Here is a 47,174-nt window from a genome sequence, read left to right as displayed (position 1 = left end):
TCGGCTCGATCAGCGTCCACTCCTCATCGGTCAGATCACTTGCGTAGCGCGGGCAGCGCCGTTCATACTGCGGGCGAGTGGTTTCGGTCCAAGGCTTCGTGATCTCCGTCGAATCTCAGCAATCCGACAGAATCACAACCTGCTGAAATCACTCACTCCTTTTTGGATCGGACACTTAGAGACGGGGTCGCTGTTACCCCGGGCACAGCGGAGCGATTTATTTCTGATACGCTTATGTACTGGTACTTCTACGTTTTGCGCGGAACCGGACTCGTTCAAAGAAGTCAAGGCAACGCTCTAATGAACCGGGCGCTTTACCCGTCAGGGATGGGAGACATGGGGTGGGGACCAGCAGCTTGCGGATCTTTCGCGTGCCCCAAAGTGACTTCTTGTCCTCTTAAATGTGTTGCGCGGCGAAGGTCCAACGGATCGCCAGTTTAAACGATCGTAGCGCTGTGACTACACGATCAGCTTTGGCGAGAAAGGACAAAAAATGGAAGTCATCTCATATCTTAGAGCAGCCCAAGAGCGGACCCAATCGTGCGGTGAGGCGGCCATTGCAGCCCTGCAATTGGTTCGGCTGTACGACGCAGCGGCTGCGCGACCGAATGGCACATTTCTAGAACTTGGGACGGATCGGGGGCAGGCCACTAAAATGATTCTTGCTGCCTGCGAGAAGAACGGCGGGAACCTGGTCTCGGTCGATATCCGGGATTGCTCAAGTGCGGCAGTTAGCTGTCGCTGGACCTTTGTTCAGGCAGACTCCACAGATCGCAAGACCATCCTAAACAAAGCGCCCATTCTGCAGGATGGAATCGATTTAGTCTATGTAGATAGTCTACACACGCCAGAACACGTGTTGAATGAAGTGTATACGTGGTTTAGCCTGGTTCGAAAAGGAGGCACAATCTGCTTCGATGACATTGATCCGAACCCATATATGCGAGGGCGAAGGAAGGACAATCCCCAAATTGAGATTGCTAACCGAAGGATTTTTTATGTAGTTCAGAGCATTTTCTACGACAACTTAGACCAACTTCAGATGACGGTAGACTTCGGTAGTACCGGCCTTGCGATGCTCAAGAAAACATCTGAGATTGGATCGGAACTCAAGCCGTTCAACCATTTACCTGCAGAACGCAATAGTACGTTTCTGGCGAAGCTCAGCGTGCGGTTTGGAGAAAGATACTACGCGCACAAAGGCGATGGATCGGACTTTTTGACAGCGTGAAATGTACCCGGATGCCGTGAGGTATTTGATCCTGAGCGCGCCATTTCTCCTTGGCGTTCATGACGCAGCTCATCATTATTGTCGGTATACGAAGGATGGCCTGAAAATGGCTGCTTAGCGATCGACGAATTTGCCGAGCTTGCTGGCTTTGCGAATGAGGTCATGATCGCGATACAGCTCGGAGCTTCCTGTCCAGAGGTCAAGCAGATCCAACAGAGCCCGCGCACGGGTGGCGGACGCCCCCTCTGATGCCCCGACGGCTAAAAACGCACGCCGCGTTCCCTGTGGGCTGTGAGTCCTTGGCTCAAAGGAGAGATTCCAGCGTTTCTCGGGACAGGCAGTTCAAGATCGACAGGGCTCGCTTGGTCTCGATTGGCTCGCATCGGCGAAACGTGCTCGAGCGTTCCCGGATTAAGATGGTCAAGGCAGATAGAGCGTCGGCTGCCATCGGCGTTCGGCTCGCGGCGCGACTTGTGGGTCAGATCGGTCCCATTCGGAATCGGCTTCCAATCTGGAGACGGGTCGCTGTTACCTCGGGCACAGCGGAGCGATTTGTTTCTGATACACTTGGGTACTTCTGCGTTTGCGCGGAACCAGACTCGTTCAAAGAAGTCAAGGCAACGCTCCAAGGACCGGGCGCTTTGCCCGTCAGGGATGGGAGCCATGGGAAGGGGACCAGCAGCTTGCGGATCTTTCGCGTGCCCCAAAGCGACTTCTTGTCGATGTCCGCCGGCAGCTGGTTGAGGCGCGCGAGCGTGCATTTGATCAAGACATTGTCTCTTCCCTGGTCGGCGGATCCTACGGGGACTGAGTCGAGAAGCATCCTGGCTTGGTCCGCCATAGCCGGCGAGCTGGCCCTTTTCATCGCGCTGGTCTATCTCCTCAGGCTTGAGTCTACTGCGCTAGTCCGCGTCCTGCTCGTTGCCCTCGCCGGCTGGTGCGTGCACTACTTCCTGCCACAGCGTTACCGGCTGCCGTTTTTCGTGCTGCTCTCGTTCGCGGCTATCGCCGCAGTTTTCGCGAACCTTGGGCCCAACTGGCACCACTGGAGATTTGAGGGCCTCATCGATGCCGCCTGGATCGTCGCCATTGGGCTCGTACTGATCGGAATTGTCCACCTGCCGATCGCTTTTGGATGGAGAGTGCTGGCGCTGGTTGGTGCCGGCTGCGGGCTCGCCGCCGCACGAATGGACTGGATTGCGATCCCGTGGACGCGCGCCGTCTGGCCCGTGCTCGCGTCAATGTTCATGTTCCGTCTCATTGTCTATGCGTACGAAATGCGGCGTGACCAGAGGATGGCAACGGTTTCGGAACGTCTCGCGTATTTTTTCATGTTGCCGAACGTGTGCTTCCCGCTCTTTCCGGTCGTAGATTTTAGAACTTTCTGTAGCAGCTACTACAATGCTGACCGGCATTATATTTATCAAACAGGTGTTCAATGGATGTTTCGCGGCGCTATCCATTTAATATGCTACCGTATCGTGTACCAGCGGTTTGTGATCGATGCTGCGGACGTACACAATCAGCTTGAGCTTTTGCAATTTATCATATGGCCGTTTTTACTTTATCTGAAGGTTTCAGGAACTTTTCACATAATCACTGGGATTTTGCATTTATTTGGATTTAACCTTCCAGAAACCCACAATCTGTACTTTCTTTCTTCAAGTTTCACAGATTTCTGGCGTCGAATAAATATATACTGGAAGGATTTCATAATGAAAATTGTATACTATCCGTTGTATTTTCGTTTTCGACGCTGGGGGGAGAGCGTAGCGCTGGTCAGCGCGACCCTCCTCGCGTTCCTCGCGACTTGGCTTCTGCACAACTATCAGTGGTTCTGGTTGCGTGGCACTTGGGTGTTCACCTGGAACGACTTTCTCTTCTGGATGATCCTGGCCGTGCTTGTGACGATCAACGCCCACTATGAAATGCGGCACGGTCGCACGCGGCGCCTGCGTGGCGGGGCACTAAGCTGGAACGGTGCGCTGCAAACTGCGAGCCGGACCATTGGGGTATTCGTCGTCATCTGCCTCCTTTGGTCGTTTTGGAGCGCGAGCTCGGTCCCGCAATGGTTGTCGGTCTTCGATACTGTGGGCGTGGAAGCCCCTGGCAAAATGACGCCCGCCCTCGTACTGGTCGCGGTGGCAGCTATCATTGGCATTCCTGCGCTTGCGCTCGCGCGCGGCGGCGCCGACCGCCAGTACAGTTTCCGACGGTCGGTTGCGTCGGTCGGTGTATGCGGGTTGATCGCGGTTTGCATCTCGCTCCCCGTGGTTCACGATCGCCTCGGGGAGACGGTCAGTACCGCAATGGCCGACATTAGAGCGCCGAACCTCAATAGCCGCGACAACGCGAACCTGGAGCGCGGCTACTACGAGAACCTCGTCAATGTCGGCGCATTTAACCCAGAACTCTGGATTGTCTATGGTCAACGACGACACGACGGCTGGGACAATTTGGACAAGACGCCGCTGAGCGAGTTCACGGGTGCGCTTCCCACGACCTATCTGCGACCACTCTCCCAAGCAGACTACAAGGGAAAGCGGGTCCACATCAACCGCTGGGGCATGCGAGATCAGGACTACGAAAAGATTCCTGCTCCCGGCACCTCACGCATCGCAATGGTCGGCTCCTCGCATGTCTTCGGCGAGGGCGTCGCGGATGACGAGACTTTCGAGGGCCTGTTGGAGCGACGGCTGAATGCGCAGGCAGCCGACAGCGGGTATCGACACTACGAGGTGCTGAACTTTGCTGTTGGGGGTTATCTTCCTCTGGACATTCTGGCCATCATCGAGGATCGAGTGTTCGCATTCAAACCACAGTACATCTTTTACTTCGAGCACAGCGCGCTTGTTACACGAACGCTAAAGCGTCTCGGAAAAGCAATCCAGAATGGCTCCGCATATCGCTACGACTTCGTGCGCGACATTGTACGCGAGAGCGGGATCGATCCCGGTGCCGACCACGAGGTAATTCAAAGAAAGCTCACGCCCTACGGAGACAGACTTCTGCGTGCGATCTATTCTCGAATCGTGGAAGCTGCGAAGCGAGAAGGGGTCGGGGTTTTTTGGATCTATCTACCCAGACCAGACGAGAGGGCCAGTATCGAGCTGGAGAAGCGTCTCGCTGCCGAGGCTGGCTTTAACGTTCTCGATCTTTCCGGTGTGTATGACGGACATGACTGGCGGACGCTTCTTGTAGCACCTTGGGACGATCACCCAAACGCCGCCGGCCATCGGCTCGTCGCCGACAAGTTTTACGAAGTGCTGCAGCAACACCAGGATCTATTCCCCTGAACCTTGCGGTTGCTCCACAAGAGGAGGAACAATGAACGCGATCGAGATCAGGACGATGGCCAGGGATTTCATATTGAAGGAATTTCTGCCCGGTGAAAGGCCGGAGAATCTGACGGATTCAACGGAGCTGATAACTGACGGCATTCTCGACTCGTTGGCGACGCTTAAGCTCGTTGCCTACTTGGAAAAATCCTGCGGTATCGAAATCGCCCCTGACGAACTCGTGCCGGAGAACCTGAACTCCATCACCCAAATTGCCAATTTCGTCCAGTCGAAGCAGGCGTCCACATAGAGCTCGCCATGACGGTCGCTGCCTTACACGAGTATCTTGAACAGAGCGCGAGGCGGTATCCCCAGAGGTGCGCCGCTGTCGAGGCGAGCTCTGGGCGGCAGATCACCTATGGCGAGCTCGATACGCTGTCGGACCAAGTCCGCGACCATCTGCGTCGGATCGGCGTCCAGCCGGCGGACCGCGTCGGCATTTGCCTTCCAAAATCGATCGCCTCGCTCGCTGTTCTGTTCGGCATCTTAAAGGTGGGCGCGGCCTACGTGCCCGTCGACTCTCTGGCACCGCCTGCGCGTAACGCGTTCATATTTAACGACTGCGGCGTGCGCGCGATTTTCGTGGAGGCGTCCCGAGCCGAAACTTTGCGCTGTGAGTTGGCGCGCTTGGCTGCGGAACCTTGTCTCTTACCGCTCGACTGGTCCGACGGTCCCTCGCCGCTCGCGACGTACCTGGCTGGCGTAGAGGCCGGCGGCCTGGCGGTGGAGGACGAACGGGCGCGGCCGGGGCCGGACAACCTCGCTTACGTGCTTTACACTTCGGGCTCGACCGGCCAGCCGAAGGGCGTGATGCTGACGCATCGTAACGGCTCGAGCTACGTGGACTGGTGCTCCGATACCCTCGCCCCTGACGAGAACGACCGCTTCTCCTCCCATGCGCCTTTCCACTTCGACCTGTCTATTCTCGACATCTTCGTACCGCTGAAGCACGGCGCGACCGTATTCCTCATCGGTGAGGAGCTCGGCAAGAATCCGACCCGGATGGCGTCGGTTATCGCGGAGCGGCGGTTGACCGTCTGGTATTCCACGCCCTCCGTACTCACGCTTCTGGTCGAGCACGGCAGCCTTGATGCTCGGGACGACCACGCTCTTCGGTTCATTCTATTTGCTGGCGAGGTTTTTCCGGTCAAGCATCTGCGCAGGCTAAAGGCCGTGGTCCCACGCGCACGCTACCTGAATCTCTATGGCCCAACCGAAACCAACGTCTGTACCTACTACGAAATCCCGCAGACGATCGCCGAAGACCGCTCGGCGCCGTTTCCGATCGGGCGCGCCTGCTCGCATGTTAGGGCACGCGTGATCGATGTGAATGGTCGCGACGTGCCGCGAGGCCAGGAAGGCGAGCTTGCAATCAGCGGTGCTCCCGTGATGCTGGGCTATTGGAACATGCCTGAGCGAACGAGCGCCGCTTTTCATGTCGATTCAAACGGTCGCTGGTACCGTACCGGCGATGTAGTGATCGAAGGCGATGGCGGAGTCTACACCTTCCGCGGTCGACGCGACCGGATGGTGAAGAGACGGGGATATCGGATCGAACTCGGCGAGATCGAGACGGCGCTCTATCGCCATCCAGCGATTTCCGAGGTGGCGGCGATCGCTCGATCGGAGGAGTCTGGCGTCTCCATAAAGGTGTTCTATGCCTCGCGCGACGGCCATGCGCTGTCGCTCATCGAACTGAAGCGGTTCTGCGCCCACAACTTGCCGGCCTACATGGCCCCGGACTGGTTCTCGCATCAGCAGTTACTTCCCAAGACATCGACAGATAAAATCGACTACCAGCATCTGATGAGGATGGAGTAGTGGATTTCGCGCTGAACGAGGAGCAGCGTATCCTGCGTGGCCAGATCCTTCGCTTCGCGCAAGACAAGCTCAATAAAGATGTCAGGCAGCGCGACCGCGACCAAGCATTCCAGCGCGAGTTGTGGGGAGCTTGCGCGCAGATGGGCCTGACCGGCCTGCCAGTCCCCCAGGCCTACGGGGGACCCGGTCTCGATTCCCTGTCCACGGCCATTGCAATCGATGCGCTTGGCTACGGCTGCGAGGATTCCGGCTTGGTTTTCTCGATCTGCGCCCACCTTCTGGCCTGCGTGGTGCCGATCTGGAAGTTCGGCACTGAAGAGCAGAAGAATCGATATCTTCCGGGGCTCTGTGATGGCACTTTGATCGCAGCCAATGCGATGAGCGAACCGGAGTCGGGCTCTGATGCATTTGCGATGCAAACCCGGGCGGAGCCTCATGGCGACGGCTTTCTAATCAACGGCACGAAGACATTCGTGAGCAACGGACCGGTGGCAGATGTTGCCGTCGTCTTTGCTGTCACTGACCGCGCCAAGGGGTATTTCGGCGGCATCACGAGCTTCCTCGTGGACCGCGCGCTGCCCGGCTATTTGGTCGCGCAAAAGTTCGAAAAAATGGGACTGCGGACGTCTCCGATCGGGGAGCTTGTCTTCGAGGACGTATTTGTTTCGAAGGACGCTGTTCTCGGTGGAGTGGGCGGCGGCTCCAGGCTGTTCGCTCAAAGCATGGACTGGGAGCGGGCGTGCCTGTTCGCCAGTCATGTAGGCACCATGGAGCGGCTTCTGGAAAAGGCAGTCGCCTATACGCGCACCCGACGTCAGTCCGGCCAGGCCATCTCCAAGCACCAGGCGGTCGCCCATAAGATTGCCGACATGAAGATGCAGGTGGAGGCGGCCCGACTGCTCGTCTACAAGGCGGCGTGGGGCCTTGAGCGCTCCCAGTCCGTTTCCCTCGACGCCGCCGTTTCGAAGCTCTTTGTGAGCGAATCGCTAGTTCGCACCACGCTCGATGTCGTCCAGGTCTTCGGCGGCTATGGTTTCTTGAGCGAATTCGACGTCGAACGTGCCGTTCGTGATGCCATTGGCAGCAAACTCTATTCCGGAACTTCTGAGATACAGCGCAACATTATTGCTGGCTGGCTGGGGCTTTGATGAGGGCTGTGGTCAGAACCTGTCCGTGAAGGGCGGCGTGTGCTGTCGCTGGGCCTGCCCTCAGGTCGCGAAAAAGGGCGACGCTCGATTTTGGTGAGGCAACCGGAGAGTGGTACTATCGCAACCCATGGAGCCACCGGGGCGGAGGGCGCTTTTGTCGTTCGACTTGGGTGCGTCTGCCCAGCCCGTGGTCTCCGAACTTGCGGCTCTGAGGCGAAGAACCAGACCGGCCGCGACGCGTGAAAAATAGGCTTTGTGGATGCGGCTTCTCTATATACATTCTGCGCACGTCCCGGCGCCGGCCGCCAATGCGGTACAAGTCGCAAAGATGTGCCATGCATTTTGGGTTGCCGGAGCGGAGGTCCTGCTAGCGCTTCCACGCGCCTCCATGAATGCACGGGATCATTATGAGAAGATCGCGGTCGAATACGGATTCGGTACCGAGTTCCCATTCCGAGTTCTCCCTGTACCCTTTTGGCCTATGCCTGGCCGGGAGCTTTTTTTTGCTGTGTTGGCGCTTCTTGCTGCGGTCTGGCTGCGGCCGCATGTCGTCTTTACACGCTCGGCTACTGTAGCGCTTGTTTCTGCCGGACTTTTCGGGTTCACGACCGTTTTTGAACTTCACGACCCGATTGGCAGTTTGAGCAGACGTCAGCGTCAGCGCCTTGCCAAACTGATAGGCCTAGAGGCATTCCGTATGCTGGTCGTCACGTCGCAACGTCTGCGGGACGACAGCCTCCGCCTCTTTCCTCAACATGCGGGAAAATTTCTCATCGCGCCCAATGGCGCGGATCCTGTTCCGCCGAATGTCGAGCCATGCAGCCTCAGCGGCACGTTCAAGGTTGGTTATGTCGGACATCTTTATAAGGGAAAAGGCATGGAGATAATAAGCGCCATTGCGCCTCGATGCGGCTGGGCGACATTTCACATCGTCGGGGGAACATCAGGCGATATAGAGTATTGGACATCGAAGCTGGCCAAATGCCCGAACATAGTGTTTCACGGCTACGTTCCTCACGCCGCGACATCTGCCTACTTGGCCGAAATGGACGTTGTACTCGCGCCCTATCTTAGAGATGTAGAGGGGCAGGGCGGCGGTCGAAATATCGCTGAGGGAATGTCGCCGCTCAAGCTCTTCGAATATATGGCGCATGGCAGACCCATAGTGTCCTCCGACCTGTCAGTTATACGAGAAGTTTTGTGGGATAGCGTCAACAGCATTCTGGTGTCGCCAGACAACCCGTCCGACTGGGTCAAAGCTCTTCAGCGCCTGCGCGCAAACAAGGCGCTTCGGGATCAGATTGGTCAGCAGGCGAAGGCAGACTTTCTGGCCAGGTACAGCCGCATCGCACGCGCAACCAACATTCTAGAGGAAATCAAGAGCCGGATGCCGTCGAGCGGAAGCTCGTAGGACTGCACAATTTCTCTTGTTGAGGGCGGCTGCGCCGCCAGCAGGCCTGCTTTCCGTTCGCCACAATGAGCCCGTGGTCCGTCCTGAACCGTTAAATGGCAAGATCCGACTCCCCCGGCTTTTTCTGAGGTTCCGTCATGTGTTGCTCCGACCATCTCCCCGCGTTGCGTTGATTTTCGCGTTTGAGCTAAATTTAGCCTGCGAGAGGCGCCACTGTCCGGCGACTGAACGGGTGCGAACCCGATTGTGAGGCTCGATGTAATGTGCTCTCTGGCGGCGGGATCGCCCGAAGCATCAGAATCAAAATTATCCGATAAATCGGTCGGAGGATCGACTACTTATCTCCATTTAGCTTCCTGAGAAGCTGCTATATACATCAATAGACATTACGATCCGAAAAGATCAGTAGAGCAGTTTTCCACATTATCTTAATGTCGAGAATCATGTTCCAGGATTTTATATACCAGAGGTCGTGCTCAACGCGTTTTTCCATCCTCCAGAGTTCCTTCGTTTCCCCTCGAAAGCCATTGATCTGAGCCCAGCCTGTCAAACCGGGTTTTACATGATGACGATAAGCATAGCTCGCAATGATCACACTATAGGTATCGTCATGAGCGATGGCGTGAGGTCGGGGCCCAACCAGGGACATCTCCCCCCGAAGCACGTTGAATAATTGCGGCAGCTCGTCGATGTTTGACCGGCGTAATATTCGGCCAAGTCGGGTAACCCGCGCATCATTACGCTGAGCCTGGCGAATTTGTGTACCGTTCTCCTGCACCGTCATCGATCGGAATTTGTAAATATTGAACGGCTTACCACCAAAACCTCGTCGCACCTGCCGAAACAGCACAGGGCGACCGTTCTCGAGCGCTATGGCACATGCGACCAAGGCCATCAACGGACTCAGGAACAGCAGTAGCAGGGATGCAACAACAATGTCGAACAACCGCTTGAGCAGGCGTTCGGCAGGCCTCAACGGCATACGCTGGACTTCGAAGGCTCGCTGCCAGCCGGTGTGCAGCGGGCATCCAGCGAGAATTCTATCTATGTAGGCGTCGGCGAAAAGATAGATCGGCAGCGGGAGGCGGGACATTTCCTCCAAGATGCGTTCGATCAACTTCCGCTGATCCCAAGAGCAAAAGAGATAAACTGCCCCATACGAGCCATTACGGAACGCAGCCTGTGCAGCTGCGACGGCGGCATGCACCGATCGTGCTGCGATCGTGCCATCATAGTTATCGATGTTTGAAACACCACAAACCGCGATGCCCTGTTGCCCAAGCTTGTTGATTATCCCCTGTTCGTTTCCAGGAACGCCAGAGTAAAACAGATAAACTGTGCGCAACACGAGTTTCTCAGCCGCCAGGAGCCGTTTCAGCCCACGCGCTAGAACCGCGTGGCCTGGCAGCAGGATTGGGAATCCGACCGCAAACGCCAGCGTCAGGGAGCCGCGCGAGAACGTCGACGTCGTCTTCGTGAGAAAGGCGAGCCAGAGAATTGAAAAGAAAACAAACAGCCAGCCGCTGAAAAGTGTTTTGATCCTGCAGTGATCGTCCAGGATGCCACTAACCGTGTAGGCGCCCCTGGCGGTCATGAATGCGACCAGCAATAGGCCGGCGGTAACACTTAGGCAGATCGAATCCCAGATATCTGGCGGCCTCACGCCGAAGGCCCTATGGTAGAGCTCAATCGACGCAAGAAGTATTGTCTGTCCAAGGAGGAAATCAGCAGTTGCGAGAAACACGCAAACTGCTCCCACGGGGAGCCGTAGCGGCTCTACGCTCCGCTTCCAGAGCGCACGCGACGCGTCGGTTGGTGCATGCCGCATGAGGCGACCCCCCGAATCCTGTTGCATCCCTTCTCCTCTATGAGTCATGGCACACGCCATCACATAAGGAGGGGGGTTATCCCAACGGCTTCCAGTCGGTTAGATTTGATTTAAATGTCTCAGAGACATGCCGCTGTTACCCCGGGCACAGACGAGTCGCTATTTTATCGCATCCTAATGTGTTAATATTTTCTGCCTTAACGCGTCTGCGCGAGAACGGACCGGAAATCGGACTCGTTCAAAGAGGTAGTCAAGGCAACGCTTTAGGGGACCGGGGCGCTTACCCTATCAGGGAGGGAGAGGAGCCATGGCAGAAAATGGCGCTGAGGTTCGGGTCAAACAGCTGAACAAAATACGCTTATTTCGGCAATTTGGGCAAGATACTCTTAGCGAGATGGCGAAAGCAGCCATCCTAAGGAGGGTTCCAAAGAATAAAGTCTTAACTCACCTTGGGGACGTACCGCGTTATATCTACTACGTAATTCACGGAAAGGTTCGTCTTAGTGTTCCCCTCTCAGACGGCCGAGAATTCATCTTTTCCGATCTTGGTCCCGGTGACACTTTCGACCTGACTAGATTGTTCATCGCGCGACACAGTAACATGAACGCTGCGTCAGTCGTGGACAGCGACTTGCTCCAAATCGAAGCAGCTTTCATGGCTAGTGTCTTCGACAAGCACCCAGATCTCGCACTGAAGGTGATCCCGTACTTATGCCAAGCAACGCACGATGCGCAAGAGCGAGTGATCCACGGTGCGTCCAGTGCCCTATCCATTCGATTGGCGAGCACGCTCTTGCGATTGACTGAGCTCCCGCACAGCACGGTTACCGTGAATGGAGCTCAAAGCATCCACATTTCGCAGACCGACCTCGCGGCAATGATCCCGGCGTCTCGAGCGAAAGTGAACCGTTGCCTGAGAGAGTGGGAACGGCGGTATCTGACCCAATACGACCGCGGCTCGCTGACAATTCTCAATCGCACCGCATTAGAGTCTGTTGCTCTTGGCTACTCGCGTTTGGTCGTTCAATGATGCCTTGGTGGGATGCAAAGGGCGATTGGGATAAGGCGCACGAGCGCGCGCAGATGCGCGACGATACGGCGGGTATGCGCGTGCACGCCTACCTGCATCGCAAGGAAGGCGATCAATCGAATGCGGAATATTGATATCGTCGCTGCGACGCCGCGCCGTCGATCTTGACGCTTGATGAGGAATGGCAAGAGTTAGAGCGTGCACTTTTGGGGCAAAGCTAACGCCTTCCGCAAGCCAGATTTGGTTCTGGGTGGCCTTCACTCGAACCGCAGTACGCGGTCACGCTCGAACAGGCCTGCGCATTCCGCCGCTCGCCGGAAACAGGGCGGGCGGCATCCCTCTGCCACAGTCGGACATCTTGCTCCTGGCGCTGGTCCAGGATCGCAACGGAAGTTCAATTTCATTTCCTGTTCAGCCCGTCATAATTAGGCCGGCGGCGGCATTACCAGCATGTCTCGAGGAGGAGATGAAAGTGCAGCTCAATAGGTGTTTTAGCTTTGCAGGTAAGGTTTCATCGGCGCTTTCTCCCGCAGCAGGGAGGAAATGGCGTCTGCGCCAAACTATCCTGATATGTGCAGCTGTTGCGGCCGGCTCCGCGACCGCTGGTTTCGGCGCACAATGCGCCGAAAAGGGAGCCTGGATCACCACCTGGGCTGCCACACCTGCTCCGCGCTGGTCGGATGATCTTCCTGCGCCTTTCGGAGTGCCGGAGGTATTGGAGAATCAGACCGTCCGCCAGGTTGCCCGCATCAGCGTTGGCGGCAATACCGTCCGGGTCGTCCTATCGAATGCTTTCGGCGCTAGGCCGCTGACTGTTGGTGCCGGCAGCGTAGGAATAGCAGGCAAGGACGGCGTCGATCAGGCGACCCTGAAGCCCATCACCTGGGGCGGCAAGAGTTCTGTGGTCATTCCGCCGGGAGCCCCGATCCTCAGCGATCCCGTCGCCCTCCCGGCAGAAGCGCTTTCCGAAATCTCGGTCAGCATCTTCCTGCCGAAGAAGACGGCGCTCTCGTCGGTGCATTGGGATGGTGTGCAAACCGCCTACATCTCCGGCCCGGGCAATTTCACGAACGACGCGGCGTTCAAGGCTGACAGCACACTCAAATCGCGCCTTTTTCTGAGCGATATATGGGTCGACGCCGCACCGGAATCCCAGGCGATAGTGTTTTTCGGCGATTCCATCACGGATGGAAATTGCTCGACCCCCGATGCCAATAATCGCTGGCCAGACCATATCGCCAAGCGATTGCAGGAGGCTAACCGCAAGGTCGCGGTGGTTAACGAAGCTTTTTCGGGCAATCGCGTGTTGACCGACGGTATGGGTGTCAATGCTCTCGCACGTTTCGATTCTGACGTCATGAGCCATCCCAATGTCTCGACGGTCGTCGTAATGATGGGCATCAACGATATCGGCTGGCCCGGAGAAAAAGCAATCACGCCGGAAGACAAGGAACCGACCGCCGAAGACATTATCACCGGATATAAACAGCTCATCGACCGCGCGCATGCCCATGGCGTGCGCATTGTCGGCGCGACGTTGACCCCTTTCGCCGACACCTTCAAAGGGCTTCCCACGGAAGGTTACTACACACCCGAGAAGGAAAAGATACGCGTCGCTGTGAACGAATGGATCCGCACCGGCGGCGGCTTTGACGGCGTGATCGACTTCGACAAGGTGATGGAAGACCCGGCCAAGCCGGGATATCTGCGCGACGACTACGACTGCGGCGATAACCTCCATCCCAATGACGCGGGATACAAGGCGATGGCGGATGCGGTCGATCTCGACCTCCTATTGGGTCCAGCTAAATAGGTCGCTGGCGCTGCTGACCTTGCCGCGTTGCTCAGAGCAGCGCGGCATGGTCGGTTCGAGCATGCTTCAAGTGAGCCCGTGCCGGACAACCTGGCGTACGATCGGTGGGAACATCTCCTGACCGATAAGCTCCGGTGTTCGTATTTTTCCAAGAGCGGGCTGAGGACGGCCGCATCCTCTCCGTGATGAGAATCGCTTCAGCGTCATGGTCCATCTATGACCGACCTCAAGGCATTGCTGGTATTCTGGTTCCGAATTTTGCTCCTGGTGCCGAAACGGAGAATTGCAACCTGGTGCTTTGGGACTGGGGTCCGGATTTCCCCCACAGGTCCCACGACGTGTTAGGCTTTTGGTAACTCTCCTAGGTCGAAAGCCAATACGTACTGGCTCCTTTTGCCTCGATATATGGTAGGGCTGCTATCGAGGCTACAAGGAGAAAAGACCGGGATGGCCACGGTACTGAACGCCAAGGGCGTTCCACTTCCCTACAGCGGGTCCTCCGTAAAGTGGTATTCGGCGACGAATTCCGGCCCAGCACTGTATGGCAGCACGTACAACGACTCTATGTATGGCGACGCTAACGTAACCGTCACAATGCGTGGCGGCAAGGGCGATGACATCTACTATCTGTATGCCTCGAAAAACAAAGCGGTCGAGCTGTCCGGCGGGGGGGTGGACACCATCTCGACCTGGATGAGCTATAAGCTCCCAACGAATTTCGAGAACCTGACGGTCACCGGCGACAAACGCTATGCTTTCGGAAACGAACTGAACAACATCATCACCGGGGGCTCCGGCCAACAGACGCTCGACGGCTTAAGCGGCGATGACGTTTTGAAGGGCGGATCGGGGGCGGATATTTTCGTCGTGAACCCCGGCAACGGCAGCGATCTGATCCTGGACTTTGGCGCGACGGATACCGTTCGCGTCGGGAGCTACGGCTTCACCTCCTTCGAGGAGGTGCGCGCCAACATGGTGCAGTCGGGAGCGAACGTCCGACTCAATCTGTCCGACAGCGAGTTTCTCATCTTCGCCAACAAGACCGTCGGCGACTTCACCGCAAGCCAGTTCAAGCTGGCCGTGGACAGGTCGGCTCTGGAACTCACCTTTTCGGACGAGTTCGACACGCTGGACCTGTGGAATGGTTCGAGCGGCACCTGGGACTCGAATTTCTGGTGGGGGGCCGCAAACGGCAGCTCGCTCACGGGCAACAACGAGCTTCAATGGTATATTGATACCAACTACGCCCCGACAAGTTCCGTCAATCCGTTCAGCGTTGAGGACGGTGTTCTCACGATTACCGCCGCCCGGGCGCCTGAGGCGATCCGGCCCTACATAAACAATTACCAATACACATCAGGTTTGCTGACGACTTACGAATCCTTCGCGCAGACCTACGGCTATTTCGAAATTCGGGCCGACATGCCCGAAAAACAAGGTGTATGGCCGGCCTTCTGGCTTCTCCCGGCGGACGGCTCCTGGCCACCGGAACTGGACGTCGTCGAGATGGTCGGTCAGGATCCAAACAAGCTTATTTTGACAGGCCACTCGAACGCGACGGGGACTCATACAACGTTATCCTCTACCGCCTATGTCGCGGATACCGCAGGGTTCCACACATACGGGGTGCTGTGGACAGAAGACGAGCTCGTCTGGTATTTCGACGACGTCGAAGTTGCCCGTGCCGCAACGCCTGCCGACATGCACGAGCCAATGTATATGCTGGTCGATCTGGCGGTTGGCGGTATCGCGGGAACGCCTGCCGACGGGCTTGCGACACCTGCAGAAATGCAGATCGACTACATCCATGCCTATGCGTTGAACGATTGGATTATCTAGACATAACACCTGACGGTGGGCTCGGCACAGACACGTTCGTCATCATGCCTGATTTCGGGCGCGGTCATTGCAGCCTGAGACTGAACCAGGATTGATGTGAAGGCGATGTCGCATCCCCATCCATCCGAGCCGCGAACGACCCTCGCAGCGGTTCTGGCTTCCTTCCGGCGAGCGTTGGCCGGAATTGCGTTGATGAGCGGCGTCGTCAATGTTCTGGCGCTGACCGGCTCGTTCTTCATGCTGCAGGTCTATGATCGCGTCATACCTGGCCGCAGCGTGCCGACGCTCGTCGGGCTCGCCGTGTTTGCCGGCACGCTCTTTGTTTTTCAGGGCGCTCTTGAGCTCATCCGGTCGCGTTTGCTAGTGCGCATCGGGATGGCGTTGGACGCGCGCTTGAGCGGACAGGTCTATGCCGCCCTCATGCGTTTGCCGTTGCGCACCAAGCTCGCAGGCGACGGCCTTCAATCGTTGCGCGATCTTGATCAGGTGCGTTCGTTTATGTCGAGCGCCGGTCCGACCGCGCTTTTCGACCTGCCCTGGATGCCGCTCTACCTCGCAATCTGCTTCCTGTTCCATTTCTGGATCGGCATGACGGCGCTGGCCGGCGTGGTCATTCTCTTCAGCCTGACATTGCTTGCCGAAATTCGCACGAGAGAGCCCGCCAGAAAGGCAAACAGTCAAGCGGCGGCGCGCAATACACTTGCCGAAGCGACACGTCGCAATGTCGAGGTTCTGCAGGCCATGGGCTTTGGATCGCGCATCGCCGAGCGCTGGTCCGGGATCAATGCTGACTATCTCGACACCAATGCAACAGCGAGCGACCTTGCTGGGACCCTCGGAACGATCTCGAAGATCCTGCGCATGATGCTGCAATCGGGTATCCTGGCGATCGGCGCGTATCTCGTCATCCATCAGGAAGCGACCGGCGGCATCATGATCGCCAGTTCGATCATGATGAGCCGGGCGCTCGCACCGATTGAACTGGCTATCGCGCACTGGAGGGGTTTCGTCACCGCGCGCCAGGCCTGGGCGCGGCTGACACAGCTTTTGGCCCTGCTGCCCGAAACTGCGACAAGTGTCTCGCTGCCTGCGCCGAGATCTGCTCTTTCGGTCGAAAGTATCAGTGTCACGCCGCCGGGGGAGCGTCGTATGGTCGTGCAGGACGCCACCTTTGCATTGGAAAAGGGCGTCGGCCTCGGCATTGTCGGGCCGAGCGCTTCCGGCAAGTCATCGCTCGTGCGCGCGATTGCCGGCATATGGCTCCCAGTTCGCGGAACCGTCAGGCTTGATGGCGCAACGCTCGACCAGTGGTCGCCGGAAGAGCTGGGCAACCATGTCGGCTATTTGCCTCAGGATGTGCAACTGTTCGATGGCACCATTGCCGAGAATATCGCGCGCTTCGAACCGCAAGCGCCCTCGGACAAGATACTGGCGGCTGCGCGCGCGGCCGGCGTTCATGATCTCGTCATCCACCTGCCGGAAGGCTACGAGACGCGGATCGGCGAGGCCGGATCGTCGCTTTCGGCGGGCCAGAGGCAGCGGGTTGCGCTTGCCCGGGCTCTCTACGGCGACCCGTTTCTTGTTGTTCTCGACGAGCCTAATTCCAACCTCGATGCGGAAGGCGAGGCCGCGTTGACGGAAGCAATTCAAGGTGTTCGCGCGCGAGGCGGTATTGCCATTGTGGTCGCGCACCGGCCGAGCGCGCTGGCCAGTCTGGATCGGGTTCTTGTTATGGCGAACGGCCGTATCCAGGCCTTTGGCCCGAAGAATGAGATCTTGAACAAGATAACTCGCCCAGCAGGCGTTCCCTTGAAGGTCGTTTCCGGACTTGAAGAGACGGCATCCTGATGGCGCAACGCACGACATTCGCGGCGGATCGCACCATTCGACGCTATCTGCTTGGCGGTGTCGCAACCTGCATCCTGCTGGTTGGCGGGGCGGGGAGTTTGGCTGCCGTCACCGAGCTTTCCGGAGCCGTTATCGCTTCGGGAAAATTGGTCGTCGATTCCAGTGTCAAGAAAGTACAGCATCCAACCGGTGGCGTGGTCGGCCAAATCTTCGTCCGGGAAGGCGATGCCGTGCAATCGGGCAAGGTGTTGATCCGCCTCGATGAGACGATCACCCGGGCCAATTTGGCGATCGTCACGAAGAGCCTGGACGAATTCGAGGCGCGCCTGGCTCGCCTTGAGGCTGAGCGCGACGGCAAAGGAAGCATCATCTTTCCAGCTTCGCTTGTGTCACGGCAGAGTGTCCCTGAGGTTGGTCGGGCGATGGCCGGCGAGCAATCTCTGTTCGAGTTTCGCCGACAGGCACGCGCCGGTCAGAAGGCTCAGTTGGAGGAGCGCATTGCGCAGCTTGCCGAAGAAGTTTCCGGCTTGACCGAGCAAAGAGATGCCAAAAGCCAGGAAATCAAGTTGATCGGATTTGAGCTTGAAGGCATGCGCAGACTTTGGCAGCGCAAGCTGGTTTCAATCGATCGCATTACTGCGCTTGAACGCGATGCCGTGCGGCTTAAAGGTGAGCACGGGCAACTGACTGCATCGATTGCGCAGGCGAAGGGTCGTGTCGCGGAAACCCGGTTGCAGATCATTCAGATCGACCAGGATTTGCGCAGCGAGGTGGCGAGCGAGCTGCGAGACGTCCAGGCAAAGATCTCTGAATTCGTCGAACGCAAGGTTTCGGCCGAAGATCAGCTCAAGCGGATCGATATACGCAGTCCGCAGACCGGCGTCGTTCATCAGCTCGGCGTGCACACGGTCGGCGGAGTTATTTCTCCGGGAGAGCTCATCATGCTGATTGTCCCGGTGACAGACGATCTGACTGTCGAGGCGCGCGTGGCTCCGCAAGACATCGATCAATTGACGCCAGGGCAAAGCGCGACCTTGCGGCTGTCGGCATTCAATCAGCAAACAACGCCGGAACTGAACGGTGCCGTCAGCAAGATTTCCGCCGACCTCAATCTCGATGAGAAAACAGGCGCCGGCTTTTATACCGTGCATGTTGTTTTGCCGCGCGCAGAGCTTACCAGGCTCAAAGGCCTGACCTTGGCGCCTGGAATGCCTGTCGAGGTGTTCTTTTCGACCGGCAGCCGCACCATGCTGTCCTATCTCGTGAAACCTTTGGCGGACCAAGTCCAACGGGCATTCAGGGAAGAATAGGCCGCGTCTTCGGGCGAGCCGACGAGCTGAACTCCGGAACAACGACGCGATTTTGCCGTTTCGCCTGAAACTGGAAGCGATCCACATGTCCGGGTTGACGAATGAAGAGATCGAGGGGCGGCTGAATGCCCAGCGAGAGACCCTGGCGCTGGTCGTCGCGCTGCTAGCCGTGTCTGATCGTTTTCGCCACCTCAAATGTTAATTGCTGCCGGACTTGCCACTAATGCATGTCGCGCAAAATTGTGCAGCGGTTTTGCGATAACGACATGCATAAAAACGACAACGCTAAAGCGCGTCGCATGAGGCCGGTCAAACTCGACGCGCTTTAGCCTGTCCATGCTAGACTAGATTTTTGCGATCTCACCCACTTCGCGCAGTTTGGGATGATGCGAGGTGATGCCACGAAGGTCCTTGATGGAAGTTCCAAGCCTCTGCCAAACACAAGCAGAGGTGGCCAGAGCGTGATGGCGCGCTATCTCATCCCGCTCCAGGCTCGATGCTGCATGCGGAGGATCGGGCTCGTTGGTCTATATCGCCCGCAAAGGCTGTGAACGACCATGATCTATTTCACGGCCGACACACATTTCAGCGATCCCCGCACCCTGCGGATCGATCGTCGCCCGTTCGGCTCGCTGGCAGAACACGATCGAACGCTGATTTCGCTGTGGAACGAAACCGTCAACCCAGACGACGAGATCTGGCATCTCGGCGATTTTGCGAGGGGATCGGCCGAATTCGTTGCATTGCTCCTGTCGTCTCTTCATGGCCAGAAGCATTTGATTATCGGCAACAACGATGGCGCAGCGACCGTCGGCGCCGCAGGTTGGGCCAGCACTCAACATTATAAGGAGCTGACGATAGACGGCAGGTTGCTGGTCCTTTGCCATTATCCTTTTCGCACCTGGAATCAGATCGGCAAAAAATCGATCGATCTGCATGGCCATTCCCATGGCAGGCTGACCCCGGTTCCGCGCCAGTACGACACGGGCGTCGACAGCTGGGATTTTCGCCCGGTCACCCTTTCCGCCATCCTTGCGAGCCGACGGCGACGAACGGTCCGCCGGGATCTTCAACGTGCGTGATCGAAAACGCCGCCGTCCCGGCTCTTGCTTAAACGCTGGTGTTCATCGTCCCGGGTTGAGAAGGGCTTCCGACGCCTAGATTTGCCGCGAACTCTGCATGTAGTTTGTCCTCGTGTCCGAGATAACGGGCCGAAAAGTGCATCGGCACGGCATGTTCAACACCTGCAAGCCTGGCGATAGTGCCGGCTTCGGCTGCCGTGAGATGCCGCTTCGCTGCGGCCAGCTCGCGATCTTCCTGCAGGAAGCCCGCCTCGATAAACAACTGGCTCGCGTCGTGCGCAAGCGCAACCACACGCGCAAGATTTGCCTCATTGAAGGCGAGATCGGTCGCATAGACAATCCTCTGTCCGGGACCGGTTCTCAGGGCTCCGGCACCAATCAGTTCGCCGACCGAGATATGCCGATTCGCGGTTGGGGCCAGCGTCGTTTCCGGATCGGCTCCGCGCCGGACCGCACGCTTGGCTTCGCTTAGCCAAGGTCCGACGCGCAAACCCAGTGCTTCCAGTTGCGGTTTTTGCACATTGACCCGGATCTTTTCCTGAAACGCGTATGCAAGGCATGGAATGCCGTGGTCAAGCATTGCTGCTTCGACACGGAAATCGGGATCGTCGAGCAGTACATTTCCCTCGGCTGCGGTCGAGGCCGTGTCTTGCCGAGCGAAGCCCGACCGCGCCCGAAACAGGCGGGAATGATGAAATCCGGCCGGCGTCCAGTCGCAGGCAACTATCATGAAGTCGTGGGACTCTTCGTCGAGGAGATTCCACGTGTATGCGTTGAGCTTGGCTTGCACCGCCTCGGTCAGCCCAGGCGGGCCGAAAAAATGCACTGTTTTGTTCCTGTATAGAAATAACCGCAGGAGCCGGTCGAAGCCGGCGAAGTGGTCCATGTGCATGTGTGATACGAATACGTGGCTGACGCGCAGGATCTCACGCGGCGAAAGTGGTGACAGATCACCAATGTCGAAGAGCATCGCCCGGTTGCCAAATTGGAAATCCAGAAGAAGCCCCGCATCCGAGAAGGGGTCGTTAACCAGGCGCGGCTGAACCAGCAACGTCACCGAATTCATCCGATACTGTTTTCGAATTTCGCCACTAGGCGCTCACCTTCAGACACGATCTGAACCTGACGTCTATCCCCTAATCGCGCGCTCCGGGTAGCGGTTCCCGACGGATATCGTTCGAAAAGGGCGCAAAAGACGGCGAGCCGGCCAAGCCAGGCTGAACGTTTCTGCCTTCTTGCGCGTTCTCTTGGGGTCCGAGCGAGTAGCGGGCCACAACATCGGTAACCCGCAGCCATAACGAAGTATCACCAAGGACGAGCGAGATGACCGAGCACAGAGGCACTCAGCCGAGCGAGGCAAAAGGGACCGTGATCGCATTCTCCGCGCCGGGCTGCGAGCCCCTCTACGCTCACGAACGGGAAGCCATGGCTGCCGTTGCCCGCACGATTGCGGGCCTCAAGGGATTTGCCTTCCGGCAGGGCCTAGGCAACAGCGGCGGCAATGGCGGGTGCTTGTATTTCGTGCCTGACGACAGCTTGCTTGCCACTGATGCGGCACGGCTGGGTATCAACGGGCCGCAAGACCTCTTCGGCGGCGTGGTGCCTTGGCGCTTCGCAATGACCAAGGCGATAACCCATGAACTGGTGGACGGCTTGGCCGAGCGACCGAAAGAATGGTCAACCGGCTTCGGCAGAACTGTCAGCGCAGCAGTATTGCCTGGCTACACCGTGTTTTCGCGGCACGATGCGCTGCGAGCAGCGCAACGTCTGCTGAGCCTCGGGCCGGCCCGAATTAAACCACCGCTTTCTTCGCGAGGCCAAGACCAGCACATCGTTCGCACGGTCGCTGACGTCGAGAGACTGCTCGAGCGATACAACTCCCCTGACTTGGACGAGTGCGGTCTGGTGCTCGAGGCGGACCTTCGCGACATCGTCACGCTAAGTGTTGGCAGAACGGAGATCGACGAAATAATGGTCGCCTACTACGGCACTCAAAGGACGGCGACCGATAATGCGGGACAATCCGTTTATGGCGGATCCGATCTCATTGTAGTGCGCGGCGGATGGGAAGCTCTCGAAGATCTTCAGCTTCCTCGCGCACTAGCTTTGGCAACGGCGCAGGCGAGGGCCTATGACGCGGCGATGGCTGAATACCCTGGGTTTTTCGCCTCGCGGCGCAATTACGATATCGGCCAGGGCGTCGATTCGTCGGGTACCTGGCGATCCGGTGTGCTCGAAGCCAGCTGGCGCATTGGCGGCAGCAGTACTGCCGAGCTTGCGGCAATAAAAATTATGAAGCAGGACCCGGCCATCCAACTCGTCCGTGCGTCCGCAGTCAAGGAATTCGGCAAGACCAGCCGGCTACCAGTGAACGCGGACGTTCACTTTCAAGGAGAAGACCCCGATGAGGGGCCGGTTACGCGCTATACGGTCGTCACACATGCGACCCGGGAGCCGCCAAGGAAAGCGGCCGATTAACGTCTTATGCTCGGTGCGATCGTCTTGCACTGTTGGATTTGCCCTGCGCCGTCGATGGTCGCTGCACAACTCTGTGCCATTTGCGCCCGGCTTATGAGCGTCAAATTAGGATCGCAAAACGCTTAGGACCAGGGAACATCCGTGGGCGGCTTGAGTTGTTCGGCATAACCCTGAAACCCCATTTGAAGGAGGAAAAAGTGATCGAGGTAATTTCTGCTCCTGAGAATGTCGCCGCATTTCGCGTTGCCGGTACCGTCACGGCGGAGGACTACGATAAAGTCATCCCGGCCATCGAAGAGAAACTGAGCGAACATCAAGAGATCGGCATCCTGGCCGACCTTACGGAGTTGGAGGACATGACGGGCGCCGCGTTGCGCCGCGATCTGCAGTACGGCTTGAGCAAACTTGGCGAATTCCACCGCTTCCAGCGTGCCGCAGTAGTGTCCGAAAAACAGTGGATCAAGGCAGCTACGGAGATGACGGGCGCGCTTTTCCCGCAGATCGAAACACGGGTGTTCCCGGCGGACGAAAGGACCGAGGCTCTGGAGTGGGTAGCACGTATTCAATAGCGGTATCTAGGGAGCGGCCATGCCAACCATCTACAACAAACGACAGGATTCGGAGGGCTTGTGGGAAGTCTATGACGAGGAGAGCGAGGAAGCCGTCATCGTTGACGGTTTGCCGCTTTCCGGCCTGGATGAAATCGAAGCCGACGAAGCCATCAGAAAACTCAAGCGGGGTGAGGTGACTTCCGACAACATTCCGCCGACGGCTCAGTCTGGGTGGCCTCCTAGACGGGATATGAAGGGTTCAAGCGGTCTTGAACCTCCGTCGTCTCGACCAGAGAGCGGACCGATTCAGCGGTGCAAAACCGCGAACCACGTAAGCTGTTGTCCAGAACCGCACTGGCAGCAATTGCAATTATCTGCGCGCAAACCTTGCTGCGTTCTTCATCGGCTTTGAATATTCGGCCCCTGACGAAGGCGCGCTCGTGATTCCCGGATCGCAACAATCGCCGTGATGCCCTATCGTTGTACATTTCTGACCGAACTCGTCAGACCAGCGCTAGCGAGGTTGCAGGGGCCACATTTCCGGTGCATTCTCGCCATCGTCCATGACCAAACAATATCTCAACCACCAGTTGGAGTGCCCTTATTGCCTGACGATAAGGCTGAGGATTCCGGCCGACGCCGGTCCTGACGACCGGATCTTTTGCGACGACTGCGGCGAATTCCTGGGTACATGGGACGATCTGCTTACCGATTTTGAGAGGCAGGGCGGGCAGGATGGAGTGTTCCGTCTCGACAAGGGCCGTATCAGGCGGATCGATTGAACCGATTGCTCGGCGCGGGCCTACCGGGGGCGGGTCCGAAAGGCGAGCGGCGCTGCGCCTCCGCTCGCCAGCGTACCCCTTTGCAGCACCTGACTATGCGAACCCAGGGCGTCGGAAAATTTCCAGCGGCTCGAATCTCAGGGAACTTGTTGCCGGCCGGCGGGGTTATCGGACGCCTTCCTAGTTAGGGAAGCTAGCTCCAACCCCAGCGGGAGACGATCATGCCAACTGCGAAGAAAGCCGCGAAAGCGACAACCAAGGGTCTTGAGGACCTGTTCCTCGACGGGCTCAAAGATCTTTACTACGCCGAAAAGAAAATACTGAGGGCCCTGCCGAAAATGGCGAAGGGTGCGGAGTCGGAAAAAGTGACTGCTGCCTTCGAAAAGCATCGTATGGAAACGGAAGCTCACGTCGACCGTCTCGAGGAAGTGTTCGAGAAGTTTGGCAAGGCAGCACGCGGCAAGACCTGTCCGGCGATCGACGGCATCATTGAAGAAGGCTCGGAGATCCTCGAAGAATATGAAGGTGCTCCTGCGCTCGATGCCGGACTGGTCGCAGCGGCGCAAGCCGTCGAGCATTACGAGATCGCCCGGTACGGAACTCTTATCGCCTGGGCAGAACAGATGGGAAAGGCCGATGTTGCCGCCCTTCTCAAAGCGACGCTCAAGGAAGAGGTCGCGACCGACGAAGCCCTGACGGGGCTAGGCGAGGGTGGTGTCAACCAACGCGCCCTTCAAGCGGCCGCATAATTCCTTATGCCGCCGGCTTGCGGAGCCCCGGCAAGGGATCGCCAGGGGCTCCGCTCCGAGAATGCAGATGTCGGGCCATTCGAGTCTTTCAACCGGCCTTACTGACTTGGCAATTGCAGGAAATTCGCCTGTAATACCAAGTCAGTCGACAAATCAAGCGCAGTGGACCGCTGGGACTTAATTGCCTGGAATTGGAATCTTCAAAGACACCAAGCGGTTCAAAGACACTGCGCAAATATTAGGCTAAAGAGCAGGATCATGGATCCCGTGTTGTGGGTAGCTTTCCTGGGGACAGTTATCTTCATGCAGGCACCGCCCGGTCCCGATAGCCTGCTTGTGACGGCACGCGCTATCTCTCACGGGCGCAGCACGGCGTTTTTCACGGTGCTGGGCATGACTGTGGGGGCGGGTCTTGTTCAATTGCCTCTCCTCGCATTAGGCGTGTCTTCATTGGTCGCGGCCTCGCCGCTGGCATTCAATCTGCTCCGATGGTCTGGCGCCGCTTATCTGTGTTGGCTCGGATTAAGCCTGTTACGCTCTCCAGCCACGGAAGTTGCCGTCGAAGAGCATGGACATCTTCGTCCGCTGGTTGCTGCACGAGAAGGAATGATCGCCAATCTCTTAAATCCCTGGCCCATCACGTTCATGGTTGCGTTCCTTCCGCAATTCATTGACCCGGATCGAGGATCGGTGACGCTGCAATTGCTGTTGCTGGGTGGCACGCAAAAGGTAACAGGCGTGTTGGTGCTAGGCGCGTACGCGCTCGCGTCCGGTACGCTTGGCGAATGGATGAAGCAACCAAAGATACTACTCTGGCAGCAGCGCATCGCCGGCTGTTTCATCATTGGCCTTGGCATTCGCATGGCCGTGAGTGGCGGAGCGGCCCGTTGAGATAGCCGACCCCACGCGGCTATCGCGTCCCTTCCCCACAGTCGCTAACCAAAAGGCGGGCCGCCGCCCGCCTTCCCATGGTTCAGTTCTGTGTCGACTCGCCGCCGAGCTTTTTGACATTGCTGCAGAATTCAGGGTGGGTGTTGGCAGCGTTCGCGTTTGCCATCTCCTCATTGCAGACTTTTGTCATTGCCATGCGGTCCTCGTCCGTCAGCGCTTTCCAAGCTGCCGTGAACTCGTCGTCGGACCGCAGGGTCTTCATGCTGGAGTCCGTGTAGAACGGCTCCATCTTTGCGGGGTCATCCAAGGCAGACGTGCCTGTGTCGGCGCCTGCCGCAAGAGAAACGCCGCTTACCATAGAAAGCGCTATCGCGCCTAGACAGATCATCTTGTAGTTCATAGCAAGACCCTTTTCCATCGTTTTAAAGATCGCTGATGAAAACGACCTACTGGCAAACGGCGTGTTTCATAAAAGGTTCCTTTCTCACCTTCTGGCAGGGCGCTTGATCGGCGCTTTCTACAATCGGGATGTCCATCGTGTTCATCTAACTCTGGCCGCCGCCATTATCGCGACCTGGTCGGCGACGGCCTTTGAGGCGGTCAAGCATGAGCTGAATTCCGGACATGACGCAATTTGCCGTCACGCCTTGGAAGCGGCGGCCCGCTGAACAAGAGCTATGCATCGGTGCCGGATGAATGGAACATCTGCCGATAATGGCCGTTGATATGCTCATCAGGCGAAAGGGCTGCATATGTCAAAACTTCACGCGGTACCTCCAGAGCATTTGCAGCGGCTCAAGCTCGAAGCGTCTGCGTATTTTGGTCCGAAGGTGCTCCACGAAGCATTATTGCGTCTTTGCCATGCCTGCGGAAGCGATAGCCTTGACCGGTTCGAGAAGGCCATGGTCGATCAGATCGAAGCAATGCATCATGAGAGGGCCGATTTCGAGACAATGAAGGAATTTGCCATCGAACAGCTTTACGCCTGCGTTCGAGAGGTCAGTTGTTCGCCGAAAATGAAACAGCCGCTGGAGGAAGCGGAAACCCGAAGGACATCTGGTCGGTCGGAAGAGCCGAAAACCTTGGAAGACCAGTTGCAGGCCGGACTTGAGGATTCCTTTCCCGCGAGCGACCCGCCGGCCGTGGTGTCCACAGCGATCTCCGGCGGGGCGAAAAAGCTGGTCGGGACTGACGAAGTCCTGAAAAAGCAGCGAGAGGAAGCGGCTAAGAACAACGACCGGTCATAGGTGCCTCCGCAGCGAAAGGGATGCTTCCGCCCACTTGGTTGCCGCGGCTCCGGTAACCGTGCGAACAGATGGCCTGCATGCACCGGCGTCGGAGCTTGCCGCCTCTCGCGCCCACAGCCGGCAGGACAATTGCTCAGCCGTCTCTTTTTATTCCAGCCTTATCAGCCTTCGTCCGCATCGGCACCTGCCTTGGCCAGAAGCGGCTCGGCTTGCGACGTGAAACCGATGAAAGGGCGGGACATTTCCCTTGGCTGCTCCGATCAAGCGGGCGGGAATTCGCCGCAACAGGAGCCCAGCCGCAAAACGCACGGCTTGCGCGTATTTCGCCCATCCGAGATTTTCTAGCGACTTATTTCGATGTCCGGAACGATCCAAACCTTCATGCATTTAGCTAGGTCTGCGTTCATCAACTCTTTCTTGCTGGGAGCTGGACCATTGTCCTCCAGGGGCTACCCCTTGGCCAACCAGGAAACGGATGAAGTTTCCATCGTTGACCTGATACCTGCCTTGCGAGCCTTCGCCCGCACCTTCTGCCGTGTTCCTGACGACGCCGATGACCTGGTTCAGGAGACGTTGACTAAAGGACTCGCCAACATCGATAAGTTCGAACCCGGAACGCGTATGAAGTCGTGGCTCTTCACCATCATGCGCAATACGTACTATACGCGCATCAAGGCCGCCGACAGGGAAAAACCAGGCCTGCTTGACTGCGCCTCCGCAATCCCGATTACGGAGGCGACGCAGGAGTGGTCCGTTCAGAGCAAAGAAGTCTCTAACGCAGTCCAGAGGCTGCCCGAACATCAGCGCGAGGTGCTGATGCTGATCGGGGTTCTTGGCGTCAGCTATGAAGAAACTGCCGAAATATGCGGTTGCGCGGTGGGAACGGTAAAGAGCCGGCTGAACCGAGCGCGCGCCAGCGTGCTGGAATACCTCGGCGAAAGTTCGTTGCAGACATTGGTGGAGAGACGCAATCACCTCTCCGAAGCACAGGGGAACCTCGCAGTCGACAGGCGTCGATAGCTAGTCTTCTTTCTTTGCGTTGCACCGACGCTTCTCGACAAGCGCGCTCTGCAATTGAACCGCAAGATCAGTCAGCCGGTCGGGGACCTTTTCCTGCTCGATAGCAGTCAGCAGAGATGCAATCTTCCGGTCTATTGCCAGCCGGAGTTGCGGGCTGATGGTATCGTCGCTCGAGCGAGACATAGTGTTCTCTTAATGAATTGATCCCTTCACCAGTGTGGTGACACCAATAAGAGTTTGCAAGGATTGCCGCGCCGTCCTCACAACCAGCGCCGTCCCTTGCACAGCATTGTTTCGAAGCCGCTGGTCTCGTCGGGAAAGCCTATGCTTTCCCCTCGGTTCCTTCGGGCAATATTCCCGGGTGCGCTCGACAACTCGACTTCCGCGACCTCAGCTGGCCACTGGTCATGATTGGCGTCTGCGGTTGCAGCAGTCAGTCTTAAGAGAGCCGATCTGCAGCGTGATACTGATCGGAATTGATCCGATTGCCATCGAGCCGGCGTCGCTCGGTATCCTTGACCTTGTGCTTTGGCCAACCGGTCATCACGCCGGCGCCAGAGCCTTTACCCTGGCGGCAGAGATGATGTCTATCTTGCCGCCGGATGCCATCTAGTCCTCCTTCGGATTGTGGGCACTCACAGGTGCCTTTTCTCTTTGAGGCCCGAACAATTATTGGGCCGTAATGTTCCGTCGGATGCCATAAGAAGAAAGGCATTGCCATCCCACAGGCGGAACGGCTTCTCGCCGTCAACCACGACTTGCATGCCGTGGGCTTCGGCGAGGCGGTGAACATCAGCACGATCCAACGCCGGCGATCCGCGATAGGAGTAGTTCAGAAGTGCTGCCATGCCTGACGTTTTCAGAACACGCGCAATTTCCTTGAAATGCCGCTCCGCCAGGCCAGCCAGCACCAGATAGGGGAAACTGTCGACAGCCAGCACGCAATCGAAGCTTGCGTTGCTGAAATCGGCAAGATCGAGACCAGAGGTCAGTCGCAGCTCCACATTGCGCAGCCCGGCACATCGCCGGCGAGCGACCGAAATCATCTCTAGGGATATGTCGATGCCGACGATCCGGTGCGCTGCATCGGAGAGCGCGCTTTCGAAACGCCCGATGCCGCAACCAATGTCCAGTATGTCCTGGCCGGCGCCGGTGAAGCCTTGCCTTCCCAACCATACGACGATATCGTCGGTGGCGGCGGTGAGTCTCTCCTCGTCTCCTAACGAAGACAGCTGAACGCTCGCCGCCAAGGAAATCATCGCCGCGGCATCGAAGCCGGAGGCCAGCCGCCGGACGACCGCGGCATCCGTTTCCTCCTCATTACGCTCATGGCGAACGGCCGCACCTGTTTCGCGCAGCATGGCAAAGATATCAGGCCTGTGATGAAGCAGCTCGGCAATCCGCTCCAGCCTGTCTCGGTTGCGAAGATCGGCTGAACACATATCCAGCGCCACTTCGGCCAGTTCTGCGGCATCGATCCCCGTCTCGAAGCGAAGCGCCAGCCGGGCAATGATAGCTTCGACGCAGGCATTGTCGGCCATGCACTCCTCGACCACCATTCTTGCTGTCGACGCCTGTGACGATGGTTTTCGTCCAGTCGTGCTCATTGAGCCATGCTCCGCGTCCAGACCTTTCGCATTGTCCATTGGTCGACCGCGCCCCAGCCATATTTGTAGGTCTCCTGGCCGCGCAGGAAGTCGAACTCCCGCGCCCCTTCACGAGCCGCCTCGGCAATCGCGTGACCGATCAGGATTGCGCCGGGGCTTTCCTCGGCATAGGCCGGATCAAAACCGCCAAGATAGGCGTAGGCGCGGTGGCGATGGTGAAATCCGTAATAGGCGCCGACGACCGCATCATCGATAGCAACAAGCCAGCAGCGGACAAGGCCCTGTGCGGCAAGCAGGGGAAGCGCCTGCCGATGGAATTCTTCTGCAGCCGGATCGGCCAGAACGCCATCGCCACGCCCGGCCCAACGCGCCCCGTGAAGGCGGACCAGGTGGCCGAAAAATGCTTTCAGATCGGCTTGCGCCGGCATAATAGAGACGCAGCCGCGCCCGCTTGCGGCTCTATGTGCGCGGCGCAATTGGCGTCTTCGCCGCGCCGGAACGCAGACCGCAAGCGCATCGTCACCGGCGATCGGGAGCACGGGACAAGCGGCGTGATTGGCAAGTTGACCCGCCTCCAGCGCAGGGTGCGTAATAGTGAGACCCGCGGCACCCGCCGGTAAGTCCAGCAAAATCCACTGCGACCAATTGATCGCAATGACCCGGTCGGCGATGGCGGCCCCAACAGCCGCTTCGATGCCGGGGAAACACAGGACATCCAGATAGTCGCTCAACGAAATCCCGACCGGAAGCAGTTTCGAACCGGAAGTTGTGTATTCCAGGTAAAGCGGCGCCAATCCCACCAGATCGTCGCCACGCCAGACAGCGATCGTCGCCAGTTCTCCGGGCGCGAATGTGCGCCACCACGGCACGAGCCAGGCGGGGCATTGAAACGGCGTCGCCGTCCGGCTGTGCGCCCAGAGCTCCCGCCAGCGCGGCGCCAGGGCCTCAAGGGCGGCCGGATCGTCGATGATTTCGGAGCGGAGCATGAAAACCGCTCACTGCACCGCCGCGAGGCGCCTGCGGCCGGCACCAAGCCCTGCCAGCGCATGGTAGGCGTCCATGTAAGACGAAATCATTTGGTCGAGCGAAAAGCGCCGCCGCGCCTCGGCCCGGCATATGCCGGCATCCAGGCGGGATGCCGCGACAATGGCTTCCGCCATCTCGTCGACGTCGTTCACCAGAAAGCCCGTCCTGCCGTGTTCGACCACGTCCGGCAGCGCGCCGTTTGGAAAGGCGACAACCGGCGTGCCGCAGGCGAGGGCCTCCATCGCGACAAGCGAGCTGGTTTCTGCGGCAAGGCTGGGAATGACCAGGCAACGGGCGGCGTTGAGAAAGCGCCGTTTGGCGGTGAAGCCGAGCGGACCGAGGAAGCGGCACCGCTTGTCGAGGCGCGGCTGGACTTCGTCACGAAAGTACAGCGTGTGCGTTTCGTATGGGTAGACCTTGCCGCCGATGACCAGCGGCACATCAGCATGTTTGGCCGCGTCCAGTGCAAGATGGATGCCCTTTTCCGGGCAAATACGGCTGAGCACCAGCGCGAAGTTGCGCTTGGACTGCCGACCGCTCAGCGCGTCGATATCGACGCCGTTTGGAATGGGCGCAACCAGTCTGGCACCGGGCGGCGCGGTCCTCTGTTGGGCCACCGAGACGGCGTGAAGCCATAGATCGTCACGGACCGTGCGCAAGGCTTCGGCAGGATACCAGTCGAGCGGCAGGTGCAGGCTTACAAGTGTCGGGCCATCGTCAGGCAGATAGGCATCAAAATCGATGCCGTGCAGATGAACCACGTCGATCGGCCAACGGGCGCGTGCGGATTCTATCGCCACGCGGTGGGAGCGCTGCGCCCGTTTTTTCGCCGCATCGTCGAGCACGCCTGGTTCAGCAGGTGTCTCGATGAGGACGCCCGCTGCTTTGGAGCCCTGGCAACCGATCACGATGGAGCCGTGTCCCGCGCGCACGAGTGCCTGGTCGAGCATCGACAGCACCTGCTCGGCACCGCCAACCGCATCCGGGCCGACTGGCGCGAGAGGGTAGGCGACGTTCAGGACGGTGAGGGTCATGGCCGGTCGAGCCCAAGCTCCTCATGTGCAGCGGCTGCGGCGTGGAGCCAAACCGCCGGCTCGAAGCCGAGCGGCAGCGCCTCGTAATAAAGCCTGCCGTTGTTCGGCAGCGCCAGGAAATCATAGGCGGGCGCCACCCGGAAACGTTCGACGCGCGCCGCAAACGGCGCCAGCGTCCGTTGCTGTGTCCGGTGGCAAGCCAGCATGCACTGCTTCCGTTCGAAAGCCGCTTCCGTAAGGTGCAGTTCGATGCAGTCACTGCCGGAATCACTGTTGAAGTCCTGGAGGACCGCGCCCTCAGGCCCGGCGCAATAGAACGCCATTTCGACGATAGCCGGCGCATGGCGTCCGTGGCGGCGCAGCAAATGGCAGGCGGCATGGACGGCAAAGGCGGTCGCGTCATGATCAGGGTGACCACCTTCATAAGGATGCGTACAGACGAAGCTGACATCGCGCTCGGCCAACAGGCCGGTCAGTTCCCGTGCGAGCGAGCTAAGATTTCCGGCGGCTTGCTTATCCGGATAACCGAGGCTGATCAGGGCCGTCGACGGCAAACCCGCTGTCGCCAGCGCCGTCTCCAACTCCTTATGGCGGGCCTCGGCGTAGCCCTGCCACGTCTCGAAGCCGTATGCTCGCGCGTCGTCAAGGTCTCGCGGCGCACCATCAGTGACGTGAACGATGCGAGATCCGCGCAATCCGGCAAGATGCCCGCCAATGCCGATGGTCTCGTCGTCTGGATGCGCGACAACGATCATGATTTCAGCACCGTCAGAGCCATGCGGTGCCGAGCCTAGCAACAGGGCCGCGAAGTCGGCGAGCGTTCCGGGCCTATCGGGTGCGAGTTGCATGACAGACTCATGCTGCCGAAGCCCGCACCGCTCTGACCGGCGAGGCAGCCATGGCGGGAGCGTAGCGGCGCGTCATTGTCGCGCAAAACTCCGCGAATTCCTCCGGCACTAGCGGCGGACTGGTGTGGTGCGGCATCACTCCGCGGTGCTCAGGAGTGAAGCAGAAGGTGATGGTCACGTCGAAGTCGGCAAGCGCTTCCATCTGCCGGTCGTACCAGTCCAGTGCATTCGGCCTGAAACTATCGGCCCAGGAAAGCCCGGTGCGCAGATTGGTGACGCCCAGCCGTTTCATCCAGGCGACGGCGTCGTCCAGCCGGGGATCTTCAAAGTGGAACCATTGCACCAGTCCCATTTCGGGCGCGTAACGCAGGAATTCCTCAAGCGCGGGTTTTGGCGTGCCGTCTTCGCGTAGGAGGCCCATGTAGAAGTGGCGATAGTAGGAGGAGCCTTCCGCCTCGCGATGGCGCGTCGTTGCCCCCCATTCGCGCGGAAGATCATAGAGGCTGTACCATTGTACACGCGAGGCATTGCCGAGCAGCAGTTCGGCGCTCCTGCGCAAACCCCACAGCTGTACCTCCTCGGCCCCGAAACTCGACACACCAACTTCGCTGACCCATACGGGAAGCTCGGTGACGCTCGAAATCTCGCCGATCTTCTGGGGCCATTCCTGAAGCTGCCAGAGATTCCAGTCGAGCGGGAAGCCATGCACCCCGACGGCATCGACATGATCGAGCACCCCGTACCCCTTCATGAGCGCCATGAAATCAGCATCGATCGGCGAAATGCCGCCCAGGATCTTGGTCATGGCGGGGTTTTCCGATGCGATCGCATCAGCGGCCAGTATTGCCATATTGGCGAAGCGGCTCCAGTCGGGGTCGAGTTCGGGATCCCAATGGGACTTGTTGTTCGGCTCGTTCCAGATCATCGCGGCTTCAATCATGAAGTTGTCCTTTCGACGGGTAGACGGCGCCGCCACCACCCGGCTCATCGGCGGCGCGGCAGAAATAGACCTCTTGTTCCGGGTGCAGCACGATCTCGAAGCCGGCGCTGCGCAGCATCGCTTCGGTGCAGGCGCGATTGGGAATCCACCAGTTGGTCGGGTCGTCGGCATAGCGATGTTCGACGAAATGGAGCTTGGGAAACTCCGGCCGGTCGAACAGATCCTGTGTCCAGAAAGGATAATTCTCATCGAGCGCAGGCAGTTCGGTGCTGCCGCGCTGCATGGACTGGAAGATCATCAGGTCGCCGGCGACGTGCTCCCGGATCAGATCGAGAGCGAGCAGGGGGTGGCGCAGGTGATACAGCACGCCCATGAACAGGACGATGTCGAATTTCTCCCGCAGCGCGCCGACGTCGTAGACGGACAGCTGCTGGAATTCGATGTCGCAGTCCGCGATTTCGGCGGCGAAGCGCGCCTGCGCCAGATAGGCTTCATCGAAATCGATGCCGAGGACGCGGCCGGCGCCGCGTCGCTTCATCTCGATCGAGTAGAAGCCGGCGTTGCAGCCTATGTCGAGCACGGCCTTGCCGGACAGATCGGCAGGAATGGCGTCGGCGAACTTGCGCCATTTGATCAGCGGGTAGTTGCCGAGGAAATGGTCGGGGGCGGTTTCGACGCCTGCCAGCTCCATATTGTGGAACCACGGGCCAAGGGCATCGATGCGGCGACGGATTTCGGCGTTCGAATGCAGCATGGCTAGCCTCCGCCTGGATGGCTTGGTATCTGCGACTGCCCTCGCAGCGCGAACATGAGGTTTTTCGGTTCCTCCAACGTAGTGTCGTTGTTCTCAAGCAGCCGAAGTGCCGTGCGGTAGCCGTTGAAAGTGCCGACGTCGACATAGGCGGTGCCTGCCTTGACGCCGTAGGCCTCACCGCCGGCCGCCAGATAGGCGTTGATGAGCGTACCGACGTATTCGTCGCTTTGTTCCCGCTCGCGCCAAAGCGCGGCAAGCTGGTGAAGTATGCGGCCCGGCATCTTGAACGCGCCCCAAATCCAGTTCGATGCGGCGTCTTGTCGCTTGACCTGGATTTCCGTCACGCGGTCGCCCTGGTCGAGAACGACGGCATCGAAGAGTTCGGGGTGATCCACCGGGAAGAGTAGAAACGACAGCCGGTCGTCCGGCAGGCGGCAGAAGCCATCTTCCGGAAACCAGATCGTGTCGGGCAGACCGATCAGAACCGTCTCGTCCGGTGCGACGAGCGGTGCGGCGCGGAAGATCGCATCGCAAAGACCGACGGGGGTCGGCTGTACGACGAACAGTGCGGTGGCGTCGCCGTAGCCGGCGGCGTAGTATTCGAGGATGTCAGATTTGCCCGATCCGATGACGAAGCAGATTTTGTCGACACCGTTGCGCACCATGCGACGCACCAGATATTCGCTCACCGCGCACGGGCGCTCGGTCTGGCCGTCGATGCGGCTACCGACCGGCAGGAGCTCCTTCGAGAAGCCGAGCGGTTGAATGCGGCTGCCGCGGCCAGCGGCGGGCACGATGCCCAGCATCAGATTGCTTCCTTCAACGGCTCGCTCGCCGTCGAGCCTTGCAATGCCTCGGACAGGAGGCGGTCCAGTTCCCTGGCGCGCTGCGCAGAGGTGTGTTCGTCCAACACCCGCTCGCGCGCACGGCGCCGGATTGCGTCAACTTCGCTGTCGGACAGGCAGACTGCCGCAACGACGTCGTCGGTGGTATCCGCAAGGATGATCTCGCTGCCGGGTTGGAAAAAACTGCTCAACCCGGGCCAGGTGTCGCTCACGATAGCCGCACCGCAGGCTGCCGCCTCGAACAGCCTGCCCGAAGGACACCAGCCCCTCTTGGCCATCGCCTCGCGGGTCACGTTCAGCGTCAGACGCGATGAGCAGAAGAAGGCCGGATGATCTGCAGGCGGAAGGTGCCTGACAAAAAAGATGTTTTCGCCCCACGGAAATTCGTGCGGATATTGGGCGCCGCCGATGACGAAGCGGTGGTCCGGCAGGCGCGCTGCCGTGCGGACCAGCAGCTTTTCGACTCCGGCCTGGCGATCCGCGGCATAGGTTCCGAGATAGGATAGATCCCCGGCAAATTCGGGCCGGGGCTCTGCCGGCCGGTGTCGCTCGGGATCGACATGGCCGTAGAGAGGCAAGACAAGACGGGCACCCAGCAGTGTTTTAAGCGCGTCGATTGCGGTTCCCCCCGTATAACTTAGGACGAGGTCGAAATCGCGAAGGCCTTCGGGCCCGTAATACGCCGGTCGAAGACCTTGTTCGATCCGGGCGAGTGTCACCGGGGTGTCCAGATCGTAGAAAGCTTTCAGCCCGCGACAGGCCTGCTGCGCCAGGCGCGATGCCTCCACGGCGTCGGGGCAATAGGACGTGACGATGACGACGTCCGATTCCCCGATAGCCTGTTCCGCGACATGGCGAATGTCCTCCCAGTCCGGATAGAGAACGACATTGCCGCCATCGAGATGATCAAGGTCGCGCGCGCCGGCATAGTATGGGGTGTTGCGTTCAAAGAAGGTGACGGACCAGCCCAGCCCGCCCAGCGCCCGGATCAGGCCGCGCCACAGCGTCGCGTGTCCGTTTCCCCACGAGGAGGTGACGGTGAGACCGAAAATGACCATTCGCATCCGGCAGTCCTCGTCAGGCGGCTTCGTTCAATCGGATCAGCTTGGAGCCCCAGTCACCCGAGACGACCGTGGTGATCGAAGCGGGATCGATATCGAAGCGAAAACAGTCTCCCAGCGGCAAGCCGAGCACCTTGCAGACGGCGGCCTTGATCACGTCGGCATGGCTGACCAGTGCCACTGACTGGTTCTGGTAGCGTTTGCGAAGCTGCTGCATCAGCGAGGTGACACGTTGCTGCACGTCCAGCATGGTCTCGCCGCCCGGCGTCCTCGCCTGCTGACGCCTGCTGTTCCACACCCGCCAGTCGGCGTCCTGGTTCAACTCTTCGAAGGTCTTTCCCGACCACGCGCCGAAGTCGATCTCATCGAGCTCTTGGCAGATCGTGATCTTATCGGGACTGCAGGCGACTGCGATCGGTTTCGCGGTTTCCAGTGTTCGTTCGCGCGGGCTGCAACAGATGGCTGCTAGCGGCTTCGGTGCCATGTGGCCGGCCAGGCGCAAGGCTTGTGCCTTGCCGGTGTCGCCAAGGCAAACTCCGGCCATGCGTCCGGCAAGATAGTCGCCGACATTGTCGTGCGCCGCATGGCGGATCAAAAAGAATGTCGTCGTCATTCCGCCGCATCGAGCATCGGCTCGTCCTTCCCGGCGATGAAAGACAGCGTGCGCAGGCGCGCCTCGGCATCGGTGAATTGCTCGGGCGGCGACTTCATGAAATAGCTGCAAGGGCCGGTCAGCGCCCCCGCGATGCCGCGGTCGAGCGCCAGCTTGGCGCAGCGGACAGCATCGATAACGACCCCGGCCGAGTTGGGCGAATCCCACACTTCCAGTTTGAGCTCTGCATTCAGCGGTACGCCGCCGAACGTCGTGCCTTCGACGCGGATGTAGGCCCATTTTCGATCGGTAAGCCAAGGCACATGGTCGCTGGGGCCGACGTGGATGTTACCGGCCTCCAGGGGAACGTCGAGCTGGCTGGTTACGGATTGTGTTTTAGAAATTTTCTTTGATTCCAGCCGCTCGCGTTCCAGCATGTTGAGGAAATCGGTGTTGCCGCCGAAATTCAGCTGATAGGTGCGGTCGATGCGGACGCCACGCTCGCGGAACAGATTGGCGAGCAGCCGGTGCACGATCGTCGCGCCGACCTGGCTTTTGATATCGTCGCCGACCAGCGGCAGACCGCGCTGTTCGAAGCGCCGACGCCATTCCGGCCGCGACGCGATAAAAACCGGTATGCAGTTGACGAAGGCGCAGCCGGCCTCGAGCGCGCACTCGGCGTAAAAACGCGTAGCCTCTTCCGAGCCGACCGGCAGATATGAGACCAATACGTCAGCGCCGCTTTCCCGAAGCAGCGCGCTGACATTTGCGACCGGCTCTTCTGCCTCTTCGATTTCATCGCGCAGATATTTGCCGATACCGTCGAGCGTTGGTCCGCGCTCGACGCGAACGCCGGTTGTTGCGACATCGGCAAAGCGGAAGGTGTTGTTGGGTGCATTGTATATGGCTTCCGCCACATCACGCCCAACTTTGCCCTTGGCGACGTCGAAAGCACAGACGACCTGGATGTCATCGACATGATAACCGCCGAGATCGGTATGCATCAGGCCCGGTATCGGCTCATTACCTCTGGCGTCCCGATAATATGAGAGGCCCTGGACAAGGGAAGACGCGCAATTGCCGACGCCGGCTATTCCAATCCGTACCTTTTTTGATCCCACGAAACTGCCGCCATCGCTGTTGAAGGTAAGTTCCTCGCGCCGAACTGCCAGCTGCCGGGAATGTTCCTTGCGACCTGGAAAAATCACGAATTCCATGGCGGATCAAAGCTGCGCGCTGTTTCAGGCTGCCTGGGCCTGAGCGCCGCAAGCCTCAGTCGAGGCTTCGCAGCATATCCGCTTCTTTTTCTAGAATGGTGGCCACTTCCTCGCGCTCAAGATGCGTCATCATCAGGCTCACACAGCATTCGAGGTAGGTGATCGAGGCACGTCTCAGAAAGGCAGCCGTTTCCCTTTCGGCCATTTGCTCGATGTCCTTGGCGGATCGTTTTCGATGCACGGGTCCGTTCTCCATGCGGTATCTTCGCCCAACGGCGAGCTCGGCTCGATGTTCCCATAATGAGAAAAAGTGAAAGCGCCTGTTAGGACGGTCACGGCCTCACTTGCCTATGCCCGAGGGCGCAGCTCTCCCTGACCTTCAGGCCGGCAGGTTTTGCAGTCGGCCTGAAGCGGACCTCACGCTTGTCGCAATTGGGGAAATTCGATCCTCGTTACGGCTGGCTTCGAGTTCCATAAAATAGCTGATCGTCTGCATTAGGCCTTGCCTGAGCGGCACCTTTGGCGACCAGTCGAGAAGGGTTTTTGCTCGGGAAATGTCCGGTTGCCGCCGGCGAGGGTCGTCTTGCGGCAGTGGCAGGAATTTGAAGACCGAGTTGCTATGGGTCATATCTCTCACCAATCCAGCCAGTTGAAGAACGGTGAATTCCCCGGGATTGCCCAAATTGACCGGTTGGCGCGGATTGGGATCGACATCCATAAGGCGGACCAGACCGTCAACCAGATCGGAGACGTAGCAGAACGATCTAGTCTGCAGTCCGTCGCCGAATATCGTCAGTGGTCTCTTCTCGAGGGCCTGCATCACCAGGTTCGAGACAATCCGGCCGTCGGCAGGATCCATCCTCGGACCATAGGTGTTGAAGATGCGCGCGACCCGGATGTCGGCCATTTCGGTTCTCAAATAATCGAAGCACAAGGTTTCGGCGGTTCGCTTACCTTCATCATAGCAAGCACGAGGACCGGTGCAGTTCACGTGACCGACATAGTCTTCCCTTTGCGGATGCTGTTCCGGATCGCCATACACTTCGCTTGTCGATGCCTGAAGGAAGCGCGCATTATTTCGGGCGGCGAGCTCAAGCAGATTGAGCGTTCCGATCACGCAGGTTCGCGTGGTGTGAACTGGATCGGCTTGGTAGCGCGGCGGCGATGCGGCGCACGCCAGATTGAAAATGCGGTCCACCGGCTCAGCAAGCTCCAATAGTCGGCAAATATCCTGCTCGATCAACCGGAAACGGGGACGGTCCATGATCGAGATGATGTTTTCCATCCGACCGGTAAGAAAATTATCGACACAGATCACACGGCACCCGGCCTGAAGCAGTGTTTCGCAAAGATGCGAACCGAGGAAACCCGCGCCCCCGGCGACAAGCGCCGTTTTGGTCCGTTGCGTCCTTCTTGATTGCCGCATCTCTATTTTCTCCTGTCTGCCAGTCATGCTGCACTTTCGATGTCCAGATCGAGAGCTGGACGTGCCGATCTTGGCTGCGCCAGCAGCGAAACCAATTCGCGGGCTCTCGCGGCGCCAGTATGTGCTGCCAGGATCGTTCCACGCGCCCGCTTGGCCATAGCCAGCCTGACGCGGTCGGATTGCCTGGACAGGATATCGATCACGTCTTCGGCTTGGCCGGCCGTATTGATCGTGGCTGTCGGAAAGAAGCTATCCAGACCGGTCCAGCGATCGCTGATGATCGCCGTGCCACAGGCGGCCGCCTCGAAGAGGCGTACGCTGGGAGACCATCCAGCCGCTATCATGGAACTGCGTGTGACGTTCAATGTGTAGCGCTGGCGGCTGTAAAAAGCGGCGTGATCCGCCGGCGGCAAGTGCTCGATGCGATCGACGTTGCTCGGCCAAATGGTCTCGGACGGGAATTGCGAGCCGGCCACGACGAAGCGACGGTCCGGCATGCGTCTTGCCGGTTCGAGCAGGAGAGCATCCAGCGTCGCCTGCCGGTCCGAGCTGTAGGTACCGAGATAGCCAAGGTCCCAGCAGATCGGATCGGCCGTTCCGCGATGCCGCTCCGGGTCGACGGAGCAGTAGAGCGGCTCGGCGCGCCGTGCACCTAAGTCCGCCGCCAAACGGGCGAGCGTCGGCCCGCCGGTGAATGAGAAATAGACATCGAAATACGGAATCTGCCGTTGGCATATGTAGTCGCAATCATTCGCGGCGAGCTTTGCCAGCGTGACCGGCGTGTCGATGTCGTAGAAGCAGAACTGGCCCGTGCACAGGGACGCGACAATGTCGATGACGGCTCGCCCCTCCGGGACGAAGGACCCAACCACCACGACATCGGCCCGCTGCAGGCAGCGGGCATACGTCCGACGAAGATCGTTCGTCGTTTCGTAGTAGCGCAACGTGCAGAAATCTGGGTCGCGCAGATCGCGATGGTTTGCATACCATGGCACGTCGCGCTCGAGGAAGGTGACGCGATGGCCGAGTTCGTGAAGGCCCTTCAGCAACCCGCGAAAGGTCGTGGCGTGGCCGTTTCCCCATGAAGAGGACAAAGACAGGCCAAGAAAGACGATATCGAGCCGCTTGGTCATTCTGCTGCCTCCACGGTGGGGCGCTCGAAATGACGCCTGAAGACAGCGTCGGCCACAGCTGCTCTTAACGCATAGGTATGCTCCGCGAGAACACGCCGAAGTGCAGATGCGCCGATCGCCTTTGCCCGCTGGGGTGTGAGGGTCCGCATGATTTCGGCGACATCATCGCCGTCGCGCGCCACCAGGATCTCTTCCCCAGGGACTAGGAACAATTCGACGCCGAGCCAGGCGTCGGTGATGAGGCATGCGCCGGCACCCGCAGCCTCGAAGACGCGCGTGGCAGGTGAAAAGCCGTTGGCGGCCATGCTGTCGCGGCTTATGTTGAGCACCGCCTTGGGTGTGACATTGAACGCATTATGATCGCGCGTCCCGACGTGGCCGAGCCATGCGACATTCGCCGGAAGCTGCTTGTCACCCCAACCCGATCCGCCAAGCAGGAAGCGCTGATCGCCCGAACGGCTGGCCGGATCCAGGAAGAAGGCTTCGACGCGTGCTTCACGGTCCGGCAGGCGGTTGCCGAGAAAGGCGAGATCGCAAGCGAAACGCTTATCCTTCGCGACCGGATGATGCGTTTCGGGATCGAGCGCATTGTAGATCGGCACGCACTCGGCCGCCCCCAGCGCACGATAGGACCAGACGACCGGATCGCCGCCGCCATAGGTGAGGACAAGGTCGATCTCCCGCAACGCGCGGTGCAGGGGGTGGTCCGGCTCGTCGCGCAACTGGCCCAGAGTTGCCGGTGCGTCGACATCCCAGAACACTGTCAGCGCATCGGTGCGCGCGTGATCGAGCACCGCACGCAGCAACGCCTCGTCCTCGAAGCCTACTCCGCTCGCCTTGACGACGATGTCGGCTTCGCCTGCGCTTGCTGCCACCTGCATCAGCGCATGCGGGGTCGCCTCATAGATGACGACGTTGCACCAGTCGGGTGCCTCGATATCGCGGTTCTTCTGCCTGTCGTAGACGTCCGGTTCATAGAAAGTGATCTCGTAGCCGAGCTGAGAAAGAGCTTTGAGCAATCCGCGGTAATAGGTCGCCGCGCCGTTCCAATAGGACGACAGCAGGCTCGACCCATAAAATGCAATCTTCATGCGATTGTCTCCTCTATGGCGATAGGACCGATGGCTTGGCGATTGCCGCATTCGGCGAGCACGCCGAACAACTCGTCCGCCCGGTGCCGGCAAGTGTGTCGCCTACCGATGGTTTCGAGGCCGGATTTCACCAGAGAGGCAGCTAGGTCAGCATCGTCCAGCACGGCGCGAAGATGACGGCACATCTCGGATCCGTCGCGCGCGAAAAGAAAGTCGATGCCTGGCCTGAAGAGTTGCTCGACATCGGTCCAAGGCGCCGAAACGAGCGGGATGCCGCAGGCGAGCGCCTCGAACATGCGGATCGTCGGGATTCCGGGCAGGCTCTCCCGATAAGGACGCCGCGGGATGTGGACGGTAACGCGGTGGACCGCGAATGCCTTGGGCACGTCGGCATTGGCAATCCAGCCTTCGTAATCGAGGCCGGCGGCGGCAAGATCGGCAAGCGCTTCGCGTGGATAGCGCACGCCATGAACAGTGCCGCTCAGCCCAAGTTCTTCCACTGGATCGATCAGGAATTCCTTGATTTCGGCACTGCGCTCGTCGTCGCCCCAGTTGCCGATCCAGATCACGCCGGATGTAGGATCGATCTCCGGGTGCGGCTTGAACAGTCGCTCATCCGCCGCCTCGTGCCAGGTGAAAGCACGTTTGCCCCAGCCGGCGCGCAGATAGCTTTCCCGCAACGCTTCGCCGAAGGCGAGCACGCCGTCATAATGCTCCAGCCGCAGAGCCGAGATTGCCTGCGTCGCCGAGACGGCGCGATGGTGGGTGTCATGGAACAGAAGCGTGAAACCGCCTCCGTTCGCCTTTGCCCTGCCGATGCGCGCGACAAGGTTCGGGTCAGTCCATTCGTGGACGATCACCACATCGGCGTCGGCAACCCAGCCTTCGTGATCGAAGGAGGCGTCGTAGATCACCGGCATCAGCTCCGGAAAGTCCTTTCTGAAACGCTCGACCGCGAAGGGTCCTTTCTCTGCCAGCAGGTTCGAACGGCTCCAGCCATCTGCCGGCTCCAGCGCGATCGCCTGGTGCCCACGTGCAACGAGCTCCCGCATGATGCCGCGCAGGAAATGTGCGTTGCCGTGGTTCCAGTCGGAAACGACCGAATGGGTATAGAACAGGAACCGCATCGTCAGCGTTCCGCAACGGCCAGGGCGGCCCGATCATAGATGTCGTGCATGGCCGCCGCTTGCCTTGCCGGTGAAAACTTGCGCGCTCGGCGTGCGGCGGCTTCGCCGAGACGGCGCCTATACTGGGCGTCGCCAGAGAGACAATCGACACATCTGGCGAGATCGCGTGGATCATGGACGTCGTAGAACATAGCCGCGCCGTTCCACAATTCGCGATAGGTCGTGATGTCGGCAAGCACCAAAGGTGTTGCGGATGTGGCTGCCTCCAGCACGGCAAGGCCGAAGGGCTCGTAGACGGACGGCGATACGAAGATGCCGGCCCGCGCCATCAACAGACGCACCTCATCGTAGCAGACAGAACCCAGAGGGACGACGTTGCTGAAATCGGCGCGTTGCCCATCGACACCCTGCAGCGGCCCGGCAGCGAAGACCGGCCATTTCGTCAACGATGCTGCCTGGTCCAGCGTAACTGCATTCTTTCCTTCATCCCACCAGCGCGCGGCGGCGAGAACCACTGCTTCCCGCCTCTCGGCCTTTGGACCCGGCTGCGTGCCGTTGCTGACAACGCTCAGGCGAGCGATCGGCCCGTAGCAGGCCTCGAGCATGTCGGCATGGCTGCGGCTGGGCGCGATTACCGCATTTGCCCAATTGAAACCGCGTCTGTTGCGGTCCTTCTGCCAGCCCCATTCGCCGTCCACAGCCTGTCCCCTGACGGCGTGGAGCCACGTCACAACGCATGAATGCGAGACCGCCACGACCGGGCACGGCACATCAAGTCCCACGGCCTGAGTCGGCGCATTGAGATGGACGAGGTCGATCGCGTAATCACGAACAAGTGCGCGCAGTTCCTGCGGCAATCTTTCCAGATCGCCCTCATTGCGGGTCATCCAGTCCGGCGGTGTCTTGAGCCACGCCAAGGCCGCGAAAGCCTCTGCCTCCTTCGCCTGTTCCTCGGACGGTTCCGGGCCTAACCCGGCGAGCACGATGCTGGCGCCGCCGTGAGCCAGTTCCCGCGCCAGATCCAGCGCGTAGCGCCAGACGCCGCCGACGGCATCGACGGTCATCAGGATTCGCCGCGAGCGCCGGATCAGTGACTGCAACATGTCGCCTCCAACTCGGCCAGCGCACGCGGACGCTTCTCCTGGATGTCGCTGAACGTCCGGAACGAGGCCAAATAATGCTCGTGGGCGCGCTCCCAGGCGAGATCGTCGGGCTCGCCCCAAAGCTCGCGATAGCTGGGCGAACTGGGGTAGGGATAGAGCGGCACCGGTTCGTTGGCCCACACACCGCGGTCGATGAGGTGCTTGCGCCAATGGTCGACCAGAGCGGGATCGTCCTCGACCACCCCGATCAGATTGGCCTGGACGAACGGGACGTGACGTCGTGCATTGACCAGCAGCGCGGCCAGTTCCTCGGTGCCCAGCCGGCAACGCTTTGCCAGCATGGCCCGGCCTTCCACGGTCAGGCTTTCAAGGCCGGCTTCGATCGAAACGCAGCCGGCGGCACCCAGCAATTCCAGGAGCTCCGGTTTCCAAAGGTCGATGCGGGTCTGCACGCCGAACTTGACGTCGCGATCGACCAGTGCCTCCAGAAGCGCCTTCTGTGGCAGGAAGATCTCGTCGATAAAATAGATGTAGCCGACGCCTTGCCCGATCAGCTGATCGATTTCCGCGATGATCGCATCATGGTTCCTGCGGCGGTAGGCGTCGCGGAAATCGATCTTGGCGCAGAAGCTGCAATTGTAGGGGCAGCCGCGAGACGCCTCGACCTCCGCTCCGAAACCCACCTGATCGTCGTCGAACCGGTGGTGATGGTGCGAATGCGCGGCAATCCAATCGGATGGCCAGCTGAGGGGCGGATGATCGACAAACGAACTGGCGTGGACGCCGCCATTGGCGACAAGTTTTCCCTCGTAGAAATGAGCGGTGTGGGGCACGGCTCCCCAATCGTCACGGCGGGCGAGTTCGGCGACGACCTCTTCGCATTCGCCGCGCACGACGACATCGACGCCCAGCTTGCGCAGTGTCGGCGCAGGCGTCGCCGAGCCGTGCGGTCCGACAGCCACTGTGCGGCCGCCGCGCCCGGCGAGGCGGTTGAGGAAGTCGGCAGGCACGCGCAGCTCGGGCGGCGCGCAGCGCCAGAACAGATAGGTCGGCGCCGTGCTGACGACGGTCATGGCTGGTGAGAAAGCGGCGACGCGATCGGCAAGTGCTGTGTTGTCCAGCTTCTGGATTTGCCCGTCCAGCATCAGCACCTGATGGCCGTCGGCCTCCAGCAAAGCTTTCGAGTAGCCCAGTTCCAGCGGCAAATGCGGCTGGCGGCAGCCGAAATAGATGCTGTCCTCGTAGGTCCAGAACGGATTGACCAGGGCGACTTTCATGCCACGTACCTCGCTGGTTCAGCCTCGAGGCGATGACGATGGAGCCAATCGGCGAGATCGCGGACGCCGTCGCGCCAGGAGACATGCGCTTTCCAGCCGAGCGTCGCTTCTATCTTGCGGGTGTCGGCGACAAAGAAAGGTTGGTCGCCGGTGCGTTCCCGGTCGTAGCGAATCGAGAGCTTTCGACCGGCCAGCTCGCCGATCTCCTCGAGCAGCATGCGCAGGCTGATGGCGTTGCCCGGTCCGCCGCCGAGATTGAATGCCTGCCCTTTGATGTCCTCGATCCGGGCAAGCACCCCGCGATAGGCCGCAACGGCATCGGAGACGTGAAGGATGTCGCGCACCTGCTTGCCGTTGCCGTAGATCGTGATCGGTCGGCGGGAAAGCGCGCTGAGCAGAAAATGGGCGACCCAGCCCTGGTCCTCCGTGCCGAACTGGCGCGGTCCATAGATGCAGCTCATGCGCAGCACCGCAGTCGGCAGATCGTACGACTTGGCATAATCGAGCACATATTGATCCGCCGCGCCTTTGGAGCAGCCATAGGGCGTGCAGAAATCCAGACCGCAGCTCTCGTCTATGCCGTTGGCGCGGATTGCGGCATCGCAGGGCACGCACCGATCGTCCTCTTCGCGCACGGTGACATCGGGGAGGCCGCCATAGACCTTGTTGGTGCTGGCGAAGATCACAGGGATGCGCTTGCCACTCCGGCGAGCCGCTTCCAGGACGTTGAAGGTTCCGCGAAGATTGATGTCGAAATCTTCGCTTGGCTGAACGAGGCTCGTGGTGACGGCGGTCTGCGCGGCAAGATGGAATATCGCCTTGGAATGCGCCACAAGCGGCGCCAGCACGTCCGCGTCACGGACATCGGCGGTTTCCACGGCAAGTTGATTACCGTGCTTCTGCGCCAGCCACGCCAGATTCTGCTCGACGCCCGGACGGCTGAGATTGTCGATGACCAGCACCGGCACCCCATCCGACAACAGGCTGTCGGCGAGGTTCGAGCCGATGAAGCCGCTGCCGCCGACGATGGTAACCGGCGCTTCAGGAAAACCGTCCGGCCTCATGATACCAGTCCTCGCTCTTCGAGCTCCCGTTTCATGTCAGCCCCGCGGTCGATGGCGACCGTGTTGCGAACCCATGCGACGAACTCGCCGAGTGAATCCTCCAGCCGGTGCTGCGGCTCGAAACCGAGCAGTTCGCGCGCCTTCGAGATGTCGGCGAAGCAATTGCGGATATCGCCGGCACGCGCCTTGCCGAGGATTTCAGGCAGGCGTTCCGGCACACCCATAGCATCGGCGAGCAGCCGAGCGACCTCGCTGATCGCATAGGCCCGTCCACTGCCGATGTTGATAACGTGGCCGCGCGCCTGGCGTTGTTCCAGCGCCAGGCGGAAGGCACGGGCGACGTCGCGCACATGCACGAAGTCGCGCTTCTGCTCGCCATCTTCGAAAATCATCGGCCGCTGGCCGTTGGCGAGGCGTGAAGCGAAATTCGCCAGAACGCCGGTGTACGGGTTTGACAGCGCCTGTCCTGCGCCGAAGACGTTGAACAGGCGCAGCGCCACCGCGTCGACGCCATAGGCTTCCCCAAAGATCAGAACGGCGCGTTCCTGGGCGTATTTCGTCAGTGCGTAGATAGAGGCGAGATCAACCGGCTTTTCCTCGTCCGTCGGCAGCGGCGACAGGGTTTCATCGGCCGCCGACAGCGGATTCCATTGCCCGCTCTTGATGTCGTTCGCCTGCCGGCGTGCATTGTCGACACGGCGACCGCCTGGCGTGGCATAGAGACCCTCGCCGTAGACGCTCATCGACGAAGCGACGACGATCCGCTCGACGGGACGTTTGATCAAAGCTTCAAGCAAAGTGGCGGTGCCGAGGTCGTTCGCGCCGACATAGCGGGCGATCTCGTACATGGACTGCCCGACGCCGACCTCGGCGGCCAGATGGATGACGGCGTCGACGCCTTGGAGCGCCTCGGCGACAGCGTCGCGATCGCGAACGTCGCCTTTGATCAGTTCGGCTCCTGCCGGCAGGCTGATCGCCTCGCCGCTGTGCACCTGTTCCAGCAACGCATCGAGAATGCAGACAGTATAACCATGTTCAACGAGTTCCTGGACGACGTGGCGGCCGATGAAACCGCACCCTCCTGTAACCAGTATGCGTTTCACGACAACTCCTTACGCAGATGGCCTTGGCGCCCCGAACTGTTTGACAAAAGGTTTGTTCCCTCTGCTTCAACAAAGATGGTTTTGGGGAGGCTGCAACCTGAGGTGAACGCATTGCGAACGAGCCTTGGGCCATGCGCTGGAACATTGCAGCTTCTTTGGGGTTAGGGCGCTCATCCGGCCCGTGGGCGGAAGAAGTGGATGGCAGCTGGCGATCGAAGCGGTATCGCGTAGCAAGCCAGACCTGATCATGAGACTCAGACGCCTGCAAAGTCTGTTTAAAAAGGGAGATTTCAATGTCTGAATCGAAGACAACCACCAATCATGACGACATCCGCCAATGGGCCGAAGATCGCGGTGGCCGACCTGCGGTTGTACGAACCAAGGGCGAGGGCGGCATCTTGCGGATCGACTTTGGCGAACCCGAGGAGGAGCTCGAACCCATCGAATGGGACGAGTTCTTCCGGATTTTCGACGAAAACAACCTGGCCTTCCTCTACCAGGACGAAACC

Annotated in this window: 45 protein-coding genes and 3 pseudogenes (1 of these 48 only partly in view); 24 read left to right on the top strand and 24 right to left on the bottom strand. The window is 59.4% G+C overall.

What is annotated here, in order from left to right:
- Positions 1-103 (bottom strand): annotated as a pseudogene (locus tag NKH12_RS06470) (IS5/IS1182 family transposase); the annotation flags it as partial.
- A 390-nt stretch (positions 104-493) separates the two neighbouring features.
- Here NKH12_RS06470 and NKH12_RS06465 point away from each other — a divergent pair.
- From NKH12_RS06465 to NKH12_RS06440, 6 genes are all read left to right on the top strand, one after another.
- Positions 494-1,231, top strand: a complete 738-nt coding sequence (locus tag NKH12_RS06465; RefSeq protein ID WP_352952370.1) for a class I SAM-dependent methyltransferase — start codon at positions 494-496, stop codon at positions 1,229-1,231.
- Between the two features lie 683 nt (positions 1,232-1,914).
- Complete coding sequence (locus tag NKH12_RS06460) at positions 1,915-4,527, top strand: SGNH/GDSL hydrolase family protein (protein WP_352952369.1); 2,613 nt, start codon at positions 1,915-1,917, stop codon at positions 4,525-4,527.
- A gap of 31 nt (positions 4,528-4,558) precedes the next feature.
- On the top strand, positions 4,559-4,819 hold the full coding sequence (locus NKH12_RS06455; protein ID WP_352952368.1) for an acyl carrier protein: 261 nt from the start codon (positions 4,559-4,561) through the stop codon (positions 4,817-4,819).
- An 8-nt stretch (positions 4,820-4,827) separates the two neighbouring features.
- Positions 4,828-6,390, top strand: coding sequence for an amino acid adenylation domain-containing protein (locus NKH12_RS06450; RefSeq protein WP_352952367.1), 1,563 nt, complete (start codon positions 4,828-4,830; stop codon positions 6,388-6,390).
- Positions 6,390-7,538, top strand: a complete 1,149-nt coding sequence (locus NKH12_RS06445; protein ID WP_352952366.1) for an acyl-CoA dehydrogenase family protein — start codon at positions 6,390-6,392, stop codon at positions 7,536-7,538. The genes NKH12_RS06450 and NKH12_RS06445 overlap by 1 nt, the downstream gene beginning before the upstream one ends.
- Before the next feature lie 259 nt (positions 7,539-7,797).
- Positions 7,798-8,949, top strand: coding sequence for a glycosyltransferase (locus tag NKH12_RS06440; RefSeq protein WP_352952365.1), 1,152 nt, complete (start codon positions 7,798-7,800; stop codon positions 8,947-8,949).
- A gap of 376 nt (positions 8,950-9,325) precedes the next feature.
- Here the strand turns inward: NKH12_RS06440 and NKH12_RS06435 are convergent, their stop codons facing one another.
- Positions 9,326-10,693, bottom strand: a complete 1,368-nt coding sequence (locus NKH12_RS06435; RefSeq protein WP_352952364.1) for an exopolysaccharide biosynthesis polyprenyl glycosylphosphotransferase — start codon at positions 10,691-10,693, stop codon at positions 9,326-9,328.
- A 391-nt stretch (positions 10,694-11,084) separates the two neighbouring features.
- Between NKH12_RS06435 and NKH12_RS06430 the strand changes: the two genes are divergently transcribed.
- The 8 genes and pseudogenes from NKH12_RS06430 to NKH12_RS06400 all read left to right on the top strand — a co-directional run bounded on the left by NKH12_RS06430 (position 11,085) and on the right by NKH12_RS06400 (position 19,699).
- On the top strand, positions 11,085-11,807 hold the full coding sequence (locus NKH12_RS06430; protein ID WP_352952363.1) for a Crp/Fnr family transcriptional regulator: 723 nt from the start codon (positions 11,085-11,087) through the stop codon (positions 11,805-11,807).
- Between the two features lie 5 nt (positions 11,808-11,812).
- A pseudogene (locus tag NKH12_RS06425) lies at positions 11,813-12,028 on the top strand (hypothetical protein); the annotation flags it as partial.
- Positions 12,029-12,273: 245 nt separating this feature from the next.
- Complete coding sequence (locus NKH12_RS06420) at positions 12,274-13,620, top strand: SGNH/GDSL hydrolase family protein (RefSeq protein WP_352952362.1); 1,347 nt, start codon at positions 12,274-12,276, stop codon at positions 13,618-13,620.
- A gap of 200 nt (positions 13,621-13,820) precedes the next feature.
- Positions 13,821-13,976 (top strand): annotated as a pseudogene (locus tag NKH12_RS30560) (RES family NAD+ phosphorylase); the annotation flags it as partial.
- Positions 13,977-14,067: 91 nt separating this feature from the next.
- Positions 14,068-15,459 carry an endo-1,3-1,4-beta-glycanase EglC gene (gene eglC, locus NKH12_RS06415; RefSeq protein WP_352952361.1) on the top strand — a complete coding sequence of 464 codons (1,392 nt, stop codon included), beginning with the start codon at positions 14,068-14,070 and terminating at the stop codon, positions 15,457-15,459.
- A 105-nt stretch (positions 15,460-15,564) separates the two neighbouring features.
- The gene (locus NKH12_RS06410; protein ID WP_352952360.1) at positions 15,565-17,307 is read left to right on the top strand and encodes a type I secretion system permease/ATPase; all 1,743 of its coding nucleotides are present in this window, start codon (positions 15,565-15,567) and stop codon (positions 17,305-17,307) included.
- Positions 17,307-18,617, top strand: coding sequence for an HlyD family type I secretion periplasmic adaptor subunit (locus NKH12_RS06405; RefSeq protein WP_352952359.1), 1,311 nt, complete (start codon positions 17,307-17,309; stop codon positions 18,615-18,617). The genes NKH12_RS06410 and NKH12_RS06405 overlap by 1 nt, the downstream gene beginning before the upstream one ends.
- A gap of 557 nt (positions 18,618-19,174) precedes the next feature.
- Positions 19,175-19,699: a metallophosphoesterase family protein gene (locus NKH12_RS06400; RefSeq protein ID WP_352952358.1), complete on the top strand. Its 525-nt coding sequence runs from the start codon at positions 19,175-19,177 to the stop codon at positions 19,697-19,699.
- A 28-nt stretch (positions 19,700-19,727) separates the two neighbouring features.
- On the opposite strand, the gene NKH12_RS06395 is transcribed toward NKH12_RS06400, so the two are convergent.
- Entirely contained in the window at positions 19,728-20,756 is a 1,029-nt protein-coding gene (locus NKH12_RS06395) for a ribonuclease Z (RefSeq protein ID WP_352952357.1), read from the bottom strand.
- Between the two features lie 266 nt (positions 20,757-21,022).
- Between NKH12_RS06395 and NKH12_RS06390 the strand changes: the two genes are divergently transcribed.
- From NKH12_RS06390 to NKH12_RS06365, 6 genes are all read left to right on the top strand, one after another.
- Positions 21,023-22,177: a DUF3182 family protein gene (locus NKH12_RS06390; RefSeq protein WP_352952356.1), complete on the top strand. Its 1,155-nt coding sequence runs from the start codon at positions 21,023-21,025 to the stop codon at positions 22,175-22,177.
- Between the two features lie 155 nt (positions 22,178-22,332).
- A complete protein-coding gene (locus tag NKH12_RS06385; protein ID WP_352952355.1) occupies positions 22,333-22,746 on the top strand; it encodes a SpoIIAA family protein in 414 nt (137 codons plus the stop codon).
- 19 nt (positions 22,747-22,765) lie between these two features.
- Positions 22,766-23,140 carry a hypothetical protein gene (locus NKH12_RS06380; RefSeq protein WP_352952354.1) on the top strand — a complete coding sequence of 125 codons (375 nt, stop codon included), beginning with the start codon at positions 22,766-22,768 and terminating at the stop codon, positions 23,138-23,140.
- Between the two features lie 151 nt (positions 23,141-23,291).
- Positions 23,292-23,510: a hypothetical protein gene (locus NKH12_RS06375; protein ID WP_095486378.1), complete on the top strand. Its 219-nt coding sequence runs from the start codon at positions 23,292-23,294 to the stop codon at positions 23,508-23,510.
- A gap of 221 nt (positions 23,511-23,731) precedes the next feature.
- Positions 23,732-24,259 carry a YciE/YciF ferroxidase family protein gene (locus tag NKH12_RS06370; protein ID WP_352952353.1) on the top strand — a complete coding sequence of 176 codons (528 nt, stop codon included), beginning with the start codon at positions 23,732-23,734 and terminating at the stop codon, positions 24,257-24,259.
- A 258-nt stretch (positions 24,260-24,517) separates the two neighbouring features.
- Complete coding sequence (locus tag NKH12_RS06365) at positions 24,518-25,150, top strand: LysE family translocator (RefSeq protein ID WP_352952352.1); 633 nt, start codon at positions 24,518-24,520, stop codon at positions 25,148-25,150.
- An 82-nt stretch (positions 25,151-25,232) separates the two neighbouring features.
- On the opposite strand, the gene NKH12_RS06360 is transcribed toward NKH12_RS06365, so the two are convergent.
- The gene (locus NKH12_RS06360) at positions 25,233-25,550 is read right to left on the bottom strand and encodes a hypothetical protein (RefSeq protein ID WP_352952351.1); all 318 of its coding nucleotides are present in this window, start codon (positions 25,548-25,550) and stop codon (positions 25,233-25,235) included.
- A 103-nt stretch (positions 25,551-25,653) separates the two neighbouring features.
- Between NKH12_RS06360 and NKH12_RS06355 the strand changes: the two genes are divergently transcribed.
- The 3 genes from NKH12_RS06355 to NKH12_RS06345 all read left to right on the top strand — a co-directional run bounded on the left by NKH12_RS06355 (position 25,654) and on the right by NKH12_RS06345 (position 27,417).
- Positions 25,654-25,818 carry a hypothetical protein gene (locus NKH12_RS06355; RefSeq protein ID WP_352952350.1) on the top strand — a complete coding sequence of 55 codons (165 nt, stop codon included), beginning with the start codon at positions 25,654-25,656 and terminating at the stop codon, positions 25,816-25,818.
- 84 nt (positions 25,819-25,902) lie between these two features.
- A complete protein-coding gene (locus NKH12_RS06350) occupies positions 25,903-26,397 on the top strand; it encodes a hypothetical protein (RefSeq protein WP_352952349.1) in 495 nt (164 codons plus the stop codon).
- A gap of 456 nt (positions 26,398-26,853) precedes the next feature.
- Positions 26,854-27,417 carry a sigma-70 family RNA polymerase sigma factor gene (locus tag NKH12_RS06345; protein WP_352952348.1) on the top strand — a complete coding sequence of 188 codons (564 nt, stop codon included), beginning with the start codon at positions 26,854-26,856 and terminating at the stop codon, positions 27,415-27,417.
- Here NKH12_RS06345 and NKH12_RS06340 read toward each other — a convergent pair whose 3' ends face one another.
- The 20 genes from NKH12_RS06340 to NKH12_RS06245 all read right to left on the bottom strand — a co-directional run bounded on the left by NKH12_RS06340 (position 27,418) and on the right by NKH12_RS06245 (position 46,665).
- Positions 27,418-27,600, bottom strand: a complete 183-nt coding sequence (locus NKH12_RS06340) for a hypothetical protein (protein WP_352952347.1) — start codon at positions 27,598-27,600, stop codon at positions 27,418-27,420.
- 452 nt (positions 27,601-28,052) lie between these two features.
- On the bottom strand, positions 28,053-28,958 hold the full coding sequence (locus tag NKH12_RS06335; protein WP_352952346.1) for a class I SAM-dependent methyltransferase: 906 nt from the start codon (positions 28,956-28,958) through the stop codon (positions 28,053-28,055).
- 62 nt (positions 28,959-29,020) lie between these two features.
- Complete coding sequence (locus NKH12_RS06330; RefSeq protein WP_352952345.1) at positions 29,021-30,010, bottom strand: GNAT family N-acetyltransferase; 990 nt, start codon at positions 30,008-30,010, stop codon at positions 29,021-29,023.
- A gap of 9 nt (positions 30,011-30,019) precedes the next feature.
- A complete protein-coding gene (locus NKH12_RS06325) occupies positions 30,020-31,084 on the bottom strand; it encodes a glycosyltransferase (protein ID WP_352952344.1) in 1,065 nt (354 codons plus the stop codon).
- A complete protein-coding gene (locus NKH12_RS06320; RefSeq protein WP_352952343.1) occupies positions 31,081-31,932 on the bottom strand; it encodes a PIG-L deacetylase family protein in 852 nt (283 codons plus the stop codon). The genes NKH12_RS06325 and NKH12_RS06320 overlap by 4 nt, the downstream gene beginning before the upstream one ends.
- Positions 31,933-31,939: 7 nt before the next feature.
- The gene (locus tag NKH12_RS06315; RefSeq protein ID WP_352952342.1) at positions 31,940-32,872 is read right to left on the bottom strand and encodes a glycoside hydrolase 5 family protein; all 933 of its coding nucleotides are present in this window, start codon (positions 32,870-32,872) and stop codon (positions 31,940-31,942) included.
- The gene (locus tag NKH12_RS06310) at positions 32,865-33,626 is read right to left on the bottom strand and encodes a TIGR04290 family methyltransferase (protein WP_352952341.1); all 762 of its coding nucleotides are present in this window, start codon (positions 33,624-33,626) and stop codon (positions 32,865-32,867) included. Before NKH12_RS06310 ends, NKH12_RS06315 begins: the two co-directional genes overlap by 8 nt.
- Positions 33,627-33,628: 2 nt before the next feature.
- Positions 33,629-34,432: a nucleotidyltransferase family protein gene (locus NKH12_RS06305; protein ID WP_352952340.1), complete on the bottom strand. Its 804-nt coding sequence runs from the start codon at positions 34,430-34,432 to the stop codon at positions 33,629-33,631.
- Positions 34,432-35,535 carry a CgeB family protein gene (locus tag NKH12_RS06300; protein ID WP_352952339.1) on the bottom strand — a complete coding sequence of 368 codons (1,104 nt, stop codon included), beginning with the start codon at positions 35,533-35,535 and terminating at the stop codon, positions 34,432-34,434. Before NKH12_RS06300 ends, NKH12_RS06305 begins: the two co-directional genes overlap by 1 nt.
- A gap of 13 nt (positions 35,536-35,548) precedes the next feature.
- Entirely contained in the window at positions 35,549-36,145 is a 597-nt protein-coding gene (locus NKH12_RS06295) for a histidine phosphatase family protein (RefSeq protein ID WP_352952338.1), read from the bottom strand.
- Positions 36,142-37,245 carry an inositol-3-phosphate synthase gene (locus NKH12_RS06290; protein WP_352952375.1) on the bottom strand — a complete coding sequence of 368 codons (1,104 nt, stop codon included), beginning with the start codon at positions 37,243-37,245 and terminating at the stop codon, positions 36,142-36,144. Before NKH12_RS06290 ends, NKH12_RS06295 begins: the two co-directional genes overlap by 4 nt.
- A gap of 151 nt (positions 37,246-37,396) precedes the next feature.
- Entirely contained in the window at positions 37,397-37,546 is a 150-nt protein-coding gene (locus tag NKH12_RS06285) for a hypothetical protein (protein ID WP_352952337.1), read from the bottom strand.
- 174 nt (positions 37,547-37,720) lie between these two features.
- Positions 37,721-38,767, bottom strand: a complete 1,047-nt coding sequence (locus NKH12_RS06280; protein WP_352952336.1) for a UDP-glucuronic acid decarboxylase family protein — start codon at positions 38,765-38,767, stop codon at positions 37,721-37,723.
- A 23-nt stretch (positions 38,768-38,790) separates the two neighbouring features.
- Positions 38,791-39,900, bottom strand: a complete 1,110-nt coding sequence (locus NKH12_RS06275; protein ID WP_352952335.1) for a CgeB family protein — start codon at positions 39,898-39,900, stop codon at positions 38,791-38,793.
- Positions 39,897-40,991 (bottom strand): CgeB family protein, encoded by a 1,095-nt coding sequence (locus NKH12_RS06270; protein WP_352952334.1) that lies wholly within the window; start codon positions 40,989-40,991, stop codon positions 39,897-39,899. Before NKH12_RS06270 ends, NKH12_RS06275 begins: the two co-directional genes overlap by 4 nt.
- Positions 40,988-42,118 (bottom strand): CgeB family protein, encoded by a 1,131-nt coding sequence (locus NKH12_RS06265; RefSeq protein ID WP_352952333.1) that lies wholly within the window; start codon positions 42,116-42,118, stop codon positions 40,988-40,990. Before NKH12_RS06265 ends, NKH12_RS06270 begins: the two co-directional genes overlap by 4 nt.
- 2 nt (positions 42,119-42,120) lie before the next feature.
- The gene (locus NKH12_RS06260) at positions 42,121-43,221 is read right to left on the bottom strand and encodes a glycosyltransferase family 4 protein (protein ID WP_352952332.1); all 1,101 of its coding nucleotides are present in this window, start codon (positions 43,219-43,221) and stop codon (positions 42,121-42,123) included.
- Complete coding sequence (locus tag NKH12_RS06255) at positions 43,206-44,498, bottom strand: TIGR04295 family B12-binding domain-containing radical SAM protein (protein ID WP_352952331.1); 1,293 nt, start codon at positions 44,496-44,498, stop codon at positions 43,206-43,208. The genes NKH12_RS06260 and NKH12_RS06255 overlap by 16 nt, the downstream gene beginning before the upstream one ends.
- Positions 44,495-45,562: an NAD-dependent epimerase/dehydratase family protein gene (locus NKH12_RS06250; protein WP_352952330.1), complete on the bottom strand. Its 1,068-nt coding sequence runs from the start codon at positions 45,560-45,562 to the stop codon at positions 44,495-44,497. Before NKH12_RS06250 ends, NKH12_RS06255 begins: the two co-directional genes overlap by 4 nt.
- Positions 45,559-46,665 carry an NAD-dependent epimerase/dehydratase family protein gene (locus NKH12_RS06245; RefSeq protein ID WP_352952329.1) on the bottom strand — a complete coding sequence of 369 codons (1,107 nt, stop codon included), beginning with the start codon at positions 46,663-46,665 and terminating at the stop codon, positions 45,559-45,561. The genes NKH12_RS06250 and NKH12_RS06245 overlap by 4 nt, the downstream gene beginning before the upstream one ends.
- A gap of 293 nt (positions 46,666-46,958) precedes the next feature.
- Between NKH12_RS06245 and NKH12_RS06240 the strand changes: the two genes are divergently transcribed.
- Positions 46,959-47,174 carry the 5' portion of a hypothetical protein gene (locus tag NKH12_RS06240; protein ID WP_352952328.1) on the top strand. The gene runs 57 nt beyond the window's last position, so 216 of the gene's 273 nt are visible here — the first part of the coding sequence; it begins with the start codon at positions 46,959-46,961; its stop codon lies off the right edge, out of view.

Source organism: Mesorhizobium sp. M1322 (assembly GCF_040318085.1).
In the GTDB taxonomy this organism is placed as follows: domain Bacteria; phylum Pseudomonadota; class Alphaproteobacteria; order Rhizobiales; family Rhizobiaceae; genus Mesorhizobium.
The sequence above is the reverse complement of the archived record's forward strand: the minus strand, read 5'-3'. Positions and strand labels throughout refer to the sequence as shown.

Coding starts and splice junctions, on each gene's coding strand:
- NKH12_RS06465 (WP_352952370.1), top strand. CDS start 494: ATGGAAGTCATCTCATATCTTAGAGCAGCCCAAGAGCGGACCCAATCG.
- NKH12_RS06455 (WP_352952368.1), top strand. CDS start 4,559: ATGAACGCGATCGAGATCAGGACGATGGCCAGGGATTTCATATTGAAG.
- NKH12_RS06450 (WP_352952367.1), top strand. CDS start 4,828: ATGACGGTCGCTGCCTTACACGAGTATCTTGAACAGAGCGCGAGGCGG.
- NKH12_RS06440 (WP_352952365.1), top strand. CDS start 7,798: ATGCGGCTTCTCTATATACATTCTGCGCACGTCCCGGCGCCGGCCGCC.
- NKH12_RS06430 (WP_352952363.1), top strand. CDS start 11,085: ATGGCAGAAAATGGCGCTGAGGTTCGGGTCAAACAGCTGAACAAAATA.
- NKH12_RS06420 (WP_352952362.1), top strand. CDS start 12,274: ATGAAAGTGCAGCTCAATAGGTGTTTTAGCTTTGCAGGTAAGGTTTCA.
- eglC (WP_352952361.1), top strand. CDS start 14,068: ATGGCCACGGTACTGAACGCCAAGGGCGTTCCACTTCCCTACAGCGGG.
- NKH12_RS06410 (WP_352952360.1), top strand. CDS start 15,565: ATGTCGCATCCCCATCCATCCGAGCCGCGAACGACCCTCGCAGCGGTT.
- NKH12_RS06405 (WP_352952359.1), top strand. CDS start 17,307: ATGGCGCAACGCACGACATTCGCGGCGGATCGCACCATTCGACGCTAT.
- NKH12_RS06400 (WP_352952358.1), top strand. CDS start 19,175: ATGATCTATTTCACGGCCGACACACATTTCAGCGATCCCCGCACCCTG.
- NKH12_RS06390 (WP_352952356.1), top strand. CDS start 21,023: ATGACCGAGCACAGAGGCACTCAGCCGAGCGAGGCAAAAGGGACCGTG.
- NKH12_RS06380 (WP_352952354.1), top strand. CDS start 22,766: ATGCCAACCATCTACAACAAACGACAGGATTCGGAGGGCTTGTGGGAA.
- NKH12_RS06375 (WP_095486378.1), top strand. CDS start 23,292: ATGACCAAACAATATCTCAACCACCAGTTGGAGTGCCCTTATTGCCTG.
- NKH12_RS06370 (WP_352952353.1), top strand. CDS start 23,732: ATGCCAACTGCGAAGAAAGCCGCGAAAGCGACAACCAAGGGTCTTGAG.
- NKH12_RS06365 (WP_352952352.1), top strand. CDS start 24,518: ATGGATCCCGTGTTGTGGGTAGCTTTCCTGGGGACAGTTATCTTCATG.
- NKH12_RS06360 (WP_352952351.1), bottom strand. CDS start 25,550: ATGAACTACAAGATGATCTGTCTAGGCGCGATAGCGCTTTCTATGGTA.
- NKH12_RS06350 (WP_352952349.1), top strand. CDS start 25,903: ATGTCAAAACTTCACGCGGTACCTCCAGAGCATTTGCAGCGGCTCAAG.
- NKH12_RS06340 (WP_352952347.1), bottom strand. CDS start 27,600: ATGTCTCGCTCGAGCGACGATACCATCAGCCCGCAACTCCGGCTGGCA.
- NKH12_RS06335 (WP_352952346.1), bottom strand. CDS start 28,958: ATGGCCGACAATGCCTGCGTCGAAGCTATCATTGCCCGGCTGGCGCTT.
- NKH12_RS06330 (WP_352952345.1), bottom strand. CDS start 30,010: ATGCTCCGCTCCGAAATCATCGACGATCCGGCCGCCCTTGAGGCCCTG.
- NKH12_RS06325 (WP_352952344.1), bottom strand. CDS start 31,084: ATGACCCTCACCGTCCTGAACGTCGCCTACCCTCTCGCGCCAGTCGGC.
- NKH12_RS06320 (WP_352952343.1), bottom strand. CDS start 31,932: ATGCAACTCGCACCCGATAGGCCCGGAACGCTCGCCGACTTCGCGGCC.
- NKH12_RS06315 (WP_352952342.1), bottom strand. CDS start 32,872: ATGATTGAAGCCGCGATGATCTGGAACGAGCCGAACAACAAGTCCCAT.
- NKH12_RS06310 (WP_352952341.1), bottom strand. CDS start 33,626: ATGCTGCATTCGAACGCCGAAATCCGTCGCCGCATCGATGCCCTTGGC.
- NKH12_RS06305 (WP_352952340.1), bottom strand. CDS start 34,432: ATGCTGGGCATCGTGCCCGCCGCTGGCCGCGGCAGCCGCATTCAACCG.
- NKH12_RS06300 (WP_352952339.1), bottom strand. CDS start 35,535: ATGCGAATGGTCATTTTCGGTCTCACCGTCACCTCCTCGTGGGGAAAC.
- NKH12_RS06295 (WP_352952338.1), bottom strand. CDS start 36,145: ATGACGACGACATTCTTTTTGATCCGCCATGCGGCGCACGACAATGTC.
- NKH12_RS06285 (WP_352952337.1), bottom strand. CDS start 37,546: ATGGCCGAAAGGGAAACGGCTGCCTTTCTGAGACGTGCCTCGATCACC.
- NKH12_RS06280 (WP_352952336.1), bottom strand. CDS start 38,767: ATGCGGCAATCAAGAAGGACGCAACGGACCAAAACGGCGCTTGTCGCC.
- NKH12_RS06275 (WP_352952335.1), bottom strand. CDS start 39,900: ATGACCAAGCGGCTCGATATCGTCTTTCTTGGCCTGTCTTTGTCCTCT.
- NKH12_RS06270 (WP_352952334.1), bottom strand. CDS start 40,991: ATGAAGATTGCATTTTATGGGTCGAGCCTGCTGTCGTCCTATTGGAAC.
- NKH12_RS06265 (WP_352952333.1), bottom strand. CDS start 42,118: ATGCGGTTCCTGTTCTATACCCATTCGGTCGTTTCCGACTGGAACCAC.
- NKH12_RS06260 (WP_352952332.1), bottom strand. CDS start 43,221: ATGTTGCAGTCACTGATCCGGCGCTCGCGGCGAATCCTGATGACCGTC.
- NKH12_RS06255 (WP_352952331.1), bottom strand. CDS start 44,498: ATGAAAGTCGCCCTGGTCAATCCGTTCTGGACCTACGAGGACAGCATC.
- NKH12_RS06250 (WP_352952330.1), bottom strand. CDS start 45,562: ATGAGGCCGGACGGTTTTCCTGAAGCGCCGGTTACCATCGTCGGCGGC.